Origin of the sequence: Luteimonas abyssi, assembly GCF_001482195.1 — a bacterium.
GTDB lineage: Bacteria > Pseudomonadota > Gammaproteobacteria > Xanthomonadales > Xanthomonadaceae > Luteimonas > Luteimonas abyssi.
The window spans coordinates 2,035,780-2,093,450 of sequence record NZ_KQ759763.1; the positions used below are offsets into that span (position 1 = coordinate 2,035,780).

The 57,671-nt window shown below is 67.4% G+C and carries 43 protein-coding genes and 1 tRNA gene (1 of these 44 running past the window's edge); 2 read left to right on the top strand and 42 right to left on the bottom strand.

What is annotated here, in order from left to right; genetic code table 11:
* Window positions 1–633 precede the first annotated feature (633 nt).
* From pnp to rimP, 7 genes are all read right to left on the bottom strand, one after another.
* Entirely contained in the window at window positions 634–2,742 is a 2,109-nt protein-coding gene (gene pnp, locus RG19_RS08515) for a polyribonucleotide nucleotidyltransferase (protein WP_058834901.1), read from the bottom strand.
* Between the two features lie 249 nt (window positions 2,743–2,991).
* A complete protein-coding gene (gene rpsO, locus RG19_RS08520; protein ID WP_058834902.1) occupies window positions 2,992–3,252 on the bottom strand; it encodes a 30S ribosomal protein S15 in 261 nt (86 codons plus the stop codon).
* Window positions 3,253–3,446: 194 nt separating this feature from the next.
* The gene (truB, locus tag RG19_RS08525; RefSeq protein ID WP_058834903.1) at window positions 3,447–4,421 is read right to left on the bottom strand and encodes a tRNA pseudouridine(55) synthase TruB; all 975 of its coding nucleotides are present in this window, start codon (window positions 4,419–4,421) and stop codon (window positions 3,447–3,449) included.
* Between the two features lie 46 nt (window positions 4,422–4,467).
* Window positions 4,468–4,848, bottom strand: a complete 381-nt coding sequence (rbfA, locus tag RG19_RS08530) for a 30S ribosome-binding factor RbfA (RefSeq protein WP_058834904.1) — start codon at window positions 4,846–4,848, stop codon at window positions 4,468–4,470.
* Window positions 4,849–4,925: 77 nt separating this feature from the next.
* Complete coding sequence (gene infB / locus RG19_RS08535; protein WP_058834905.1) at window positions 4,926–7,589, bottom strand: translation initiation factor IF-2; 2,664 nt, start codon at window positions 7,587–7,589, stop codon at window positions 4,926–4,928.
* A 118-nt stretch (window positions 7,590–7,707) separates the two neighbouring features.
* The gene (gene nusA / locus RG19_RS08540) at window positions 7,708–9,219 is read right to left on the bottom strand and encodes a transcription termination factor NusA (RefSeq protein WP_058834906.1); all 1,512 of its coding nucleotides are present in this window, start codon (window positions 9,217–9,219) and stop codon (window positions 7,708–7,710) included.
* Window positions 9,220–9,330: 111 nt separating this feature from the next.
* Window positions 9,331–9,918, bottom strand: a complete 588-nt coding sequence (gene rimP, locus RG19_RS08545; protein ID WP_058834907.1) for a ribosome maturation factor RimP — start codon at window positions 9,916–9,918, stop codon at window positions 9,331–9,333.
* Between the two features lie 844 nt (window positions 9,919–10,762).
* On the opposite strand from rimP, the gene RG19_RS08550 reads away from it, so the two are divergent.
* Both RG19_RS08550 and tssA read left to right on the top strand, forming a co-directional pair.
* A complete protein-coding gene (locus tag RG19_RS08550; RefSeq protein ID WP_058834908.1) occupies window positions 10,763–11,731 on the top strand; it encodes a LysR family transcriptional regulator in 969 nt (322 codons plus the stop codon).
* A 16-nt stretch (window positions 11,732–11,747) separates the two neighbouring features.
* Window positions 11,748–12,770 (top strand): type VI secretion system protein TssA, encoded by a 1,023-nt coding sequence (gene tssA, locus RG19_RS08555; protein WP_058834909.1) that lies wholly within the window; start codon window positions 11,748–11,750, stop codon window positions 12,768–12,770.
* A 16-nt stretch (window positions 12,771–12,786) separates the two neighbouring features.
* Here tssA and RG19_RS08560 read toward each other — a convergent pair whose 3' ends face one another.
* From RG19_RS08560 to nuoE, 35 genes are all read right to left on the bottom strand, one after another.
* Window positions 12,787–13,098 (bottom strand): hypothetical protein, encoded by a 312-nt coding sequence (locus RG19_RS08560; RefSeq protein ID WP_058834910.1) that lies wholly within the window; start codon window positions 13,096–13,098, stop codon window positions 12,787–12,789.
* Window positions 13,095–15,941: a bifunctional serine/threonine-protein kinase/formylglycine-generating enzyme family protein gene (locus RG19_RS08565; protein WP_058834911.1), complete on the bottom strand. Its 2,847-nt coding sequence runs from the start codon at window positions 15,939–15,941 to the stop codon at window positions 13,095–13,097. The genes RG19_RS08560 and RG19_RS08565 overlap by 4 nt, the downstream gene beginning before the upstream one ends.
* Window positions 15,942–15,944: 3 nt before the next feature.
* The gene (locus tag RG19_RS08570; RefSeq protein WP_058834912.1) at window positions 15,945–16,631 is read right to left on the bottom strand and encodes a PP2C family protein-serine/threonine phosphatase; all 687 of its coding nucleotides are present in this window, start codon (window positions 16,629–16,631) and stop codon (window positions 15,945–15,947) included.
* Window positions 16,628–17,293: a type VI secretion system-associated protein TagF gene (gene tagF / locus RG19_RS08575; RefSeq protein ID WP_058834913.1), complete on the bottom strand. Its 666-nt coding sequence runs from the start codon at window positions 17,291–17,293 to the stop codon at window positions 16,628–16,630. Before tagF ends, RG19_RS08570 begins: the two co-directional genes overlap by 4 nt.
* Window positions 17,290–20,754, bottom strand: a complete 3,465-nt coding sequence (tssM, locus tag RG19_RS08580; protein WP_058834914.1) for a type VI secretion system membrane subunit TssM — start codon at window positions 20,752–20,754, stop codon at window positions 17,290–17,292. Before tssM ends, tagF begins: the two co-directional genes overlap by 4 nt.
* Window positions 20,755–20,757: 3 nt before the next feature.
* Window positions 20,758–22,080 (bottom strand): type IVB secretion system protein IcmH/DotU, encoded by a 1,323-nt coding sequence (gene icmH, locus RG19_RS08585; RefSeq protein WP_058834915.1) that lies wholly within the window; start codon window positions 22,078–22,080, stop codon window positions 20,758–20,760.
* A 1-nt stretch (window position 22,081) separates the two neighbouring features.
* Window positions 22,082–23,419, bottom strand: coding sequence for a type VI secretion system baseplate subunit TssK (gene tssK / locus RG19_RS08590; RefSeq protein ID WP_058834916.1), 1,338 nt, complete (start codon window positions 23,417–23,419; stop codon window positions 22,082–22,084).
* A complete protein-coding gene (gene tagH, locus RG19_RS08595; RefSeq protein WP_058834917.1) occupies window positions 23,416–24,750 on the bottom strand; it encodes a type VI secretion system-associated FHA domain protein TagH in 1,335 nt (444 codons plus the stop codon). Before tagH ends, tssK begins: the two co-directional genes overlap by 4 nt.
* Before the next feature lie 22 nt (window positions 24,751–24,772).
* A complete protein-coding gene (locus tag RG19_RS08600) occupies window positions 24,773–25,315 on the bottom strand; it encodes a DUF6931 family protein (protein ID WP_058836508.1) in 543 nt (180 codons plus the stop codon).
* An 8-nt stretch (window positions 25,316–25,323) separates the two neighbouring features.
* Window positions 25,324–27,270, bottom strand: coding sequence for a type VI secretion system Vgr family protein (locus tag RG19_RS08605; RefSeq protein WP_058834918.1), 1,947 nt, complete (start codon window positions 27,268–27,270; stop codon window positions 25,324–25,326).
* A gap of 58 nt (window positions 27,271–27,328) precedes the next feature.
* Window positions 27,329–28,915 (bottom strand): hypothetical protein, encoded by a 1,587-nt coding sequence (locus tag RG19_RS08610; RefSeq protein ID WP_058834919.1) that lies wholly within the window; start codon window positions 28,913–28,915, stop codon window positions 27,329–27,331.
* A gap of 81 nt (window positions 28,916–28,996) precedes the next feature.
* Entirely contained in the window at window positions 28,997–31,804 is a 2,808-nt protein-coding gene (gene tssH, locus RG19_RS08615) for a type VI secretion system ATPase TssH (protein ID WP_082672568.1), read from the bottom strand.
* 31 nt (window positions 31,805–31,835) lie between these two features.
* Window positions 31,836–32,852 carry a type VI secretion system baseplate subunit TssG gene (tssG, locus tag RG19_RS08620; protein WP_058834920.1) on the bottom strand — a complete coding sequence of 339 codons (1,017 nt, stop codon included), beginning with the start codon at window positions 32,850–32,852 and terminating at the stop codon, window positions 31,836–31,838.
* A complete protein-coding gene (gene tssF / locus RG19_RS08625; protein WP_058834921.1) occupies window positions 32,816–34,696 on the bottom strand; it encodes a type VI secretion system baseplate subunit TssF in 1,881 nt (626 codons plus the stop codon). Before tssF ends, tssG begins: the two co-directional genes overlap by 37 nt.
* A 3-nt stretch (window positions 34,697–34,699) precedes the next feature.
* Window positions 34,700–35,206: a type VI secretion system baseplate subunit TssE gene (gene tssE, locus RG19_RS08630; RefSeq protein WP_058834922.1), complete on the bottom strand. Its 507-nt coding sequence runs from the start codon at window positions 35,204–35,206 to the stop codon at window positions 34,700–34,702.
* Window positions 35,194–36,039, bottom strand: coding sequence for a type VI secretion system accessory protein TagJ (locus tag RG19_RS08635; RefSeq protein WP_058834923.1), 846 nt, complete (start codon window positions 36,037–36,039; stop codon window positions 35,194–35,196). Before RG19_RS08635 ends, tssE begins: the two co-directional genes overlap by 13 nt.
* Before the next feature lie 42 nt (window positions 36,040–36,081).
* Window positions 36,082–36,585, bottom strand: a complete 504-nt coding sequence (locus RG19_RS08640) for an Hcp family type VI secretion system effector (protein ID WP_058834924.1) — start codon at window positions 36,583–36,585, stop codon at window positions 36,082–36,084.
* Between the two features lie 72 nt (window positions 36,586–36,657).
* Window positions 36,658–38,169 carry a type VI secretion system contractile sheath large subunit gene (gene tssC, locus RG19_RS08645; protein ID WP_058834925.1) on the bottom strand — a complete coding sequence of 504 codons (1,512 nt, stop codon included), beginning with the start codon at window positions 38,167–38,169 and terminating at the stop codon, window positions 36,658–36,660.
* A 13-nt stretch (window positions 38,170–38,182) separates the two neighbouring features.
* On the bottom strand, window positions 38,183–38,701 hold the full coding sequence (gene tssB, locus RG19_RS08650; protein ID WP_058834926.1) for a type VI secretion system contractile sheath small subunit: 519 nt from the start codon (window positions 38,699–38,701) through the stop codon (window positions 38,183–38,185).
* 805 nt (window positions 38,702–39,506) lie between these two features.
* A tRNA-Met gene (locus tag RG19_RS08655) sits at window positions 39,507–39,583 on the bottom strand.
* Between the two features lie 82 nt (window positions 39,584–39,665).
* Window positions 39,666–40,961 carry a JmjC domain-containing protein gene (locus RG19_RS08660; protein ID WP_058834927.1) on the bottom strand — a complete coding sequence of 432 codons (1,296 nt, stop codon included), beginning with the start codon at window positions 40,959–40,961 and terminating at the stop codon, window positions 39,666–39,668.
* Window positions 40,954–43,386, bottom strand: a complete 2,433-nt coding sequence (locus tag RG19_RS08665; protein WP_162267064.1) for a DUF4135 domain-containing protein — start codon at window positions 43,384–43,386, stop codon at window positions 40,954–40,956. Before RG19_RS08665 ends, RG19_RS08660 begins: the two co-directional genes overlap by 8 nt.
* A 25-nt stretch (window positions 43,387–43,411) precedes the next feature.
* Entirely contained in the window at window positions 43,412–44,668 is a 1,257-nt protein-coding gene (locus tag RG19_RS17885) for a hypothetical protein (RefSeq protein WP_058834929.1), read from the bottom strand.
* A 62-nt stretch (window positions 44,669–44,730) separates the two neighbouring features.
* A complete protein-coding gene (locus RG19_RS08675) occupies window positions 44,731–44,913 on the bottom strand; it encodes a hypothetical protein (protein ID WP_058834930.1) in 183 nt (60 codons plus the stop codon).
* Between the two features lie 68 nt (window positions 44,914–44,981).
* Complete coding sequence (locus RG19_RS08680; RefSeq protein WP_058834931.1) at window positions 44,982–45,161, bottom strand: hypothetical protein; 180 nt, start codon at window positions 45,159–45,161, stop codon at window positions 44,982–44,984.
* Between the two features lie 468 nt (window positions 45,162–45,629).
* Window positions 45,630–47,096 carry an NADH-quinone oxidoreductase subunit NuoN gene (nuoN, locus tag RG19_RS08685; RefSeq protein ID WP_058834932.1) on the bottom strand — a complete coding sequence of 489 codons (1,467 nt, stop codon included), beginning with the start codon at window positions 47,094–47,096 and terminating at the stop codon, window positions 45,630–45,632.
* A gap of 12 nt (window positions 47,097–47,108) precedes the next feature.
* Window positions 47,109–48,620, bottom strand: a complete 1,512-nt coding sequence (locus RG19_RS08690) for an NADH-quinone oxidoreductase subunit M (RefSeq protein ID WP_058834933.1) — start codon at window positions 48,618–48,620, stop codon at window positions 47,109–47,111.
* 25 nt (window positions 48,621–48,645) lie between these two features.
* A complete protein-coding gene (gene nuoL / locus RG19_RS08695; protein WP_058836509.1) occupies window positions 48,646–50,757 on the bottom strand; it encodes an NADH-quinone oxidoreductase subunit L in 2,112 nt (703 codons plus the stop codon).
* A gap of 422 nt (window positions 50,758–51,179) precedes the next feature.
* The gene (gene nuoK / locus RG19_RS08700; protein ID WP_058834934.1) at window positions 51,180–51,503 is read right to left on the bottom strand and encodes an NADH-quinone oxidoreductase subunit NuoK; all 324 of its coding nucleotides are present in this window, start codon (window positions 51,501–51,503) and stop codon (window positions 51,180–51,182) included.
* Window positions 51,500–52,144 carry an NADH-quinone oxidoreductase subunit J gene (locus tag RG19_RS08705; protein ID WP_058834935.1) on the bottom strand — a complete coding sequence of 215 codons (645 nt, stop codon included), beginning with the start codon at window positions 52,142–52,144 and terminating at the stop codon, window positions 51,500–51,502. The genes nuoK and RG19_RS08705 overlap by 4 nt, the downstream gene beginning before the upstream one ends.
* A gap of 3 nt (window positions 52,145–52,147) precedes the next feature.
* Entirely contained in the window at window positions 52,148–52,636 is a 489-nt protein-coding gene (gene nuoI / locus RG19_RS08710; RefSeq protein WP_058834936.1) for an NADH-quinone oxidoreductase subunit NuoI, read from the bottom strand.
* Entirely contained in the window at window positions 52,633–53,712 is a 1,080-nt protein-coding gene (gene nuoH, locus RG19_RS08715) for an NADH-quinone oxidoreductase subunit NuoH (RefSeq protein ID WP_058834937.1), read from the bottom strand. The genes nuoI and nuoH overlap by 4 nt, the downstream gene beginning before the upstream one ends.
* Window positions 53,709–55,949, bottom strand: coding sequence for an NADH-quinone oxidoreductase subunit NuoG (gene nuoG / locus RG19_RS08720; RefSeq protein WP_058834938.1), 2,241 nt, complete (start codon window positions 55,947–55,949; stop codon window positions 53,709–53,711). The genes nuoH and nuoG overlap by 4 nt, the downstream gene beginning before the upstream one ends.
* Entirely contained in the window at window positions 55,946–57,313 is a 1,368-nt protein-coding gene (nuoF, locus tag RG19_RS08725) for an NADH-quinone oxidoreductase subunit NuoF (RefSeq protein ID WP_058834939.1), read from the bottom strand. Before nuoF ends, nuoG begins: the two co-directional genes overlap by 4 nt.
* An 11-nt stretch (window positions 57,314–57,324) precedes the next feature.
* Window positions 57,325–57,671, bottom strand: the 3' portion of a protein-coding gene (nuoE, locus tag RG19_RS08730) for an NADH-quinone oxidoreductase subunit NuoE (RefSeq protein WP_058834940.1). It continues 181 nt past the right edge of the window; the window shows 347 of its 528 coding nt (coding positions 182–528); the start codon falls outside the window, past its right edge; the stop codon is at window positions 57,325–57,327.

A 57,671-nucleotide genomic window follows, 5' to 3' on the forward strand; every position in this document is an offset into this window, starting at 1 on the left:
CCCGCCGCAACCGGCAGCCTCCTCGCGCGAATGTCCCCCGGCCACCGCCATCCGGCGGCGGCCTCCTCCTTGATTTCGCCGAGAAGGCCACCGGTCCCGACGGGGCGTCGGCTTACGGAGCGTGTGGGGCACTGCCGTAGCCACAGCTCTGCGGCTCTCGTTTTCCGAGGTCCCTCACAGTTGGCAGACAAGGCCGGACGATGGCTCGAGCCATCGATGTTCGGGTGCGGCCTGGTGCCGAGGAATGTGCGCTGCCGATCGGGCGCGACCGCCGGGTGTGTCCGCCCTGATTCGGTGGGTTCATGGTCGCTCTAAGACGCCAGCGAAGCACGACCCGATGACGACGCTCCACCCGATCCGCAAGCCAATCCCCGTCGTGGCCGGTAGGCCGTTGCGCGAAATCAAGGAGGAGGCCGCCGCCGGATGGCGGTGGCCGGGGGACATTCGCGGCAAGGGCCTGCCGGCCACGGCGGGGGCCGTCAGGTCGCACCGAAAGAAAGCGAAGCCCCGCACCAATGCGCTTCGTCGTCGGATGCGAATCGCCGTCGCCGTCAGCACCCGCAGTCAGACGAAGACCCAAAGAAAAAGCGGGCCGAAGCCCGCTTTTTCCCGGATCGATGACCGCGACGGAGATCAGCCCTCCGACACGCCCTCGCCTTCTTCCACGGCCTTGATCGACAGGCGGATGCGGCCCTGCTTGTCGACTTCCAGCACCTTGACCTTGACCACGTCGCCTTCCTTCAGCTTGTCGCCGACCTTCTCCACGCGCTCGCTGGAGATCTGCGAGACGTGCACCAGGCCGTCCTTGCCCGGCAGAATGGTCACGAACGCGCCGAAGTCCATGATCTTGACGACCTTGCCCTCGTAGATCCGGCCCGGCTCGACGTCGGAGGTGATCTGCTCGATGCGCGCCTTGGCGGCCTGGGCAGCGGCGGCGTTGACCGACGCGATGACGATGGTGCCGTCGTCCTGGATGTCGATCTGGGTGCCGGTCTCCTTGGTGATCGCCTGGATGGTCGAGCCGCCCTTGCCGATGACCTCGCGGATCTTGTCCGGATGGATCTTCATCGTCAGCAGGCGCGGCGCGAACTCCGACAGCTCCTCGCGCGGGGTGGTCAGCGCATTGGCCATCTCGCCCAGGATGTGCAGACGACCCTGCTTGGCCTGGGCCAGCGCGACCTTCATGATCTCCTCGGTGATGCCCTGGATCTTGATGTCCATCTGCAGGGCGGAGATGCCCTTCTCGGTACCGGCGACCTTGAAGTCCATGTCGCCCAGGTGGTCTTCGTCACCCAGGATGTCCGACAGCACGACGTAGTTGTCGCCCTCCTTCACCAGGCCCATCGCGATGCCCGCGACCGGCGCCTTGATCGGCACGCCCGCATCCATCAGCGACAGCGAGCTGCCGCACACCGAGGCCATCGACGACGAGCCGTTCGACTCGGTGATCTCCGACACCACGCGGATCGTGTACGGGAACTCCTCCATCGTCGGCATGACGGCCAGCACGCCGCGCTTGGCGAGGCGGCCGTGGCCGATCTCGCGGCGCTTCGGACCCATCATGCGGCCGGCCTCGCCCACCGAGTAGGGGGGGAAGTTGTAGTGGAACAGGAAGTGTTCCTTGTACTCGCCGGAGACCGCGTCGATCACCTGGCCGTCGCGGGCGGTGCCCAGCGTGGTGACCACGATCGCCTGGGTCTCGCCACGGGTGAACAGCGCCGAGCCGTGCACGCGCGGCAGCACGCCGACCTTGCTGGAAATCGAGCGCACGGTGTCGAGCGCACGGCCGTCGATGCGGACCTTGGTGTCGAGCACCGAGCTACGCAGGGTCTGGTACTCCAGCTCGCCGAACTCCTTGCCGAGGTCGGCCGGGTTCCAGCCTTCGCTCTCGGCGCGCGGCATCAGCGCACCCAGCACGTCCTTCTTGATCGCGCCGATCGCGTCGCGGCGCTGCAGCTTGTCGCGCACCTGGTAGGCCTCGCCGAGCTGGCCGCCCACGGCTTCCTTCACCGCGGCGATCAACGACTCGCTCTTCGCCGGGGCCTGCCAGTCGAACGGCTTCTTGCCGGCCTCGGTGACCAGCTCGTTGATCGCGTTGATCGCGATCTGCATGTGCTTGTGGCCGAACACCACCGCACCGAGCATCACGTCTTCGGACAGCTCGTCGGCTTCCGACTCGACCATCAGCACCGCCTGGGCGGTACCGGCCACGACCAGCTCGAGCTCGGAATCGACCAGCTCGGAGGTGGTCGGGTTGAGCAGGTACTGGCCGTCCTTGTAGCCGACCTTGGCTGCGCCGATCGGGCCCTGGAACGGGGCACCGGTCAGGGCGACGGCGGCCGAAGCGCCGATCAGCGCCGGGATGTCGCCGTCGACCTCGGGGTTGAGCGACATCACCGTGGCGATGATCTGGACTTCGTTCTTGAACTCTTCGGGGAACAGCGGACGGATCGGGCGATCGATCAGGCGCGAGGTCAGCGTCTCCTTCTCGGTCGCGCGGCCTTCGCGCTTGAAGAAGCCGCCCGGAATGCGGCCGCCAGCGTAGAACTTTTCCTGGTAGTCGACGGTCAGCGGGAAGAAATCCTGCCCTTCGCGCTGGGTCTTCGCCGCCACGGCGGAGACCAGCACCACGGTGCCGTCGACCGACACGATGACCGCGCCGCCGGCCTGGCGGGCGACTTCGCCGGTTTCGAGGGTGAAGGTACGGTCGCCGTACTGGAAGCTCTTGGTAACTTTCGCCACGATTGGTGTCCTTGAAAACTCTCTTCGATGAACCGGTCGGAACCCTTGTCCCGTCCGGGCGGCCGTCATTGGAAACGGCCCTGGAGGATGACGCCGCGGACACCTGATGCGTCCACGGCGGTAAAGCGGATCTCGTCCTGCCTGATCGCCGACCGACATGGCCGTCGACCGCCGCCTCCGTGCAGCAGATACATCGTCCCGGGCAAAAACAAACCGCGGCGCATCGCTGCGCCGCGGTGGGGTTCGAGCTTAGCGACGCAGACCGAGCTTCTCGATCAGGGCCTTGTAACGGTCTGCGTCCTTGCGGTGCAGATAGTCCAGCAGGCTGCGGCGGCGGTTGACCATCTGCAGCAGGCCGCGCCGGCTGTGGTGGTCCTTCTTGTGGGTCTTGAAGTGCTCGGTCAGGTGCACGATGCGCGCGGTCAGCAGGGCGACCTGGACCTCGGGGGAGCCGGTATCGCCTTCGCCCCGCTTGTGTTCGTTGATGATGACGCTGGTATCGATGGACATGGTTGCCTCGTGTCGCGAAGCCCGCAGAAGACGCGCCGTTCGCTGGACGTTCCGGACCGCGGCAGCGCCGGATCTGGAACGGGAACGGTCGACGCACCGCCAGGGCCCGCCAGGATGGATGGAAATGGAACGATCGCGCTCGAAAAGCGCGCGAAATTCTACACCCGCGGCAGGACCGGCCACAACCCGGGAACTCAGGCCGGCGCCTGTCCCGGCTGGCTTACGGCCCAGCTGAACAGACGTTTGGGGCGCAGGCGCCCACCGTCGTCGATGTCGCCGAGCCCCAGGGCGCGACCACCGGCATCGAACACCCCTACCTCGCCCCGTGGCGAAAAACCGCCCTCCACCGTCCGCCCGAACGACAGCGCGAGCGCCTGCGGCGCGCTCAACCGCACTTCCGGCCAGGCCGTCATGCCGGTCTCGATCGGCAGCAGGCAGGCGTCCAATGCGCCCTGCCCCCGCTGCGCCAGCGCCTGCAGGGCGTCCAGGGTCCACATCCGGGGCTCCCTGAATGGATCCACCCAGAGCCGCCGCAGCTCGGCGACATGGGCGCCACACCCCAGCGCTTCACCGAGATCGCGCACCAGGCTGCGCACATAGGTACCGGAGCCGCATTCCACGTGAAGGCGCAACTGCGGCGGCGCCCCGTTGTCGAGCAGGCCGTCGAGTAGATCCGCCGCCGATTGCAGCTCGAAAGCATGCACATCGACCGGACGCGGTTCGATCTCGATCGACTCGCCGCGCCGGGCCTTGGCATACAGCGGCTCGCCGCCGCGCTTGAGCGCCGAGTAGATGGGCGGACGCTGCTGGATGCGGCCGGTCAGTGCGCCCAGCGCGCCATCCAGGCGGCCCACGTCGAGCGCAGGCACCGGGCGTTCCCGCAGGGGCTGACCGTCGGCGTCGTCGGTGTCGGTCACGATGCCCAGCCGGGCCACGGTGTCGTAGGCCTTGCGCGCACCGAGCAATCCACCGGCGATCTTGGTCGCTTCGCCGAAGCAGACCGGCAGCAGACCGGTGGCGAGCGGGTCGAGGCTGCCGGTATGGCCGGCCTTCTCCGCCTCGAACAGATGACGCACCCGCTGCAAGGCCTGGTTGGAACTCAGGCCACGTGGCTTGTCCAGCAGCAGGATGCCGTGGATCCGGCGAAAGCGTCGACGCGGTTTGGACATGCGGCCCCCGGTGGTCCGGGCACGCGCGGGCACCCGGAATGTCGCGTCAGTCGCGCGAAGGCTCGCCGTCCTCGTCCGGACTCGGCGGCAGGTCGCGCAGGATGTTGTCGATACGTTCGCCGCGATCGACCGAATCGTCGTAGTGGAAGTGCAGCTCCGGAACGTGCCGGAGCTTGACCGCCCGCGCGAGCCGGAAGCGGATCTCGCCAGCCGCGGCCTTGAGCCCGGTCATCGCCTCTTTGGCGCGCTCGGGCTGCAGCGCGGTGACGAAGACCTTGGCATGCGCCATGTCGCGGGTGACCTCCACGTCGGACACGCTGACCGAAGGCAACGCATGCTCGGCGACGGCCTCGCGGACCAGGGTGCCCAGCTCGCGCCGCAGCTGGGCGGCGACACGGTCGGTACGATGGAAGGACTTCTGCGGCACGGATTCTTCTGACTGCGGGAATGGGATGAAACAGCGCGAAGCGGCCGGCCCCACACTGGGAGCCGGCCGTCGATGCGTTACAGCGTGCGCTGGACCTCGATGCGCTCGAAGCACTCGATCTGGTCGCCGACCTTGACGTCGTTGTAGGCCTTCACGCCGATGCCGCACTCGGTGTTCACGCGGACTTCGTCCACGTTCTCCTTGAAGCGGCGCAGCGATTCCAGCTCACCTTCGAAGACCACGGTGTTGTCGCGCAGCACGCGGATCGGATTGCTGCGCTTGACCATGCCCTCGACGACCATACAGCCCGCGACCGCACCGAACTTGGAGCTGCGGAACACGTCGCGCACCTCGGCGGTACCGATGATTTCTTCGCGGATCTCGGTGCCCAGGATGCCCGATGCGACCTGCTTCACCTGGTCGATGACGTCGTAAATGATCGAGAAATAACGCAGGTCGAGCGCATTGCTCTCGATCACCTTGCGCGCCGAGGCATCGGCACGGACGTTGAAACCGATGATCGTCGCCTTCGCCGCCGCGGCGGAGTTGGCATCGGACTCGGTGATGCCGCCCACGCCCGACACGATGATGTTGATGCGGATCTGCTCGTTGGACAGTGCGACCAGCGCCTGACGCAGCGCCTCCACCGAACCCTGGACATCGGCCTTGATCACCAGGTTGAGCGACAGCTGCTGCTCGGCCTGGCCCATCTGCGCCATGATGTCTTCCATGCGGTTGCCCGCAGCCTGCACCAGGCGCGTCTCGCGGCGCTTGGACTCGCGCTGCTGTGCGACTTCCTTGGCCAGGCGCTCGTCGTCGACGACCACGAAGTCGTCGCCGGCATCCGGCACGCCCGACAGGCCCAGGACCTGGACAGGAATCGAAGGACCCGCCTTGTCGGCCGGCTTGCCGTTCTCGTCGAAGAGGGCGCGCACGCGGCCGTACTGCACGCCGCACACCAGATAGTCGCCCTTGTTGAGCTGGCCCTGCTGGACCAGCACGGTCGCCACTGGACCACGCCCCTTGTCGAGCGAAGACTCGATGACCGTACCGGTCGCACGGCCGCTCTCGACCGCCTTGAGTTCCAGCACTTCGGACTGCAGCGAGATCGCATCGAGCAGATCGTCGACACCGTCGCCGGTCTTGGCCGACAGCTCCACCATCTGCGTGTCGCCACCGAAATCCTCGGCCACGATTTCGTGCTCGAGCAGCTCGTTCTTGATCCGGCTGGGATCGGCGCCGGACTTGTCGATCTTGTTGATCGCCACGATCAGCGGCACCTTGGCCGCACGCGCGTGCTGGATCGCCTCGATCGTCTGCGGCATGACGCCGTCGTCGGCCGCCACCACCAGGATCACGATGTCGGTCAGCTTGGCGCCGCGGGCGCGCATCGACGTGAAGGCGGCATGGCCCGGGGTGTCGAGGAAACTGATGACGCCCTTCGGGGTTTCGACGTGGTACGCGCCGATGTGCTGGGTGATGCCGCCGGCTTCGCCGCCGGCCACCTTGGTGCGACGGATGTAATCGAGCAGCGAGGTCTTGCCGTGATCGACGTGACCCATGATCGTCACCACCGGCGGGCGGGCGACCAGGTCGCCCTGCGGCTCGGCGACGTGAGCGATCAGCTCGCTCTCGGCATCGTTGCTGTCGGCACGCACGGCCGTGTGGCCCAGTTCCTCGATCACCAGCACTGCGGTGTCGTGATCGATGCTCTGGGTGATGGTGGCCATGACGCCCATCTTGAACAGGGCCTTGACCACGTCGCCGCCCTTCATCGCCAGGCGCTGCGCCAGCTCGGCCACGGTGATGGCGTCGCCCACCGGCACCTCACGCACGACCGGAGCGGTCGGACGCGCGAAACCGTGCGGACCGCCGCCGCCACGCGACTGCTCCGGATTGCGGCGCTGCGGCTTCGGCCGCCCACGCGCAGTGCTGCGACGGGCGCGATCGGCCGCGGACAGATGCAACTGGCCGGCAAAGCGCGCGGTGCTGTCGTCATCTTCCACGCCCGCCACCATGGCGTGCGAGCCGCGCTGCGCCTTGCCCTTGTTGCCGGCGCTGCGGTCGTCGCGCGCCGGCGTCGCAGGCGGACGCGGCGGATGGCCGTGCCCATGGGCGCGCTTGGGCGCTTCGGTCTCGGTCGTCGCACTGGCATCGGCAGCCGCGGCCGCGGCTTCCTGACGCAGGCGCTCGGCCTCGGCTTCTTCCTGACGCTTGCGTTCGGCGGCCTCTTCGGCGCGGCGCTTGTCCTCGTCGGCCAGGCGCTGCTGCTCGGTCAGGTTGCGCTGACGCGACGCCTCGAGCTTGCGCAGGATCTCGGCGCGCTCGTTCTCCTCCGGCGTACCGGTGGGAACCGGCGCCGGGGCCACGGACGCGTCCGTGGACGTGGTGTCGGGCGCCGCCGGAGCGCTGGCCTGCTCGGCCGGCTTGACCAGGGTGACCTTCTTGCGCACGACCACGTCCACCGTCTGGCGGTTCTTGCCGCCTCCGACAGTGATCTCCTGCTTGCGGCTGCGGTTGAGGGTGATCTTCTTCGGGCTGTCCGCGTCCTCTTCGGCAGGCTTCTCGGCCTTGCCGTGGGTGCGGCGCAGGAAACCGAGAAGCTTCACCTTCTCGGTGCTGGTGACCACCTGGTCGGGACTGCTGAACGGCATGCCGGCCTCGGCCAGCTGTTCCAGCAGTTTCTCGACCGGCGTGTTCACCAGTGCGGCCAGCTTGCGGATGGTGGTTTGCTGCGACATTCGGTTTCCGTGTCCAGTGCGGCGGCCGGCGGCCGACGCGGATATGACAATTCTAACGGCTCTGGCTGGCGGGAGTCGGCGCGGCGGGCGAGGCGTTCACCCGGATCCGCGCGACCGGTCAGCCCTCGCGCTCCAGGCGCGCGATTTCCTCGGCACGGGCGGCCAGGATCAGCGCCGCGGCGCGGGCGTCGTCGAGGCCCTCGATGCCGAACTCGACCACCTCGTCGGCGGCCAGGTCGGAGAGGTCCTCGGCCGTGCGCACGCCATGCGAGGCCAGCGCGTACGCGGTGGTCTCGTCCATGCCGTCCAGGGCGAGCAGGTCGTCGGCCGGCGCGTTCTCGTCGATCTCCTCCTCGACCGCGAGCGCCTCGTTGAGCAGCGCGTCGCGGGCGCGGGCGCGCAGTTCCTCGACGATGTCCTCGTCGAAGCCTTCGACCGCGAGCAGCTCGCCGACCGGCACGTAGGCGATTTCCTCGACGGTGCTGAAGCCCTCGGACACCAGGATGCCGGCGATTTCCTCGTCGACCTCGAGCTTGTCCTGGAACAGCTGGCGCGCGGCGATCTGCTCGGCCTCGCTCTTGGCCTGGACCTGATCGGCGGTCATCACGTTGAGCTGCCAGCCGGTCAGGCGGCTGGCCAGGCGCACGTTCTGTCCGCCCTTGCCGATCGCCTTGGCCAGCAGTTCCTCGGCCACGGCGAGATCCATCGAATGCTTGTCCTCGTCGACCACGATCGACTGCACCTCGGCCGGCGCCATCGCGTTGATGACGAACTGGGCCGGGTTATCGCTCCACAGCACGATGTCCACGCGCTCGCCATTGAGTTCGTTGGAGACCGCCTGCACGCGCGAACCGCGCATGCCGATGCACGCGCCGATCGGATCCGTGCGGTTGTCGTAGGCGATGACCGCGATCTTGGCGCGATCGCCCGGATCGCGGGCGCAGGCCTTGATCTCGACCAGACCCTGGCCGACTTCCGGCACCTCGAGCTTGAACAGCTCCATCATGAATTCAGGCGCGGCGCGGCTGATGAACAACTGCGGGCCGCGCGGCTCGCTGCGCACGTCGAACAGGAAGCCGCGGATGCGGTCGCCGGCGCGCACGACATCGCGCGGGATCGCCTTGTCCTTCGGGATGAAGGCTTCGGCATTCCCGCCCAGGTCCACGTAGACGTTGCCGCGCTCCACGCGCTTGACCACGCCGGTGACCAGCTCGCCGATGCGGTCCTTCCAGGCATCCACGACCTGCTGGCGCTCGGCTTCGCGTACGCGCTGCACGATCACCTGCTTGGCAGCCTGCGCGGCGATGCGGCCGAATTCGGCGTTGTCGATCTGCTCTTCGATGTAATCACCGACCTCGACGCCGTCGGCCTCCTCGACCGCGTCCATCAGGCGGATCTGCCGGTCGGGCGACTCCATGACCACGTCGTCGGCCACGACCTCCCAGCGACGAAAGGTCTCGTAGTTCCCGTCCTTGGCGTCGATCTGCACGCGGGTGATCACGTCCTGCTCGTGGTAGCGCTTCTTGGCCGCCGTGGCCAGCGCCGCTTCGATCGCCTCGAGGATCACCGCTTCCGGGACGCCCTTCTCGCTGGCGACCGCGTCGACGACCATCAACAGTTCCTTGCTCATTCTGTTACGCCTCTGGATGTCTTGATTCGTCCACTTCGTCGGGCAGGAGGCGATGCCTCCACCTCCCCGCCAGCCCTTTCGGGTCCGGCTGGATATCCCTGTTCCGATGCCTCAGGTCGCGGACCCGCCGGCACCCTTGTCCTTTTTCCTGTCCGCCTTGCCCGGACGCGCATCGCGACCGGAGGCATCCCTCGCGGGCGCAAGCCCCAATGCCACCCAGTCGGGCACGATTCGCGCCTTGTCGATGTTGTCGAACGCCACTTCGAGGGGCTGTCCGTCCACGTCGAACACGATCCGCTCGCCTTCGACCGAGACGATGCGCCCGGTCAGACGCCGGCGCCCGTCTTGCGGCAGTTTCAAACCGACCTTCACCTTTTCGCCCTGGAAACGCGCGAATTGCTCCGGCGTGAACAACAGGCGGTCGATGCCGGGCGACGACACTTCCAGCGTGTACTGGCTGCTGATGGGATCTTCGACGTCGAGCTGCGCGGACACTTCGCGGCTGACCGCTTCGCAGTCCTCGATACCCACGCCCTGCCCATCCGCCTCGGCGGCCAGATCGGTACCGGGACGGTCGATGTAGAGGCGCAGCACCGCACTGCCCGGCGTCGGCAGATACTCCGCGCCAAGCAGCTCCAGGCCCAGCGCCTCGACGGTGGGCGCAAGCAATGCGGTGATGGTGGTCGCCTTGTCTGCCACGAACGCTCCGAATCTGAGAAAGTTGCCGCGACGATCCGTCGCGAGACCTTGAAAAACCGGATCCCGAAAAAGCCAAGGGGCCCGGCGGGCCCCTTGTCCGATCACGCTGGATGTCGGCATCGAGGCGACATGCACCCCGACCAAGCCCGGCTCTGCATCGGTAAGCAACCAGGGCAGCCGCCCGATTGACGCTGCCCGACCGATGCTGAGCTGCCGAACGGGGCGCCGTCGACAGCGCGACTCAAGGTCGCAGCCAGACGCGTGACGATCCAGATCAGCAGCGCGACATGGTAGGCGCTTCCGGCAGCCGGAGCAAGTCCGCCGGCCCATCGAAAGCAGCTCCCCGATGACAGCCCCGCACCGCTGGAGCCATTGGATCCACCGGGGCCAGGCCGCGATGCCCTCAAGCGGAGCCGGTGCGTTGCGGCCCGCAGGCTGGGCAGATAGACACAGCCACAGCGCAGCGCGCGCAACCCACAACCCATCGCGCGGACCAAACCAGACGCATCGATTGCCGGCGCGGCGATGTCGGCGCACTCGAGGCCTTTCCGGCTTGCCCGAACAGCCCGCCGCCACGCGGTCTATGGCAGCGGCCCGACCGCCAGCTGATTAACGCGCCGGTAATGGCCGACCGGAACCGCGGCGTGAGTAACCGCAATGTAATCGAGCGGATAACAAAAAGAAGCGCTGCGATTCGACTCCGTGACATCGATAGCAAATCGGAACGTCCGCATACGCCGCCACGCTGGAGCCCGATTACCATCCCGACCGAGCAACGGCTCACCTCTTGAGGAATTGTTCAACCCCTCGCCGCCGTCACGGGTCTGAATGAACACGTGTCCGAATGAACATACGACCCACCGACCTGCCGCTTCTCGTGTCGCTGCACACCTTGCTCGAGGTGAGAAATGTCACGCGGGCGGCGAAGTTGCTGCACATCAGCCAGCCGGCCCTGTCGGCACAGTTGGCGCGGTTACGGGTCATATTCAAGGATCAACTGCTGACGCCGTCAGGCACGGGGCGCGGCATGGTGGCGACGCCCAAGGGGCTGAAACTGGCCGAGCCGTTGCGGGATGCCATCGACAAACTGAGCCAGATACGTTCCGAAGAAACCGATGACATCGTTGTCAGCGATGCCAGGGTCGTACGGATCACCGGTCGCGCGGAGGCGATCGATGTCCTTGGACCGCATCTCATCCGGCGCGCCCAGCGACGAACGTCCGAACATCCGCCCATAAGACTGCATTTCGTGGAAATGACCGACGATAATCTTGACGCGCAGTTCGAGAGCGGCGACATCGACCTGTTGCTCGGAATTTCGTTGCGGCCGCCGCCCAGGCTGCGTACCCGTCTGCTCGGCGAGGATCGCCACGTCCTCATGCAGCGCCGCCGCCATCCGCGCGGAAACAGACCATTGGCGGCAGCTGACTATTTCTCGCTTCAGCACGTCCAGGTCGTCGACGCCACCCAGGAGCAGAGGCTGGTGGACGACTATCTCCGCCGCAACGGGCAGCATCGGCAGATCTCGGTGTCGGTGCCGCTGTGGAGCATGGTCCGGGATATTCTGCTCAACACCGATATGGTCGCCACCGTTCCCGTCAGCCTGGCCGCCACCAGTGTCGCCGACAAGGATCTGGACTGGTTCGAGCTCCCGTTCCAGTTGCCGGGTGCGTCGCTGGCGATGGCATGGCATCGTCGCAGCGACGACGATCCGACCCACCGCTGGTTGCGCGAAAGCGATCTCGATTTCAACCTCACCCCACTGGGACCACCGGGGCTGCACACCGTGCTCCGAACCGGCCTGAGCCCTTGACGCATCGGAGAGCCACATGATCGACGACCTGCTCCGCCCCGTCGCGGAAGACGACGAGGCCGGCGCCAATCTCGAGTACGAACCGGATTTCCAGGCATTGGAAGAGCTCGCGCGACCGAGGCCGGAACGCTCTCTCGGTGCGGGTGTCATCGCATCGGAGCCGATGGAGTGGCAGCGCATCGCCGTACAGGCGGAGATCCTGTTGCGAAGCTCCAAGGATCTTCGGCTGGCGGTCCATCTCTGCGTCGCCCGCCTGCACCTCGATGGGCTGACCGGATTCGCCGAGGGTCTTGCGCTGGTCCGAGGGCTTCTGGAGCGGTACTGGGTCCAGGTCCACCCACGCCTGGATACAGACGAGGACGACGACCCCACCGAGCGAGTCAACGCGCTGGCGCCGCTTGGCGAGCACGAACGCGTCCTCAACGCGATCCGCAAGGTCCAGCTGTTCAAGGATGTGCATCCCGAACACTTTTCGCTGCGCGACCTGCGTATCGCGCAGGGCGTGCTGAAGGTCGACGCCAAGGAATCCGAAGGCGCTCCGGGCCTCGCGGCGATCGAAGCCTGCCTGCGCGAGTCGCCACTCGACGAACTGGTCCGGATCGATCGCGCCCTGACCGCCGCATCCGAAGACGCGACCGCGATCGTGGCCATCATCTTCGAACGCACCTCGTCCGCGGGCCCGAATCTCGGCCCGCTTCTGACCGAATTGCGCGAACTGCAGGCATTCCTGCAACCGGCGATCGCCGAGCGCTCGCAGCCGTTGGACGCAGGCGTCGACGCGCCGCCCGCACTGCAGACGACAGCCAGCGCCGGCAACGCATCCGCGTCGCTCACGATCGAACGGGCCGAAGATGTCCGTCGTGTGCTGGATCTCGTGTGCGCCTACTACGCGCGCGCGGAGCCTTCCAGCCCGGTCCCGTTGCTGCTGCGCCGTGCCCAGCGGCTGGTGGGGAAGGATTTCGCCGAGGTCCTGCGCGATCTCGCGCCGTCGGGCCTCTCCGAATTGGAGGTCGTCGCGGGGCGCGAGGACGAGGCATAGGACCGCGGCGGGCGGCTCAGTCCCTGATCACCCAGTACCAGTACAGCGCCGCGGCGCCCAGCATCATGCAGCCGACCCACAGGCCGAGCGCCCAGGAACGAAACGCAGACTGTACCCGTCCACGCCGGCCTGCCGGCCGAGGACGGGCGGGCTGACGGAGACCTGCCCGGCGGCGCTGGGTATCCGAACGATCGCTCATGTGCATCGCCGCTTTCGCCAGCAACTGCCGCCGGCTACGACGATACTCGTCGGGCGCGATCCGGCCGCTGGCATGGGCCTGGTTGAGTTCATCCAGGGCGAGGTTGACCCAGGCTTCCCACCCGCTCATCCGATCTCCCTCACCAGTCTCGCCCCGACCGCCGGATCCGCTTCGCCACTGCTGTCCTGCTTGCCGCGTGCACCGCAAGGGTTCTGCCGCCGTCCGCCCCGCTCGGCCAGCCGGTCGCCGTCGCGCACCCATTCCGCGAAACCATCGCGCATGCCGACCAGCCCCCAACGGTTGGTCTCCGAGAATGCGCATCGACCGCCGCCGGCGTGGGCCGCCGTCAACCACTCCGCATCGCTCGGCAGGCGATAGGCGTATCCGCTGGCGCGCCCCAGCCACGCCGCGTACTGCATGAGCAGATCGTGCGGAATGTCGCTGGCGCTCGCTTCGCTCTGCCACTGGGCGTCCGGACACGCGCCGGTATCCACGCAGAACCGCGCGAGATCGCCGAACTTCACCTTGCTCCGCATCACCGCCAAGGGTGCGCTGCCTTCCCGGGGAATCACCACCAGCGCAGGCCCGGCACCGAGCCTGCCCAGCGAATCGACGCACATCGCGGCGCTTCCAGGCGTCAACGCCGCGCACGCATCGCGCGTCCGCTCGCGCGCAGCCGGCGCGTCCGCTTCGGCCGCCCGCTCATCCAGCGCACCCGCCAGCGCATCCAGCCGCGCGATCACACCGGCGCCACGCCGGCCCACGGCGGACAGATCGGACCGCATCTGCAGAAAGCCGCGTCGATCCTGGGTCATCGCCTGCTGCAGCTCCGATCGCAGCCGGCGGGTCCGTGCAGCGCCGGCCTCCTCGGCACCGAGCCCGGCCAGTTCCTGTACCAGCGCGTACCGCGCAGCCGCCCGATGCAGCCGTGCATCGTCGGGCACGCCGCTCCCGGCCGACAACACCGCCGTCGCATCGTCCCACCGTCCCTGCTGGAACAGTGCCCTGGCATGCCCGAGCATCGCCGCCGCGAGCAGTTGCCTGCCCTCCGTTTCCGGGAACGGATGATCTGCCTGCAACTCGGTGATGCGGACCAGCAGATCCCGCACCTTTCCGACATCGTGGGCGGCCGCCGCCCCCTGCACCGATTCGATGTGCGATGCGATCTCGGCGTCCGTCATCGCGGCGTCGCCGACCGCTCGGGTCGGCATCGGCGCCCGCGACATCGTGGCCAGGTCCAATTCGTGGTCGCGGACATTCCAGCTCGCCTCGTCCGGAAACCACTGCCGCGCCGTCGACAGCCAGCGCCGTGCCGCCTGCACGTTTCCTTCCTCGATCGCGCGCCCGACTTCGGCGTCGTAGCGCAACGCCAGCTTCGCGTTGCGCAGCAGCCCGCTCTGCGGGTCGAGACGCCGGATCCGTTCGAGAATCGCGACGGCCTCCCGGTGCAGGCGCTCGAACGGAACGTCCTGCGCGATCGTCCGGTCGAGTTGCGTGTCGAGATCGTTGAGCAGGCGGTCGCGCTCCTGTCCGAGGTTGCGCCCTCTCGCCTCCAGCTGCGGGGAGAACAATTTCAGCTGCTCGCGCAACGCCATCACCCGCTGCGCGCCTGCGTAATCGTCGCGTCCGGACGCGGGCGACCAGTAACCGTCGAGCAGCGACAGCAGGAACGACTCGATGACGCCGCTGTGATCGATGATGAGACGATGCCGGTCGTCGTCGTTCAACGCCTGCAGCGCGATGTTCGCCTGCACCTCGTCGGCGAAACGTCGGTCCGACTGCGTCGAAAACCCCGCCAGCACACGCTGGTTCTCGGCCTGCTGCCGATGCGACTGGAGCCATGTCGCACCGGCCATGCCCACCACTGCCGCCAGCAGGGCCGCCGCCAGCCATGCACCGACCCGCTCGCGCCGACTGCGCGGACGCAACCGCTCCAGCAGCGTCGCCATGTCCGGCCGTTGCCGCCCGTCGAACGCCAGGCTGGAGCGCAGCGCGCGATTCTGGCGACGGCCCAACCCCGGCACCGGTGCTGGCGTACGTCCCGCCGCGCTGGCCTGCTCCGCGGTCTGCTTGTCGAACGGATGACGGCCCGCCAGGAGTTCGTAGACCACGCATCCGAAGGCGTATACATCGTCGGCGAACGCGGGCTCCTCGCCGCGCAGCATTTCCAGGCTCGCGTAGGCCGGCGTCATCGCACCCAGCGACGTCGCATCGAACACGGTGTGGTCGTCCGTCCCCTGGCCGCCGCGGGTCGCGCGCGCGATTCCGAAGTCGAACACCTTCGCGACCCGGTCGTCCTCCACCATCACGTTGCCGGGCTTGAAGTCCGAGTGGACCAGGCCGGCCTCGTGGGCGCGACGCAGGGCGTGGCCCATGCCCTCGATCAGGCCGTAAGCCTGGGCCATCGGCATGCCCTCGCCCATCCGCGCACGGATCAGGCTGCGCAGGTCGCGCCCGGCGACGAACTCCATGGTCATGAAGACGATGGCGCCGTCCTTGTCGAAGTCGTAGACCCTGACGATGTTGTCGTGGGCCAGACGCTGCGCCTTGCGCGCTTCGCGCTGGAGCGCGACCAGGGCATCGGGATGATGGCGGAACCCGTCGTTGAGGACCTTGACCGCGACGTGCGGATCACGGTCGTGGGCTTCGACCTTGCGCTCGTCCCGCGCCAGGTACACCACGCCCATGCCGCCGCGGCCGATTTCCTTTTCCAGCAGGAAACGCCCCTTGAGCAAGGTGCCCACACCGACGTCTACGGGAGACGGCTGATCCCCCAGCGCACCCCAGTCGCTGGTGCTCGTACCGCCGGAGTGGGAGCTGTCCGCCGCGCGTGGGGCATGTCGCGCCGGCCGCTTGACCACGGTCGCGTCGTCCTCGGGCGGCGCCCGCTTGCCGCGCGGAGCCAGCGGGGCGACGCGCGTCCTGTCGTCCTCGCCCGGCGGCGTGTCGGAGGGCGGATCGGGCAGGTGCATGCGTCAGGCCTCCAGCCGCACGGCGATCGCAGATGCGTTGTCGCGGCCGGCGCGACCGAGGGCGGTCTCCAGCACGCGGTCGACCAGCACTCGCGGTTCGCGATGCCGCTGGCAGTGTTCGGCCAGCTCGTCGTCGCTCATTTCCTTATTGATCCCGTCCGAACACAGCAGGAATCCCGAACCGGGGCGCCGGCCCACGACGGCCCAGTCGATGAACAGGTCGTCATCGGCACCGATCGCCCGCGTCAGTGCTCCACCGGGCGCCCCTGCCGCCGTCGCGCCGACGACGTGATCCCGGGTCAGGCAGGTCAACCGTCCGTCTCCGAACCCGTAGACGCGGCTGTCGCCCACCCAGCCGCACATCACCAGGTCCCGGTCGCAGACCAGCAGGGCGACCGTCGAGCCGACGATGTCCAGATCCTGCTCGCGCGCGAGCGTGCGCAATTCCAGGTTGACCTCGCACAACGCCGTCTCGATCGCATCGATGAAATCGGACAGGTCCGCGGCGCGACGCAGCGCATCCAGTCGGTCGACCACCCGCCGACTCGCGAAGTCGCCGGCGCTGTGGCCGCCCAGTCCGTCGGCGACCGCCCACAGCCCGAGGTCGTCGCGCATCAGGATCGCGTCCTCGTTGTGATCGCGTACGTTGCCGCGATCGGTGCGTCCGGCAGACACGTAACCCGTGCTCATCCGCCACGCCCCTCGTCGGTCCCGCGCCGACTGCCGGGGGCATGCTCTTCGGAGGCGGGCCGCCCGGGGGCCTGCAACTCGGGGGTGTACCCGATCCGCAGCAACGGCGCATGTCCAGCATCCGGCAGGCCCGGCATCGGCAGCCAGACACCCGGACGATGCGCGGCCGGTGGTTTCCACCACAGGCCGCGGCTCTGCGCAGGCCAGCGCGAACTCCAGGCCTCCAGCAGCGCATCGGTCCGCGCATCCGGCGCGAGGGCCATGCACGCGCGGTCGAACGTCGACACGTCGCCGATCCCGCCGGACAGCACGTTGACATGCAGCGCCTCCGCCGCATCGAACCAGGTGTGCGCAGGCGTCTCGAACGCGGCCGCCAGCACCAGGGGGAAGGCACGACCGACCCGGTCGCGCCCTGGCGCCACGCTGCCCATCCAGGCCTGGCGACCGCAGACGCCCGGCGCCAGCGCGAACCGCCAGACCGCTTCGAGCGGCGTATGGCCCGGTCCGCCGCCGTCGGCCGCGCTCCGTGCGGCCAGCACTCCGCGCATCGCCATGTCCCAGGCATCGATGAAGACGGCCGGCAGGCGTCGCTCGACGAAATCGCCGACCCCGGGCAACTTGCCGTAGAAGCCGACCGGCCCACGCGCATCGTCAGTGCTCAAGGACAACGGAACCCCCGCACCAGCTCGGAGGCGAACGGATGACGCAGGCTGGCCGGCACCACGTCGATGCGCGCGCGGGTGCCGCCCACCGCGAGCTCGGCGGTGTAGTCCAGGTCCCCCCGGCGGCGCAGGCCCGCATCGTGGAGCGCCCGGAACAGTCCCCACTCGCCCCGATACTCCCGGACCGGCAACGGCTGATCGAAGGCATCCCACACGGCGATCCGCACCAGGCCCGGCTGCGGTCCCGGCCATGTCATCGACTGCCGGACCGGCACGCCCCCCTGGTAGTAGATCACCTGCCCGTCCACCTCGACCTGCAGGCGACCGACGCCGGGCTGCTCGGGAATCGACAGGACGAACGCCGCCTGCGGCAGCGCGCCGCCGCTGCCGAAGTAGGCCTGGCGGATGCGATCGGCCCGCTGCGCGCGCTGCAGCACGTCATCGGCATCCAGCGCCCGCATCCCGTCGTTCCACGTCCACGTGGGGCCGCCGGTGTCGACCTTGCCGGCCAGGGTGCTCTGGAAGAACCTGTCGAAGCGCCCGCCGTTGCCGAACAGTTCCGCGAAATCACGCAGGGGGATCTCGGCGCTGCCTGCGGGGTCGAACGGGAACCGGCCCGACACGAACAGGGCGCATTCCGGACCCGCGGCCTGGCGCATGCCGGCACGCAGCGAGTCGCCCGCGTTCTCGGCCACCAGGCTCCGGCTGGTCGCGGCCAGGGAGGTCATCCAGGACGACATCGGCTCCGGCAACTGGCCTGCCTGCTGGTTCGCGACGAGCAGCGCCGTGTCGTTCTGGTCCACCCCGGCGACGCCGGCGCTGATGTTCAACAGCGAGCGGCTCATCTGCATCGACGTCGACAGGATGTGGTCCAGCGACGACTCGCCGCCCTCGCCCAGCAGCAGGCGGTGATACGGCTCGAAGCGGCGTTCGATCACGTCGCCGGCCGGATCCGCATCGACGCGATCCCGGGCGCCCGACGGCGGTGAGGGCGCTTCGGCATCGTCGCCGTCCGGCGCTGCCGCCTGCGGCGCCGACGTCAGGGCCTGCGTGTGTTCCCGCAGCAGCTCCAGGAAGGCCTTGAGCGGCGAGCCCGGTCCGCCGAGCTTGGCCGCGACCGCACTCGCCTCCGCCACTCCGGACACCGGGCGGAGTTCGAGATCGCCGAGCAACCGCTCCCAGGTCTCGATGTAGTCGCGCTGGTACAGCGTCAGCACCTGGCGGGTGAGCTGCGAGCGCCCGAGCGTATCGAGCTTCGCGGCCCCCAGCACCCAGTCCTCGGCGAGGAACCGGTCGACCGCCCGGTCGATGCCGCCTCCCACCACACGCTGGAACCCCTGGCGCGTGTACAACGCGGGCAGCGGCTCCGACAGCGCGACGCCGCTGCGGCGTCGGAAGACTTCACCCTGCAGCCCGAGATGCCGCTCCAGGGCCAGCGCGGCGCCGGTGTCCGCGGCCGACTCCGACAGGACCAGGTTGCCGTAGACCAGCGCCTGCAGTTCCGCGGTACGCAGGCTCGCGCGCGCGCGCTCGACGACGTCCTTGTCCAGCGACAGCGCGCGCCCACCCTCCGACAGCGCCACCCGCAGATGGCCGTCGAGCGCGGACCGGACCTGTGGATCTTCCGGGAACACCTCGCCCCAATGGGTCGCCGCCAGCGACGACAACGCTTCCACGTCGCGGCGCTCCGGATCGCCCAGCATCAGGTATCCCTTCAGCAGCTGGTACAACCACTGCGGATCGTCGCTGGCACGCTCGAGCGCCACGCGCAGCGACTGGCCCAGTGCCGGCAGCAACGTGCCGCTGAGATCGCGCAGCTGCGCCGCCTGCACGTCCCGGGTCAGCGCGCGTCCACGATACAGGCCGAAACGATGCGACCACGGCACCGATCCGTCCGCCGGTTCCGCGAGGCTGCGCGCATGCGCGAGCGTCTCGAATCGCCGGAGCGCACCTGCATAGAACGCCTGCGGCGTATCGGCCTGCTGCAACTCCCCGAACGGATACTCGGCGACGGCCGTCCCGACCTCGGCGATGCGCTGCCGATTGTGCGCGTAGCTGCCGATCATCCCCGACAGCAGCAACAGCGTCGAAAGCGTCAGCGCGACCCACGCCGCCAGTTGCAGGATCTGGCGGCGCCTGCCCGCATCGGCCGGGCCGCCGGCCAGGCCGGCCTCGGCGAACATCACGTCGTCGAGCAACCGCCCGACGAAGTAGGTTCTCGGCTTCTCGATATGCGCGGGCAGACGCTCCCCGGCGACGCCGAAGTGCCGCCCCACCGCCGCCAGCACACGGTCGACCGGATGACCGTGCTGGGTCCCCGAGGTCATGTAGGTACCGCGCAGCCAGGGCGGATCGGCGTAACCGTGCGAGCCGAAGGCGGCACGGACGAACTCCATCAGCGCCGGGCGGAGCAGACGCAACTGGTGCGGGAACGACAGCGCCGCCGCGCGTCGTTGCGGATCCCGAAAGGCCGGCAGGCGGTCCAGGACGCGCTCGTCGATGCGCTGCAGCAGCAGGTCGAATTCCTCGGCCAGCAGCGTCATCGACACGTCCCGCGCATCGGTGTCGTGCGGGAACGTGAACCCCCACACCTGCTCGCGTGCGGCCGCGTCGAGGTCGGCGAAGAAGTCGGTGAACCCTGAAATCAGGTCGCACTTGGTCAGCACCAGGTAGACCGGTACCGTGCCGCGCAGACGCTCGCCGAGTTCGTCCAGGCGTTTGCGTACCGCATGGGCATGTGCGCGACGCACGTGATCGTCCGGATCCAGCAGGTCGGTCGCGCTGACCGCCACCACCACGCCGTTGAGCGGGCGCCGGCGATGACGGCGCAGCAGTCCCAGGAACGACTGCCATGCGGCGGCATCGGCCGCTGCGTCGGAGTCCTGGGTGGTGTAGCGCCCGGCGCTGTCGAGAAAGACCGCCTGATCGGCGAACCACCAGTCGCACTGGCGCGTGCCGCCCACGCCGGCCAGCGCCTGAGCGCCGAAGTGATCGCCCAGCGGAAAATCGAGGCCGGAGTTGAGCAGCAGCGTGCTCTTGCCCGCCCCCGGCGCGCCGATCAACAGATACCAGGGCAAGGTATCCAGACCGCGCCCGTCGCGGCGCTGGCGCTTGCGCAGCAGCGTCGTGGCTTCCTGGAAACGCTCGCGCAGGCGCTGCTGCTCCAGGTCGGCGCGTCGCGCAGCGTCGTCGCCGTCGCCGTCGCCGGCGAGCGCGTCGGTCATGCGCTTTTCCTTGCCGCGCCTGCGCAGCCAGGACACCAGCCGCCAGAGTCCCCATCCGACCACCAGGACCGCGATCGCGATCAGGCGTGCCCTGATGCTGCTCAACGGATACCAGGTACCGGCACCGAGGTAAGGACCACTGGCCCAGATGAAGAACGCCGCCAGCAGCAGGGCCGCGAGGTCCATCAACCCCTTTCGGCGGACGAAGCTGACGAATCGGTAGATATAGCTCGTCATCGATCAGGCCTCCGGAATCAGCACGATTTCGACCCGGCGATTGAGCGCCCGGTTCTCCGGCAGGTCCGGCGGCACCGCGACCGGCTGCGAATCGCCCGCACCGCTGATCTCCACCCGCCGGGAATCACGCATACCGGCGCGCAACACCGTTCCGACGCTCTCGGCGCGTACGGTCGAGAGCTCGAAGTTGTCCTTGAAACGCAGTCCGCGGACCGGCTGGTTGTCGGTATGGCCGACCACGACCACGCGCCCGTCCACTCGATCCAATGCCGTGCCCACGCGTTGCAGCAGGCTGCGCTGCGCGGGATCCACCTCGCTGCCGCCGGAGCCGAACATCACGGCACCGGCGATGCGGATCGTCGTTCGCCCGTCGTCGCCGACCTCGAGCGTCAACAGCCCCGCATCGCGCTCCGCCTGCAGCAAGGTCGCCAGCGAAACATCCGGCACGGGCACCGGCGCGTCGGGCAGCCTGACCCGGTCCAGGCCGATCTGCGCGAGCTGTGCGCTGACCGGCGCCGACACGCCGTTGAGCTGGCTGTGCAGAAAGATGAACGCGGCCAGCAGGATGCACAGCGAGGCCAGAGCAGCGATCAGGAACGGCATCGAGCCGCTTTCGGTACCCAGGCGCCGGTCCGCACCCTTCCAGTGCGGCGACAGATCCGCTGCCGGTGCGCCGCGCTGGCGGCGGATCAACGCGTGCAGCGTCGTCATCCGGTCGGCGAGCCGGGCCTGCCCGCCCGGCTCGATCAGATAGCGCCCGCCGAAGCCCAGCGCCATCGCCAGGTAGATCATTTCCAGCAGATCGAGATAGCGCGCCGGATCGCGACTGAGCCGGTCGAGCAGATCGAAGACCTTGGCACCACCGTAGGTTTCGCCGTGGAACGTCACCAGCAGCGTGCGCTGCGACCATCCGCTGCCGTCGCCCCACGGGGCGGCCAGGACGGCTTCGTCGAGCAGTGTGCACAACACGTAACGCGCCATCATCGCCTGCTTGGCATCCACCCCGTCGCGGTGCACATCGCTCTCGAACCGCTCCAGCTTCGCGGCACAGCTCGTGCGCAGCCGGCCCAGATCGGGAGGGCGTGTGGAATGCCGCAGCTGCACCGCCAGCAACAGCAGTGGCGTGGCCGCACGCACGATGCCGTTGTGTGCGCCCGCATTGGACAAGGCCTCATAGGCCGCGTCCAGATCGCTCCCCGCGCTCGATGCAACCTGCCGATCGCCCTCCACGGGCGGCGCCGGCTGCGGCGCCGACACCGATGTCGCCGCTGCCCTCGGGCGCACCACGGTTGCGTCGTCGTCGATGTCGCGGCCACGTTCGCCCATGTCAGCTCCTCACCGCCCACAGCTCCAGCTCGAGGCCCGGAAACCCGCTTCCGAAATGCATCGCCATGCCGCCGGAGGTCCGCAAGGCCTTCCACAACGGCGAATGCCGATCCAGCTCGAAGTACTGGCATCCCGAGTGGTAAGGCACCTGTCGGGGCGCCACCGCCATCGACGTCAGACCAATACCGGGCAGCTGCAGGTTGACCAGGTCGCGGATCTTCTCGACCGGGCCGATCTTGGATTCGGACGGCAGCCGCTTGCGCAGATCGTCGCCGCGCACATCCGCCTTGACCGCGAGCACGAATACCGCCGAGGTCAGCAGCGAGGCGTCCGGCGCGACGCCGACCCAGACCCCGTACTTGCGCTGCTGCAGCGGGATCGCGATCGCCGACTGCTCCAGCACCGCGCTCAGGCTTTCCCGCAATACCGCCACCACCGGTTCGAAACTCTCGCGCAGGGCTTCGTGCCGGTACGGCGGGAACGATGGCCCGCGCTTGGCCGCGCTCGTGAACGTGCACAACTCGCCCGCCATGCCCAGCAGGAGGCGATACAGGGCTTCCGGGTGTTCGCGCGGCGATTGCGCCCAGTGCGCGATCACGGGCTGATAGCGGTTCACCACCTGCAACATCAGGACGTCGGAGATTTCCGCGACGCCGGCCCGGTCGCTGCCCATGACGCGCTCGGCCAGGGCCTGACCGCGCTGGTGCAGCAGGCCGAGCAGTTCCGACAGCAATGTCACCAGCCACGCGGCGCCCTCGATCCGGCTGGCCGTGGGGATGAACGCGTCGTCGAGGATCACCCGACGGTCCGGACGCACTTCGACGATGCGCGCCACCGGGATCTCGACGAGCCCCTCACGGGGCGCCGATGCCAACGCAAGCCGGGTCGCCATCGCACCCACTTCAAGGCGCACCGAGCCTCCGACGCTTCCCGATGCATCGGACACCTCCAGTTCGTCGACCGCATAACGCGAGATGCGCTGCGGGTCCTGGTCGAGCCAGACGCTCTCGGGCCGCGACCCGCTGCGCAAGGGCAACGTCAGGCTGACGACCTGGGCGCGGCAATCGATACCGGTGTCGAGCGGCGGCGGCGGGGGATCGCGATCGGGGATCGAGAACGGCGTGCCGTCGGGAAAGCAACCCACCGCACGACGGATGCCGATCTTGCCGATCGAAAGCAGCTCGGTTTCCAGTTCGAGCTCGTCGAACCCCCACGCATGCGGCCGCAGGGAACTCGCGCGCAACTCGATGAAACGTTCGAAATAACGCTCCTGCTGCTGCATGTGTTGGGGGCGCAGGAAAAGCCCCTCGCTCCAGATGACCTTGGTGCTTTCTTTCATATCGTTCCGGTCCGGTCCACGTGTGTCCCACCCTGCTTCATCAGCGAAAGCTGCTCTTCATAGACACGTGCGAACTCGTCGCCGAACAGCCGCCGGAAACGCTCGTCAGGGTCTTTCCTCAATGTGTCGTAATGCGCCGCGTAGCGATTCCACGGACGCGACGCGCGGCCGAACATGCCGACGGCCCCGGTGGATTCGCCTTCGAAACGGCCCGGATCGAAGTGCGCAAAGGCGGCCTCCGACGCGGCGCGCATGCCGGCGAGCATCGCGACCTGGTGTTGACGCAGATCGCGCACCGCGTCCTCGATCGCATCGGCACCGGACAGATAGGCCGCGTCGGGCGGCGACAGCAGCCTGGCCAGGGCTTCCTCGGCGGTGGGCGCGAACTTCAAGGGATTGTTCTCCCTGCGCTGCACCAGCGTCAGGGGCAGGCGCAGGCCGTTCTTGAATTCCGCGCGCGCGCGCAACAGTTCCATCACGCCGCCGAGCATCTCCAGCAACAGGGCTTCGACATCGGCGGCGGCCCCCTGCCGTTCGGATGGCGCCGGCGTCGTCGCAGCAGGCCCGACCGGCCGCCTGGCCTCGGGAGACGGTGGAGGTACCGGCTCGGGCGGCTCGGGCACGCGGTCTTCCTGCCGGAGCGAGGCACTCGTCTCCTCCGGCGATGTGGCGGTGGGCGCAGGCGGGGGCGCCGCTCGAGCCGTCACCTCCGGCGACGAAAACTGGGTCCGGGTGAGATCCCAGTTCTCCGGCAACACCTGCGCCGTGGTGCCGGCCGAGACGACCGGGGCACGGTAAGCCTCGGCGGCCTCCGGCACATGACTCCAGGCGCTCGCAGCGTCCTGGTCCCTACCCGCATGCGTGGTCGTCATGTCGAACAATGCCATGGGATCGACCGGCGACAGCGCATCTCCGTATGCAGAGGACGGGGCCTCGAAGGCCTCGTCGCGCACCGGCAGGTCGCGACGACCGGTCGTGGCATCGTCGCGGCCGCCGACCGTAGGATCGCGCTGGGTGTCGTCCCGCCCGCCCGCCGCCGACGCGATCGCGATGTCGATCTCGAACACGTCGATCTGCACGGTATCGCCGTGCTTCAAGGCCGCCGGCGTGCCTTTTCTCAGCGGCGCACCGTTGTGCAGGACGCCATTGGTGCTGTGATCCTCGATGAAATAGATGCCGTCGAGGCATCGCACGCTGGCATGCAGTCGCGACACGCCATCGGCATCCAGCACCCAGTCGCAGGCTTCGCCGCGCCCGATGCTGCCGCCGGTCTCGAACGACACCTGGGACCGGCCCGGTACCGGCAACGCATCGTGATTCCGCAACGTCATTCTCATTGGACATCCGCTCCACTCATGCGCGCTCCACGCTCGACGGGCCGAGGCCGCCCAGCAGCACCGCAGCGTCGCGCGCCCACTGCGCGATGCGCGCGTCGAAGGTGGCAGGCTCACGACCTGCGATATGCAACAGCGCCGCCACGCCCGCCGTCGCGGTCAACTGTTCCGCCGGGGGTGCGCCGTTCTCCACCACCGGCTCGGGATGGGCCCATGCGGCCGACGCCGCCAGCCACGCGCCGGCGGTCAGATAATCGTTGGCCTCTGCGAACGCAGCGGCCGCACGCCCGCTGGCGTCGTCGGCCTGCTGAACCCATTGCTGTGCGAGCCGCAAGCCCGCCTCGTCCCGCGGATCCAGTGCAGACGCACGTGCGCACTGGCACAACCATGCGACCGCATAGGGCCGAGGCAGCAAGCGCAGTGCGAGTGCCAGCGCATCCCGATGCAGGTCGGCTTCGAGCAGGTCGACGACCGCCTCGCGCGGCACGGTCTGCGACTGCAGCAATTGTCCGGCGCGATCCGACACCTGCATCTGCGCGGCCAGCCGTGGAATATCGGACATCATCGACCTCACAGGAGAAGGGGCGGCGAGCCCTTGAGAATGGCCGGCCCAGACGCCTGCAGCAGCAGCATGGCGTTCGCACGCACGGTCGCGACCGCGTTCGACTGCACCGACACCGCACCGCCGGCCATCATCGACAGCGCGGCGCCGCTCTTCACGTCGACGGCAACGCCCGCCGCGAGAGACACGTTGACCTTGCCGTCGAGCTTGATCATCGTGCCGCTGATCGAAATCTCGCCGGTACTCTTCATCACCAGCCGCGCGGCGCCCGTCACCAGCTCGATTTCGGAGCCGGCCCTGACCCGGACCTTTCTGCCCACATCCGACGTGTCGTCGCGACCGACGTTCCACGTCCGGTCCCGATCGATCCTGCCGTCCTCATCGCGCTCGATCTCGACGAAATGGTCGTTCTCGGCCTCGTGGCGCATGTCGCGCTGCGCGTGCAGCAGCAGCTCCTCCCTGCCCTTGAGGTCCTCGAAACGGATCTCGTTGTAATCTTCGCGACCGCCGTTCGGATGGCTGCGGCTGCGGACCCCGCTCTGGGTCTTGTGCTCGGGAAGCGCGTACGGCGGCATGTGGTCGGCGTTGTAGACGCTGCCGATGATCAGCGGACGATCGGGATTGCCCTCCAGGAAGCTGATCACGACTTCCTGACCGACTCGCGGAATCTGGATCGCGCCCCATTGCCGTCCCGCCCAGGACGTGGCGAGTCGGGCCGGGCATGAGCAATCGCTGTTCTTGCGTCCTGGCGGACTCCAGAAGAAATCGACCTGCACGCGGCCATACTGATCGACGACGATGTCCTCGGGCGTGTCGCCGTGGACCACAGCGGTCTGCAATCCGGAGATCAGCGGTCTTCGCGTCGTCTGTGCGGTACGGAACGGCTGCTCGCTGCGCAACGCTTCGAATCGGCACGAAAACGGCTCGTGCTCCTCGTCGTCGTAGACGGAGACGTAGTTGACCTCGACGAGCAGAGTGTCCGCCTTGGTGACCAGGTACTCCTGGTTATGCGCGGCCAGCGGAAAATCCTTCAGCTTGAACAACGCGCCCACCATGAGACCGCAGGCGTCCGTCGTTCCGCGATACGTGGCCTGGGGGACGTTCGCCGCCTCCACCATCACCTGGGCGTGCAGGCGCCCCTGCGCCACGTCCTCGTGCTCGCCCGGGTAGTCGAACACCTCCAGCTCGCCCAGCGCACCGCCGCCCGATGGCTCTGCGGCATCTTCCGGGGCCAGCAGCGACGCTTTCGGCTTGAGATAGTCGTAATCGTCCAGTTTGACCCGCTTGCTCTGCGCGGTGCGCGCGAGTGCCCAGTCGCTGATCGAATCCTTCATCCGGCTTCCGCGCTGCCCGGGCGGGCAGTAGGGAATCTTCGAGAACGGCGAAACCGCCGAGTGGGCCCCGAGAGAATCGCAGAGGACCATCGTGTGGGTGGATTGGGTGTGGGTGAAGTAGTAGTAGATGCCCTCCTGCTCCATCAGTCGGCTGATGAAGTCGAACGCGGTCTCCCGGTACTGGACGCAGTACTCCCTCGCTTTGTAGCTGGCACTCAGGCTGACATCGATGTCGGTATAGCCCGCCTCCGCGAGCACCTTGCGCACGATGTCCGGAACCGTGAGGTTCTTGAAGATCCGGCAGTCGCTCTGCTTCTTGAGCAGCCACAGCTTCGGCACCAGAACGAACGCATAGACGGCGTAGCGGACGTCGTCGATCACTTCGAACCCGGTCTGCTCGGCCTCGGAGACGATCCCGTGATAACGCCGGACGAAGCCCTGCGGTGAGGTGACGCTCACCGACATCGGCATCGCAAGCGTGTCCTTCAGATCGATGTCCACGGAACGGCTGATCGTTTCCAGTTCGAACCTGTAGGGCCGCCCCAGGGCCTCGTAGGCACGCATGCGCACGAAGCGCAGGTCGTCCCCCAGCGGCGAGTGCAGCTTGATTGCATGAGACATGATTCAGTGCCCTCCATGGGCTGCGCGTGCGCCCGGGCGCAGGACCCGGCCGGCCACGTCAACCACCCAGGAATTCCATCGCCGGACCGAGAGCGTGCTTGCGGAATCCACTGTCCCCCTGGCGCACGCCGGGCTTGGTCCACGCTTCCACGAGACCGTCGGCGCTACTGAGCTGATACCCGCTTTCCTCGATGTAACGCGAGCACCACGCCTTCAACATGCCCATCTTGGTCATGCCCAGGTCGTACTGGCTCTGGTTCACCTTGCCGTTCTTGTCCGGGAACAGTTGCAGAAAGCTCATGTTGTGCACGATGTTGCTGTTCAACGCGAGCGCGGGAATGATCGGCACCTTCATCGCGTGCGGCCGGAACCAAGCGTTGAATGCCATCGGATTGAGATAGAGCTTCTCGTTGTCGCGACGCCTCCACTTGTCCTTCGCATCGGCGAGGAACGTCTGCAGCATCTTCGTCTCGTAGAGGCGGTAGGCGGTCTTGATGAGAATCTCGACGATGGCCGTCACGAAGTTGACGATCGTGGAGGCGCCGACCGATCCGATCTGCATGCCCAACTGGGCGCCGCTCTTGAGCGTCTGGTACAGATCGTTGCCGAGCGTGAGGTCCATCGATCGCTTGATACCGTCGACGATGCTGGTCGGCACACCGTTCCAGACCTTCACCGACCGGTTCAACGCCCAGGCCTGGTACCTGTGGAACGACGACTCGATCAGATTGATCAGATTGCTCGTGATGCTGAACGCCCCCCCGAGCGCGCCGGTCACGGCATCGGACAGAAAGGATTTCGTCAGATAGTCGCAGAGGATCCTCAGATGTCCGCCCGCGCCGTCGTCCCAGTAGTCGACGACGACCTTCCAGGTCTTTTCCAGCCTGTCGTAAAGCGCGTTGCTGACTTCCTTCTCTTTCGGACTGAGGCGCGACGGCTGGGCCTTGAGCAGAAGCTCCGAACTGACGGTTCGCCTCTTTTCCATGTCGACCGAGGGCAGGTAATCGATGCTGCCGGTCTTGGGGCCCTGGGCATGGAGCTCGCCGCCGCTCAGGTTCATGCGGCCCGCATTCCTGGAATGCCTCCTGTCCAGCGCGTCCGCGGCCTTTCCGGCCAGCGGCTGGCCGGCGACCCCGATACCGGTGCCGACGTATCCCGTCACCTCATCCGCCGTTCCACCCACCTGGCCGCCGGCAAACCCCATCGCGGTGTTGCCCAGATCGATGACACCGTTCGTGACGATGTTGAACTTGTTTCCCTCGCACTCGAGATAGCCGAACAGATACAGCAACCCCTTTCTGGAACTGATCAGATCCTCGGTCATGAACGACGGCACGCCGAGCGCCGCATCGCTGTCGCCCTTGCCGTTCAATGCCGCTTCGAGCGCGATGAACGGAAGCGACGCCTTGTCGTTCCTCCGCTTGCTCTTCCAGGCGTCGCCCGGCCCTTGCGCCTGGCACCAGTTGTTGAACCCCCGCTGCAACAGCAACAGGTTGCTCCGGCTCGGATGCTTGCTGTAGGCGTCGATCAGGATATCGAGCGCCTCGAGCGTGCCTCCCCTCGGCGCCAACGCACGGCTCGTCTTCTTCCGCCACTCGTCCTTGGTGAAAGGAAGTTTCGGCAAACCACTGCTCGAACTCAGCATGTCCCTGTCTCCAGATTGAAGGTTTGATACTCGAAAGCAGCCACTCGCCGGACGGCGGCGCGAGCAACCGCGTCGCCGTCCCTATCCGTTGGTTCCGTCGGCGAGCACGAGGGCCGGCGACGGGGCGTCGCGCTTCGTCGTCTCCGGGACGAATGCGTAAGAGAAATCCCCGCTCTGCGTGTCGACCCGGATGCCGCTGATCGGGCTGCCCTCGATGGTCCGCATCAGAAGCTCCCTCGACACCGCGGGCAGCATCGTGTTGGTCAGGATCGCGTCGATCATGCGTCCGCCGGATTCGCTCTCGGTGCAGCGGCCGACGACCAGTTCCACCACCGACGGCGTGTAATCGAACGCGATCCGATGCTGTTCCTGCACGCGGCGGCGGATGCGCTCGATCTGCAATCTGGTGATCTCGCCCAGCAATGCGGGTGTCAGCGGGTAGTACGGAATCGAGACCAGGCGCCCGAGCAGTGCCGGCGGAAACGATTCGAGCAGCACCGGCCTGACCGCATCGGCGAGGCTTTCGGGATCAGGGAGCAGGTCCTCGTCCTTGCAGAGAGTGGAGATGAGGTCGGTGCCGACATTCGTCGTCAGCAGGATGAGCGTATTGCGGAAGTCGATCCGCCGTCCCTCGCCGTCCTCCATCCAGCCCTTGTCGAAGACCTGGAAGAAGATCTCGTGGACATCGGGGTGCGCCTTCTCGACTTCGTCCATGAGCACCACCGAGTACGGCCTGCGCCGCACCGCCTCGGTGAGCACGCCGCCCTCGCCGTAGCCGACATATCCGGGCGGCGCCCCCTTGAGCGTGGAGACGGTATGCGCCTCCTGGAACTCGCTCATGTTGATGGTGATCAGGTTGTGCTCGCCGCCGTACAGCACCTCGGCCAGCGCCAACGCGGTCTCCGTCTTGCCGACGCCGGACGTGCCTGCGAGCAGGAACACGCCGATGGGTTTGTCGGGATTGTCCAGTCCCGCCCGGGAGGTCTGCACGCGGCTGGCGATCGCCGCCATGGCGTGATCCTGGCCGATCACCCGGCGCGCCATCAGCTCGGCCAGATTCATGACCGTCTCCAGCTCGCTGCGCACCATCCGCCCCACGGGGATTCCCGTCCAGTCGGCCACCACCGCTGCCACCGCCTGATAGTCGACACCGGGCAGGATCAACGGCGACTCGCCCTGCAGCAGGCTCAACGCCGTCTGGAGTCGCTTCAGCTCGGCCCGGGTGGCATCGTGATCCGGTGCCGCTGTCGCTGCCGCCGTCGCCTGCGCCTCGATGGCCTCGCCGTCGCCATTCGCGGCCTCCGGCGCCTCTGGAGCATCACCCTGGTCGGCCGGCCTCCCGGCGTCACGCAGCACCCCGCGCAACTCGAGGATCCGCTCGACCAGACTCTTCTCCTCGGCCCAGGTCGTCTCCAGTGTCGCGAGCCGCTCCTGTTGATCGGCCAGGGCCTTGTCGGCGACCTGCTCGCGCTCCGCCACCTCGATGCCCAGCGATTTTTCGCGGCCGATGATCGCGAGCTCGGTCTCCAGCGCCTGGATCCGCTTGCGCGTGTCGTCCACCTCGGCCGGAACTGCATGCTGGCCGATCGCGACGCGCGCGCAGGCGGTGTCGAGCAGGCTGATCGCCTTGTCCGGAAGCTGCCGCGCCGGAATGTAGCGATGGGACAGCCTGACCGCAGCGTCGAGCGCTTCATCCAGGATCTGCACTTGGTGATGACGCTCCAGCATGCCGGCGATACCGCGCAGCATCAGAAGACCCTTCTGCTCGGAGGGCTCTTCCACCTGGACCGTCTGGAAGCGCCGTGTGAGCGCTGGATCCTTCTCGATGTGCTTCTTGTATTCGGCCCAGGTCGTCGCGCCGATCGTCCGCAGGTCGCCCCGCGCCAGGGCCGGCTTCAGCAGGTTGGCCGCATCGCCTGTACCCGCCGCACCACCGGCACCGACCAGCGTATGCGCTTCGTCGATGAACAGGATGATCGGCCTGGGCGACGCTTGGACCTCCTCGATCACCTGTTTGAGCCGGTTCTCGAACTCGCCCTTCATGCTGGCCCCGGCCTGCAGCAACCCGACATCGAGCGTGCGCAGTTCGACATCCTTCAGCGGGGGTGGAACGTCGCCGTCGGCGATGCGCAGTGCGAAGCCTTCCACCACCGCGGTCTTGCCGACACCGGCCTCGCCGACCAGCATGGGATTGTTCTGACGTCGACGCATCAGGATGTCCACGACCTGCCTGGTCTCGCTGTCGCGGCCCACGATCGGGTCGATGCGGCCACGTCGCGCGCGCGCGGTGAGGTCGATGGTGAACTGCGCCAAGGCCTGCTGCTGACCCATCTGCGCCGGTGCGATCGCCCCACTCGCTTCGCCGGGATCCACGGCCCCGCTCCGCCCTCCCTGCACTGCGGACTGGTCCCGCTCGGGCGACCCCTCGACGATCGTGCCGAAATCCCGCGCCAGCGCGTCCACACCGATATCGGCGAACGCAGCCGACAGTCCGCACAGCGCCCGCCGGAGGTGACGCAGGCGAAGCGCCGCGAGGACGAGATGGCCGGTCCTGACCTGCGTTTCGCCGAACATCAGCGTCGCCAGCACCCAGCCCCGCTCGACGGCCTCTTCCACATCCGCCGATATGTCGGAAATGGTCGTGGCGCCCCGCGGCAACCGGTCCAACGAGTCGGTGAGGTCGCCCGCCACCTTGGAGGCGTCGATGCCGAAGTGCGCGATGATCCGATGCAGGTCGGAATCCATCAACTGCAGCAGCTGATGGATCCAGTGCGCGAGTTCCACCTCCGGGTTGCCGCGCAGCTTGCAGAACACGGTCGCCGATTCGATCGCCCGATAACCCGTCTTGTTGAGCTTTCCGAACAGCGAAGCACGACTGATCTCTACCATCTCGACTCCAGGAATACGGTTGGCTTCTGTTTCATAGCGATGGGGTCAACACCAGGTCGTCGGCATCTTCTTGCCTGGCATATCGACCCATCCAGATCGACTGTCCCATCCGTTGCGACACACCCAGGCGGGGCGCCGGTACGTCCTCGCGCTTCAGGATCAGTTGGACATCCCACGCGAACTCGTCGCCGAGGAACTGACGTACCGCGGCGACGAGCTCCTTCAGGGCCGCCCCGCCGGGCAGGAAGTGCCGGTAATCGGCCGCGCCCATCGGCCCGATCTGCAGACGGAAGCGGTGCTGCGCATTGCGCACGCATTCGCCCAGCGTGGTCTCGCTCCCGAGCCGGGCCGCCGCCCGTCCCATGCGCAGGCAGCCATCCGAGGGCATGCGCAACCATCCGGCGAAGAACGTCATGACCTGGATCGGCACGTCGAACAGCGCGCCCAACACCGCGCGAAGTCCCTCGGCGCTTCGCGCCTGGGCGACGAATCGGCCTGCGTAGTGTCTGCGCGCATAGGCCGGCAACGCGCCGCGATCACGCAGTGCCGGCTGTCCGACGCCCGTGAGCGCATCCAGGTGCTGACCGAAACGATCCTCGTCCGGCCGATCCATGTGGATCGCCGGCCGGGAATCCGCCCAGGCGCGGTACCACAGCGCGATCATCCGATGGTGAAACATGTCCACGAAGGCGGCGAACGTCGGATCGGACTCCAGCTCCTCGCGCTGGATCGCGTATTCGGTCAGATGCAGAGGCAACGCACCCTGGGGCCCGAACAACCCCAACGGGAACGTCTTCAGCTGCGGTAGGCCGCCCGCCGGCGCAGGGACGAGGCCGTCGACGCTGCGCGGCGGAGACGTCAAGGTCGCCCGCTGCGCGAGTCGCATCGCCTCGTCCTGCGGCCTGGGCGCGCGCCCGAGCCTGGGCTTGTCCGGGTACGCGCAGTCGATCAGGCGCAATGCCTGGAACATCTCGAACGCGTGCGGATGCGCCTGCAGCGCCTGCAGCAGTGCTACAGGATCGGTCGATTGCCGAGCCTTGCGGGCCATCGGGCGACCTCGTTTCTTTCGAGCGTGCACAGCACGGTTTCGGTAAAGGAGTTCAACGACGCATAGCGCGCGAAGAAGTGGCGCAGCACCGAGGCCATCAGATACACGCCCTGGCCCTCGAATGCGGCGTCGTCGCAGGTCAGGCGAATCTCGAGCCCGCGCCCGTACGTCGCAGGTCCCGGCAGCGGGAGCCGACGGACGACGGCACCGGACGATATCCGCCTGATTCCCTCGATCTGTCGCCGCGCCGCGCTGTCGTAGGGCTCGTGATACAGCGTGAGCATCTCGCGGATCGCCGCGGCGCCTTCTTCTGCATCGTCGAGAAGCGAGAGATAGTTCATTTGCAGGTGGCTGATCAGGCGCCAACGCGCCTCGCCGGGGGCCAACGCCGGTCGGGGCCGGGTTGGCCCCGCCACGCAGCGGACCGCCGCAATGGGGGCATCGCTGTCCGCGTGAAAATCGGTCCGCCCCTTGCCGATCGGCATGTGCAGAGGCAGATCCCGGTTGGTGCACTGCATCTGCATGCCGAGCTGGCGCAGATCGCTCGAATACGGCGCCTGACTGCCGTCGACCAGCGACAGGAACAACTCACTGCCGACGTAGCTCGACCGGGCACCGTGCTTGCGCTGCCTGGTGGAGAGTTTTCGTTGTTGCCGCCGCAGCGTGTAGAAGGCCGAGCGCCGCTCGTGCCAGCTGCGGCCCTGTACGCCGTAGAACGGCTGGAAATTCTGCTTGGGCTCCTGCGCATCGCCGAAGCCGGTCACGTCGCCGACGTCGTACACCTCGAAGTCCATCGGCCGTGTTCGATCGGCGAGCAGATGGTGCTCCGCGACGCCGCGGTTCAGATGGATCCTGTCGCCCCGTCTCGGAAACAGGTTGATCGCCGGCGTGCAGTGCATGCGCACGTTGCTCGCATCCAGTGCGCCGTCCAGGCGCTCCGTCGCGCGATCGAGCCAGACGAAGATCTCGAACTCGCCGCCTTCGGCGCGCCGCAGTGCCTGGCCCAGTCCGGAGAAGACGACGAACATGTAGCGCTCGGGACAGGCGAAGTACTCCTGCAGCAGGCGATAGCCGCTGAAGGATCGCTCGCTGGCGGGCAGCAGGGATTGGTGGTCATCGAAGCCCATTTCGCCGATTCGGTCGGCGGGATAGGACTGCGTGATCGTCCGGCCATCGCCCTCCCCGGCCGCCCGCACGAGGAAGCCGAGCGCGTTCGCCTGCAGCTGTTCGTAAAGACAACCGGAGATGCCGTCGGCGCCGGTGATGAACAACGGCAGCGCGTCCAGCGACAGCATGCTCAGGCTGATGCCGGGCGTGGCCGCGAACTTCAGGCGCAGGCCGGCCTTGGCGCGCGGGTCGACCGGTACGCCCGTCGCGGCCAACGCGGCCGGCGATGCCAGGTAGCCGACATCGGTCAATGCGAGCGGCCACAGCGTTGTCTCGTGCGCGGTCCTGTACTCGCACGCGGTGCTCTCGCCGTGACCGATCAGGGAGTGAAGCGCCACCCCACGCGGCACCTTGTGCCCCGCCGGCCCGATGCCGTCTCCGGCATCGGGCTCGAACTGCACCACCGCCATCGAAGGCGTCGGCGCCAGGAAATGCGGATACAGCATCTCCAGAAGATGCTGGGCGAAGACCGGTTGCTGCTGCTCGAGCTCCAGTTGCACGCGGCCTGCCATGAAGGCGAACCCCTCCAGCAGGCGCTCCACGTAAGGGTCGGCGCAATCGATTCCGCTCATGCCGAGACGGCCGGCGATCTTGGGGTAATCGCGTGCGAACTCGCCGCCCATCTCGCGGATGTGCTGGAGCTCGCGGTTGTAGTGATGGAGGAAACGCGGGTCCATGGGTCAGCGTGCTCCCTCGAGCAGACTGAAACGCCCGTTCTCCAGGTCGACCTCGGTCCGCAGGTAGAGCTCCACCGGCATGGGCTGCGCCCACATGTCCGATTCGATCGTGAACGACAATGCCCGACGATCCATTCGCGAATCGTCGACCCGCGCGACCACCTGCAGGTTGGCGGCCGACAGCCTGGGCTCGAACGCGACGATCGCCGCCCGGATTCGGTTCTCGATCAGCTTCACGTCCAACCCGCTGAGCAGTGCGCCGGCCAGATCGGGAATGCCGTAATTCAGTACGGAATCAAAAGCGTGTGGCGCGTCCGCGATGTCCTGCTCGTCGGGCCAGTGGCGCACGCAATTCAGCAGCCATGAGATGTCGCGGATAACGTACTCGCGCAGCTTGGCCGCGTTGATCACGCGGGCGTCGCGGCTTTCGACGGCCTCATGCCGATCGTCGTCGGTGAGCCTGTCCAACAGCGAGGGCTGCAGGCGCTCCTGCTGGGTCAGTTCGGCCATGCAGAGGCCTCGTCGCGACCCTGGGCGTCCATCACGATGCCGACGACCTCCAGCAACGGATGCTCCCCTTCGCTGCTGGCCAGCATCCGCTGCCCCGCACCGCGCGAATGCATGCCCTCGCCGCGCCATTCGGTGCGCCGGCCCAGGCGCACCGCATTGCGCTCGTCGCGCTCGCTACCCGGATACCGCGATGGGACCAGCGCGGCGTCGACCTTGCCGTCGCGCCAGGTCAGGCTCACCGGGCGCCACAGCAGATCGCTCAGGGTGGCAGGCGGATCGAACGACAGCGCATCCAATTGCGAGAACGCCACCAAGGCGTAACCGCTTTCGAGCATCACTTCCAGGCAGGGCCCGAACCGCGGGTCGGCGTCGCCGAGCCAGGCGAAGGTCGCTCCATCGATGCGGCCCGCAGCCGCATCCGCGGCTTCGAATGCGCGATCCCGACATGCCGCCGCCAACCCGGCTGCGCCCTCGCACTCATGGCGCAGCGCCGCCAGCAACTCGCGCTGCCATTCCGACGCACCGCCCGGCAGGGCCGGCTCGCGTTCGCCCGCCATCACCTGCTCCCGTTCGACCTCGGCGCGAAGCGCCCGCACATAGGCCGATGCCAGCGCGTCGCAGCCGGGATCCAGTTCGGCGGCCAGGCGGAGTTGCTCTTCCGCCCTGCTCCACTGCCCCGACACGGCGAACAGCTGGAAAAGACCGATGCGGAGGTCCGCATCGGCCGGTTGCCGGCGCACCCGCTCTTTCGCGCATTGCAACGCCGAGTCGAAGTCCCCCCGCCTGAGCAGATGTGCACATTCGTCCTGCGTTGGCATGGGGGAGAGTTTCATCACGACGCGCCGTGCTCCGATTCGAGAGAGGTGGCCGACCGGTCAGGCCTTGGCGACTTCCTGCATGTTGAAGCTGAAGTCCTTCGGGCCGCCCAGCTTCTTGCCCTTCTCGTCCTGCGGCTGGAACTCGTACTTGAACTTGCCGAAGTGCAGGGTGATGTTCTCGGTCAGACGCTCCTCGCCGCCGTTTCCGCCGGTGGAGACCGACGTGATCATCACGCCTTCGGACAGGGTGATCGTCACGTAGTCGGTCTGCTCGCCGGTGGCGTTGGTCACGTACAACGTGCACGTCTCGATACGCGCGCCCGTGCAGCATGCGTTGAGCAACGCATTGGAGACGCCGTCGATGTACTTGGTGATCGAGATGTCGTGGACGTTGGCCTTGCCACCCGCCGCGTAGCCTGCACCGGTGTGCAGATTGCCGGCGTTGGTCACGCCCCACGACCACGCGATGATCGGCACTTCATCCTTGTGCTGCTTGTGGTTGGATGCGCCGATGATCTCGACGTCGCCGCCCTCAAACTTCAAATGCATGTCGTATGCCACTGCGCAATCTCCGATTGTTGTTGATCAAAGGACGACCCGCACCTCATGCACGGGCCCGTTGGTACCTGGGTGTTACTTGCCCTGCGCGGACGGCAGGCGCGAAACGAGGCGCAGCGAGACCGTCAGACCCTCGAGCTGGTAGTGCGGCCGCAGATAGAACTGGGAGGTGTAGTAACCGGGATTGCCCTCGACTTCCTCGACCACGACCTCGGCGGCGGCCAGCGGCCTGCGCGCCTTGCTTTCCTCGCTGGAGTTCGCCGGATCGCCATCGACGTAGGTCATGACCCAGTTGCTCAGCCAGCTCTGCATCTGCTCGCGGGTGCTGAACGAACCGATCTTGTCGCGCACGATGCACTTGAGGTAATGCGCGAATCGCGAGCACGCGAACATGTAGGGCAGACGCGCGCTCAGGGCGGCGTTCGCGGTCGCATCCGGGTCGTCGTATTCTTCCGGCTTGCTCAGCGACTGCGCGCCGATGAACGACGCCATGTCGCTGTTCTTGCGATGGACCAAGGGCATCAGCCCCGCCTTGTCCAGTTCGGCCGAACGGCGATCGGTGATCGCGATCTCCGTCGGGCACTTCATGTCCACGCCGCCGTCGTCGGTCGGGAACGTATGCGTCGGAAGTTCTTCCACCGCACCGCCGGATTCGACGCCCCGGATGCGTGTGCACCAGCCGTAGAGCTTGAACGAGCGATTGACGTTCACACCCATCGCGTAGGCGGCGTTCTGCCAGGTGTACTTCGAGGAATCCGCGCCTTCGGTGTCCTCTTCGAAGTCGAACTCCTCCACCGGCTCGGTCTTGGCGCCGTAAGGCAGCCGCGACAACGTGCGCGGCATCGCCAGCGCGACGTACTTGGCGTCCTCGCTTTCGCGCAGGGAGCGCCAGCCCGCGTAGTCGGGCGTGGTGAAGATCTTCGAGAGGTCGCGCGGATTCGCGAGCTCCGACCAGCTCTCCATGCCCATCAGCGCCGGGTCCGCCGCGGCGATGAAGGGGGCGTGCGCGGCAGCGGCGATCTGGCTGATACCGCGCAGGGTTTCGACGTCCTTCGGACTGTGGTCGAAGTAGTAATCGCCGATCAGGCAACCGTAGGGCTCCCCACCGAGCTGGCCGTATTCCTCTTCGTAGATCTTCTTGAACACCGGGCTCTGGTCCCAGGCCACGCCCTTGAAGCGCTTCAGCGACTTGGACAGATCGCTCTTGGAGACGTTGAGCACACGGATCTTCAACAGATTGTCCGTTTCGGTGTTCGACACGAGGTAGTGCAGGCCGCGCCAGGCGCCCTCCAGCTTCTGGAAGGCCGGCGCATGCATGATCTTGTTCAACTGCTCGCTGATCTTGCGATCGATCTCGGCCATGTAGGCCTGGATCGTCTGGGCGACATCGGCACTGACGATGTCGCTCCGATCGAGCACCTGCTCGGCGAGCGTGCGCACTGCAAGCCGGACCTCCTCCGCGGCGCGTTCGTTCCGTGGCCGGAACTCGCGGTTCAACAGGGCCGCGAACTCGTCGGCCGTCGTCGACTGCGGGGCGGACTGGTCCAGGGCGGACGCTTCGAGCACTGCTGCTTTATTACTGGCCATTGCTGTCAACTCCTCACTCTTCGTCCGCGGGCTTCGCGGCGCTCGTCAACGCTTGCAACAACGCCGGGTCGCGGATCGCCTCGGCGATGACCCGCTCGGCGCCGAGCTTGCCGTCGAGATAGGTGTTGAGATTCGCGAGCTGGGTCCGCGCCTTCAGCAGCTGCGCCAGCGGTTCGACCCGCTTGACCACTTCCGCGGGAGAGAAGTCATCCAGCCGCTCGAAGGTCAGGTCGACACCGAGTTCGCCTTCGCCCGTCAGGGTGTTCGGGACGCTCACCTCGACCCGCGGCGCCATCGCGCGCATGCGGCTGTCGAAGTTGTCGATGTCGATTTCCAGCGCCTTGCGTTCTTCCAGCGGCGGCAGATCGATCGTGTTGGAACCCGACAGATCGGACAGCACGCCCATGACGAACGGCACCTGGACCTTCTTCTGCGCACCATAGATCTCCACGTCGTACTCGATCTGCACGCGTGGTGCGCGATTCCGCGCGATGAATTTCTGACCGCTCTTGTAGTTGGGACGGGCTGCCATGCGACCTCCGGGATATGACGCGTTCGGTATCTGGAGGGAGGCCTTGTGACGCCGCCTCCCCGCCATGCAGAGGGCGCTGAGCACGCCCCTTGTGAACGTTATGTACCGCCCGTTTCGGGCAGGAAGGAAATCGACTGTCGATATATGTCCCATACGGGAGATCGATGTGATCCCGTCGCCACTCCAGGAAGAACCACGTCACGATTCGGGACAAACGGACGCAACACGTCACCTTTCCGAGCCACACATGCAGACGAGATGCGGTAGAAGCACGCACCGGCCCGATTCGACGGAATATTGACGCAGGCCATACTCGCAGTGGGCGTTGCGCGCGTTCCGAAGCCACCCGCCGGAGAACGTCATCGGCTCGTCCTGGACGCTCACTGACACAGCGGCATTCCGGACATCCGGACGATCGGGCAGGCGCCGCATCCATCCGGAGCGATCACCTTCCCGCGGCCCGCTTCGCTAGCGTCGCCTCGCGAAGTCCGGCAGGGATCCCTCGCGCATCGAAGGCCGTCCGACGGACCCGAGCGAGCGAACGCATCGAGGAGGTTCGGAAGCGCAAGCAGACGCATGTGGCGCCTGACGCGCCTGCGCGAACTGAGCTGCCTAGCGGGCCGGCCAACACTGCCGGTGGAGATGCCGGCCACGCAACGCGAACCACACGCCCACGACACGCCGCGAGCCGTCGCGAGCCGTCGCAAAGCCGTCCGAACAACGAACGCCACAAACGAAAAAAGCGCCGCACGTGAGCGCGACGCTTTTCCGTTCCTGATGCCGACTCTAGAGTTGCCTCTAGGAGTGGTAGCGGGGGTAGGATTTGAACCTACGACCTTCGGGTTATGAGCCCGACGAGCTGCCAGACTGCTCCACCCCGCATCAGGAGCGCAATTATGACCGGACCCTCATCGTGATGCAAGTCCTGTGTCGCCGGACGCGCTGCATGTCCGCGATCTGCCCGTCATGCGACTCGCCTGACGATCCGCGTCGCCAGCAACCAGTCGCGTAGATCCGGCAGATCCTCCACGGCCACACGACCACCGGCATTGAGGCGATCCACCAGCCTCCCGATCTCCGTGCCGTCTTCGAACCGACGAACATGCCCACCGGCGGCGCACAGTCCGCCTGGCCCTGCTTCGTCGCGATCCCAGACGAGCGGTGTCGCGTCGTCGCGTAACCGCAGGTGTCTACACTCGCCATCGCGATCCGGGCCACCGCCGACAGAACTCTCTCCGATCGCGCTCCGCCCCGTTCTGTCTCCCGCGCATCGGTGCGCGTTGCCGGTCGCTGCCGCGGGAGCGGCCGTCACCAGCGGCGGGGGCGGCACGAAACCGCCCGCGGTGGCCAACTGCAGACGCCATCTGCGCGCACCGGCCGCCAGCCGCTGTATCTCGAACTCCGCCCGCGTCGCCTGCAGCGCCTGTCGCATCGCCTCGGGCAGCATGGTGCGCTCGCTGGCGAACATCGATGCCGGTTCGGGGCGGAAGGCGTCCTTGCATGCCTCGGGCGCGAGCGGCAACACCGCATCCAGGTCGTACGCGAGTCGATGCTCGTGCCTGGGCACACCGACATTGACGCTGGTGGCCTGTCCGACTCCGGCGGTTTCGCCGACGTGGTAGTAGTCGGCCGGCCAGTACAGTACGTCGCCCGGTTCGACGTCGATCGCGAACGAGCTCCCCACGTACTCCGCATAGTCGACGCAGGTGGCCACCGGCGCGCTCCACGGTCGTTGCGGCCAGAACCGCATCCGCTTGCGACCCTCGAGTACGAACAGGAAGGTGGCGAAACGATCCTTGTGCACGCCGACCGGCGTACGTTCGTAATTGCCGTGGAACAGGGTGGTGATCGCGCTGCTGCCGGGAATCCCGACCCGTTGCCAGAGTCCCTGGAAAAAACGCTGCCCCGCCGCCCACACGCCATAGCCGTGACGATGCAGCGTGTTGACGATCAACGCGTACTCGCACGCATCCCCGGCCCGTTCGCGTACCCGGCGTGCATAGGCGTCGAAATCGATGTCGTGGGGGTCGGGCAGCCAGGGCCCCGGCGCGGCCAACTGCCGTCCATCGAGCACGAAGCGAAGCGTCGGCACGTCGTCGTCGTCGCGCGGACGCGCGCGGGCGACCGCCCGGAGCACGGCATCCGCCGGATAGACCGGCGGGCCGATGTCACGAAACACCACCGGGTGGCGATCCCAGTGCAGGCGCACGAAGCGGTCCCAGTCCAGGCGGGTCTCGGTGCGATGGGGGCCGTCACGCATCTTCGTCTCCGATCCGGTAACGGCGCTCGAGCACGCGCCGATAGTCCGACAGCGGCGCGAGCCCCATCCTTCGACGGCGCACGTCCACCGTCGCCGGCGCTTCCAAGGGGCACGGCCGCAGACCACCCCGATCCTTGCGGAACTTGGTGCCGTAGCGTTGGCGCCGCCCTTCGTTGAGCCGTACCGCGTCGCTCAGGTAGGCGACCTCCCGCAGCGGAACCTCGCCCAGCGCCGCGGCTGCGCGCATCGCCTGCAGACACTGCCGCTGCAGTTCCAGCGCATCTCGACCGGCATGCTGTGCCAGCTGCGACGCGATGCGGCTGGCACCACGCCCCACTCTTGCCTCGGTGGGCCACCCCTCGCGCTCGACCACCTGCACGAGCCATGCGAGCCCGGCCGCGGTCAATGCCGCGAGCTGTCGCTCCATGTCCCGATCACGGAAGCCATCGGTTGCCCAGGCCGCCCGCAGAGGCGCGTCCAACCGACCGATCCGCATCAGCCGCGCGGCCACTGCCCGGGAGCGCGCCGGCGGTGGCGGCAGCGGCGCCGCATCGACCCGGATCCGGTCGGCGGTCCAGGCGAACGTCACCCGACGGCCGATCGCTGGCCAATCGAAGCTTGCGGTCCCCGTCGTCTCGTCCCGGAGCCGCACATCCACGCCCAACGCAGGATCGCGCAGGCGCAACCCGCCGTCGTCGCGCAACAGGTCCGGACCCTCCAGCAACTGCGGATACACATACGCGATGGCGTCCTGGATCGGCACGGCAAGCCGCACGAATTCCAACGTATGCCCATCCAGCATGGCCGGATCGGGTCGCAGCGATGCCTCCTCCATCACCTGCGGCCCCGCATCGCAGACACGGGAGGCATCGATTCCACCCATCCATTGCAGCCCCCCGCCGCTCGCCGCGGCGAAGAAATACGGCACATCGCCACGTCCCAGTTGCACGCGCTCCTCGACGCTGAAGGGCCTGCCTGCGGGCGCATGTGTCGGCACGGCGTCGCCCGGCGAGAGCATTCGCTCCAGTTCCCGCGCATAGGTTGCGGTATACGCCACCAGGACCCGGCTGCGTCCGGTCCGTGCGCGTGTCTGCAGACGCGCGATCAGGCCTTCGCGATCGAGGCCCATGCGGGTCCACGTGTCGAACATCCCGCGCAGCATCGGCAGCAGATACGCCGCGTAGCCGACGTTGCCCAGCGTGTCGGCGATCACCGTGCGACTCTGGCGCCGCGCCCGGGCCGCGGTGACGCTGCGCAGACTCAGACCGCCGCCCCGCTCCTCGAAAAACCCCACCGCCGGCGCTTCCGCCTCGTCCACGCGCAAGCGGTCCGGGAAACCGGGATGGGCATGCCCCCGATGCGCAACCGGCTCGACCAGGCCGGTGCCGCTCAACCGTTGCAGCGGACACGCGAAGATCTCCAGATCGACGATGTACGGCAGCACCCCCCGCACGCCACGCCGCCGTCCGGCCATGAGGTTGCCGTCGCCCAGGTCGGTCACACCGAACGCATGGCACACCACCGCAAGCGCACCGCCGGACCGCCAATAGGCCGATGCCGCACGCGGCGTCAGCACCGGCACCTCGACCTCGCGGCGTCCCGCGCGGAGCGCACCACGCCGCACGGGCGGCTCGATCCACTCCTGCCAGCTGTACGCGCGCCGGTCCCGACCGACGCCGCGCCAGACCCGCAGCGTGGGCAAGCGCACCGGCCCCGAGCCGTCACCCAACCGGTTGATCGCGTCAAAGACGGATGGATCGCCCGCGCCGGCACGGCCCGCCGCGAGAAAGATCTCCTCGCCATCGACCGGACGCGGCTTGTAGGCCATGCGAAAACCGCCACGCATGCGCACGCACAACACCCGCTGACGCCCGTTGTGGGTTTCGGACGCGGCGGTCCGGATCGCGACCACCGGCCCGTCGACTTCGCCGCCGAACGCCCCACGCCGCAGGTCCCGTTCGAGACGACGCGCGAAACGCTCGAAGAACGCGCGGAAATCCCGGAATCCGCGCTCGACATCCTCCGCGCACCCAGCCCCACCGATGGCGCAGCGAACGAACGCGCCGCCGACCAGCGGCGCGAACAGGTCCGCATTGCCGGGCCGCAGCAGTCCCGCGCGCAGCAACCCGGCATGCTCCGCCTGTTGGGTACGGCACCATGCGCCGAGGCGCTCGATCATGGCGACCCAAGGCGCGAACGCGGGCTGGACAAAGGCGTCGGCCAGCACCTGGGCATCGCGCGCATCGAGTGGACGGATGTCGTCGACCAGACCGTCGGGCGCCGGCCGGACCACCGACGGAAACAGGTCACCGCCGCGTCCGCGGCGCAATTCGCGCACCAGCGCCGCGGTCTCCGGCGGCAGCGACAGGCGTGATATGCCCTGCGGCACCCGTCGTGCCGGCAAGCGCAGCAGCACCGGGCGCATGCCGCCCCGCGCGAGCGGACGTCCGTCAGCCGGCGGCATCGACCGGGGCCGGGGCGCGCGCATCCGCACGTATATCCGGCGACATTCTGACGAGGCCGTGTGCGGCGTGCACGCGATCCAGGAGCTCGACCAGGCCGGTGTCGGATGCGCCATCCGCGCTGCGGCAGACATCGCCGACCCGCACCGGTTCATTCGTGTCGTTCAGACGTCGCCGCAGCGATTCGCCTGCGGCGCCCTCCCGCATGGCGAAGACATGGCCATTGACCGCCCACACCGCCACGCCGCCCGTCATGGGCAGCGACACGATCCGCGTTCCGAGCGCCAGATGGATACGATCGTCCGCCTGCAGCGGCGCATGCACGGCACGCGACGGAACCGGCTCCAGCGCACAGGCGCTGCGGCGGGCGGCCCAGGTGACCTGCAGGGCTGTTTCGAAATCGCGCCCGCGCACGCATTCCGGCAGCGCCCGCACGAGCGCATCGAGTGGATCCTGAGGACCCACGGTGCCGTCGACCGGCACCATGGGCGTCGCGCCGTCCGGATGCAGCACCGGCTGCATCATCGCGATCGCGAGTTCGCGTACTTCGCGCACGAGCGCTTCCTCGGCCTGCGGCAGGGTCAGCCGAAGTACGAGCGCCCCGGACGCGCAGCATTCGCGCAGCCGCCAGCCGCCCGGCACGTACACGAGATCGCCCGCCGATGCCGTCCACGCACACGGTGCAGCCGGCTTGCCCACTTCCTCGATGGCGACATCGACGTCGCCATACAGCGGCAGCAGAAAGACCGCGGCGCTGCAGTCCGCCTCATGCTGGTAGCGGCCGAGGGCGAGTTGGGCGAGGATCGACTGAACGGGAACTCCGGTATGTCGCCAGAGATCCTGGAGAAAGTCGCGCACTGCCGACCAGGCGGCGACATCGGCCATCAACGGCTGATCGATCTCCAGCCAGGCGGGATCATCGCCCCCACGGGCGCCGAGACGTTGCAGATAGCCTGCGATCGTGGCATCGACGCGATCGGGCGCCTCGCGATCCGGCAGCAGGTCGCCCGGCGCCCGGATCTCGGTGTCGCCGACCCGGAACTTCAATGCGGGCAACGCGAAGAAACGCAGGCCGGTGCGAAAGGGACGCACGATGGCGTCGATCAGCGCGAACGCTTCGTCGGCCGACAACGGCGCCGCCGACAGAGGCAGCAGCGCCGGCGAGCGCTGCCAGTGTTCGGCCGCGAACCGGCCCCATTCGATCGTCGCGGGCACGCCACGTCCCGAGTCGTTGATCGCCGCCATCGCTGCTGGCGTCGTGCCGTCCGCGGATGCCCGCCCCGCATGCAACGGGGCGGGCGGATCGATCACACGCAATACTGGAAGCGCGAACAGGTCGCCTGCGGTGCATGTCCCCGGGTATCGAGGGCGGTGCCCGTCGGCGTCGCGCGCTGCTCCAGCTGACCGATGAGCTGATCGAGACGCTGTCCCGCATCGCGGTTACGGCGATCGGTGTGGTGTTGTTCCCTGCTGGTCCGGACCTTCTCCATTTCGTTCTCCTCGCGGTTGCATGGGATGCCCGGCCGTCGCAGCCACGCTGGATGCCGGGCAGGAAATATCAGAAACAGTAGATGCGGCCGGCGCAGGTGCTCTGCGGCGCCACGCCTTGCCGGTCCAGCCCACTGCCTTGCGGCGCCCGCTGCTCCATCTTGTCGATCAACTGTTCGAGCGCATCGCGGCCATCGGCGCCGCGGGACTGCTGGGGACCGGCTTCACGGGTCGTCTTGATCTTCTGCATGAACCACCTCTTCGTTTGGCATCGGTGATATGCGGAGCGCATCCGGCCAGTCGCGACGGGTCGGACGGTCGCCCCACCCCGCCGTCGATTCGGCGGGCACATCCGGATTAACAGGTCCATTTCGCAGGCGCAAATGAACGCGCGACGCAATGTGGCGAGTCTTGATCGGCATCACAGGCGGGCTGCGACACAGCGCCGGATCGGGTGCCGCGTTGCATCGAACGCAGACACGCACGCGCGAGGGCGCAACGTCGCGCTGCTGCGACGCGACATCGGCGCAGTGACCGGAACGGACCACGCGTGCGAGAGCCGGCCCGGCGCCGACCTCGGCGCCGGCCGGACGTCGACGTCCGGGGGGAGCCTCGACATCCGCGACAACGGGCCGAACGGCGGCGGGACGCGCGAGGCGGGCCGCAATCCCGGCCGGTTCGTTTCAGGAGCCGGCCGGCAGAGCGGAGCGAGGGTCGCCTAGACGGCGAACGCCTGCAGGCACCAGGTCATGACCGGGCTCCAGAACAGGCCGAGCGCGAGCAGGGCCAGTGCGTTGAACGAGAACATCGTGCGCAGCATGACGCCCTCGCGCGGCTGCACGACGGCGCCTTCCGGCTCGTCGAAGTACATCACCTTGATCACGCGCAGATAGTAGTAGGCACCGATCACGGCACAGACGATCGCCACGATCGCCAGCCACAGCATGTCCGCACCCACGGCCGCACGCAGCACCGCGAGCTTGGCCCAGAAGCCGAGGAACGGCGGTACGCCGGCCAACGAGGCCATGGTGATCATGACCAGCAGCGCCATCCACGGACTGCGGCTGTTGAGGCCCCTGAAGTCCTCGATCCGGTCGGCCTCGAACCCCTTGCGCGACAGCATGACGATCGCGCCGAATGCGGCCGCCGACATGATCGCGTAGCTGATCGTGTAGAACATCGCCGCCGCGAAACCGTCCTGCCCGCCCGCGGCGACGCCCAGGAACAGGAAGCCGACGTGCGAAATGGTCGAGTACGCGAGCATGCGCTTCAGATTGGTCTGCGCCAGCGCGACCACGTTGCCGATCACAAGCGACAGCGCGGCCAGCGCACCGAGCAGCGGCTGCCAGTACTCCTGCAGCGGACCCAACCCGCCCTCGAACAGGCGGAACGCCATGCCGAACGCGGCCAGCTTGGGCGCGGCGCCGATGAAGATCGTCACCGGGGTGGGTGCGCCGTGATAGGTGTCGGGCAGCCACATGTGGAACGGTGCGGCACCGAACTTGAAGGCCACGCCGACCACCACGAACACCAGGCCGGTCAGCAACAGCACGCGGTCCTCGCCGGCGATGGTGGCCGCGGCTTCGCGGATGCCCTCGAGATACAGGGTGCCGGTGGCGCCGTAGACGAGCGACATGCCGTACAACAGCAGACCCGAGGCCAGCGAACCGAGCACGAAGTACTTCATGCCGGCCTCGGAGGCCAGCGGACTATCGCGGTCGATCGCCACCAGCGCATACGAACACAGCGCCAGCAGCTCGAGCCCCAGGTAGACCATGGTCAGGTTGCCGGCCGAGACCAGCAGCATCATGCCGACCACGGCGAACAGCATCAGCACGACGATCTCGCCGCGGTAGAGGTTGCGTTCGCGCAGGTACGACCAGCTGTAGGCGACCGCCATGGCGGATACGACGAGGATGGTGAACTTCAGCACGTCCGAGACCGTGTCGCGCTCGAACAGGCCTTCCATCACCGTGCCCTGGCCACCCACGCCGAATGCGATCAACGCGGCGGCGGCGAGCAACGTCACGATGGCCAGCGCGTGGGTGACGATGCGGCGGCGCTCGGGCAGGAACAGGTCCAGCATCAGCAGGCCGAACGCGCCGAACACCACCGCGAGTTCGGGGATCAGCGGCGCGAACTCGACCAGGGTGCGGACGGGGGGCGTCATGGTGGCGACGGTCATCGCGGGTGTTCCTCAGAGCTTGGTGGCGGTCAGCAGATCCGCCAGTTGCGCGATGGACGGCTCCATCAGGTCGGTCAGCGGCTTCGGGTACACGCCGATGGCCAGCACGCCGAGTGCGAATGCGGCCAGGACGAAGGCCTCGCGCCTGTTGATATCGGTCAGCGCGGCGACGTGGGCGTTCGCCACCTCGCCGTACAGGGTGCGCTTGACCAGCCACAGGCTGTAGGCGGCGCCGATGATGAGCGTCAGCGCGGCGGTGAACGCGATCAGCGGATGCGCCTGGAACGCGGCCAGGATCACCATGAACTCGCCCACGAAGCCCGAGGTGCCCGGCAAGCCGGCGTTGGCCATCGCGAAGAACACCATGAACGCCGCGAACCAGGGCATCACGTTCGCGACGCCGCCGTAATCGCGGATCATGCGCGTGTGCATGCGGTCGTAGACCACGCCGACGCAGGAGAACATCGCGCCGGAGATGAAGCCGTGCGAGATCATCTGCACCATCGCGCCCTGCAGGCCCAGCCGCGCCGCGTCCGGGTTGCCTGTGTCGCGCATCAGGGTGAACGCGATGAAGGTGCCCAGGGTCACGAAGCCCATGTGCGAGATCGACGAATAGGCGATCAGCTTCTTCATGTCCGCCTGCACCAGCGCGACCAGGCCGACGTAGACGATCGCGATCAGGCTCGCGGCGATCACCAGCCAGGCGTATTCGTGGCCGGCGTCCGGGGTGATCGGCAGGCTGAAGCGCAGGAATCCGTAGCCGCCGATCTTGAGCATGATCGCCGCCAGCACCACCGAGCCGGCGGTGGGCGCCTCGACGTGCGCGTCCGGCAGCCAGGTGTGCACCGGGAACATCGGCACCTTGACCGCGAAGGCGATCAGGAAGGCGAAGAACAGCCACATCTGCTCGGTGGCGGTGAGCGGCAGCGCGTACAGGTCGGGCAGCTGCCAGCTGCCGCCCTTCATGTACAGGTACACCAGGCCGACCAGCATGAACACCGAGCCGAGGAAGGTGTAGAGGAAGAACTTCATCGCCGCGTACACGCGACGCGGGCCGCCCCAGACGCCGATGATGATGAACATCGGGATCAGCATGCCCTCGAAGAACACGTAGAACAGCACCGCATCCACGGCGGCGAACACGCCGATCATCATCCCTTCCAGGATCATGAACGCGGCGTAGTAGTGCGCGACCCGCTTGTCGATCGAGCCCCACGCGCCGATCAGCACCAGCACCGAGGTGATCGTGGTCAGCACGATCAGCGCGACCGAGATGCCGTCCGCACCCAGGTGGTAGCGGATGTCGTAGGCCGGGATCCACTCCCGGTGCTCGATGAACTGCAACCCGCCGTTGGCGAAGTCGAAGCCGGTCAGCAACGGCAGGCTGACCACCAGCGCCAGCAGGGCGAAGCCGAGCGCCACCCAGCGGGCGGTGTTCGGCCGCGCGTTGCCGCACAACAGGGTCAGCACGCCGCCGAGGATCGGCAGCCAGATCAGGAGGCTGAGAAGAGGCCAGTTCGCCACAGGTCGTATTCCGTATCGTGTTGCGTCAGCGCCACTGGAAGATCAGCACGGCCAGCAGAGCAATCAGGCCGAGGATCATCGCGAAGGCGTAGTGGTAGAGGAAGCCGGACTGCACGCGGCGCGAGACGCTCGCCACCAGGTCGACCACGCGGGCGGCGCCATTGACGAACAGCCCGTCGATGAGCGTTTCGTCGTTCTTGCGCGACACCTGGCCGAGCAGCAGACCGCCGCCGGCGAAACCGTCGATCCACAGGTCGTCGGCCCAGTACTTCTTCTCCAGCACCCGGATCGGCAGCGCGAAGATGCGCGCGGCCTTGGCCGGCAGGTCGGTGCGCCAGAGATACATCAGCGTGGCCAGCGCGAAGCCCGCGAACGTCAGCCAGAACGCCGGCACCATGAAGCCGTGCAGGCCCAGGCCCACCGGACCGTGCCAGAGCTCGTCCTTCAACGCGAGCACGGTGTCGCGCGCCGGGGCCAGGTCGATCGCGCCCAGGAAGAACGGCAGTTGCTCGTGGTGGCCGCTCCAGTCGGTGCCGAACAGCATCGGACCGGCGGTGAAGAAGCCGATCGCGATCGACGGGATCGCCAGCAGGATCAGCGGCAGGGTCACCACCCACGGCGATTCGTGCGGTTCGTGCGCGTGATGGCCGTGGCCGTGGTCGTCGTGGTGGGCATCGCCGTCCAGCGGCTCGGCGTGGGTCTCCTGGCCGTGCGCGTCGTGGGCGGCATGTTCGTGAGACGCATGCGCGTGGCGGAAGCGTTCCTCACCGAAGAAGGTCAGGTACAGCAGGCGGAAGCTGTAGAAGCTGGTGACGAACGCGCCCAGCAACACCGCCCAGTAGCCGTACTGCCCCACCCAACCCATGCGCTCGGCGGCGTGGCCGGCGGCCTCGATGATGGTGTCCTTCGAGTAGAACCCGGACAGGAACGGCGTGCCGACCAGGGCCAGGGTGCCGATCACGCTGGTCCAGAAGGTGATCGGCATGTACTTGCGCAGGCCGCCCATCTTGCGCATGTCCTGCTCGTGATGCATGCCGATGATCACCGAGCCGGCGGCCAGGAACAGCAGCGCCTTGAAGAACGCGTGGGTCATCAGGTGGAACACGGCCGCCGAGTACGCCGACACGCCCAGGGCGACGGTCATGTAGCCCAGCTGCGACAGCGTGGAATACGCCACGACGCGCTTGATGTCGTTCTGCACGATACCGATCAGGCCGGTGAAGAAGGCCGTGGTCGCACCGATGAACAGGATGAAGGCCAGTGCGGTGTCGCTGAGCTCGAACAACGGCGACATGCGCGCGACCATGAAGATGCCGGCGGTCACCATCGTCGCGGCATGGATCAGCGCCGAGATCGGGGTCGGGCCCTCCATCGAGTCGGGCAACCAGACGTGCAGCGGCACCTGGGCCGACTTGCCCATCGCGCCGATGAACAGGCAGATGCAGATCAAGGTGGCGACCGACCACTCGTAGCCGGCGATGATCTGCACGGTCTGGCCGCCGCCGATGCGGTCGGTGGCGTTGGCGAAGACGGTGGCGTAGTCGAGGCTGCCGAACCAGTACAGCACGCCGGCGATGCCGAGCAGGAAGCCGAAGTCGCCGACACGGTTGACCAGGAAGGCCTTCATGTTGGCGAACACCGCGGTGGGCTTCTTGAACCAGAAACCGATCAGCAGGTACGACACCAGGCCCACCGCCTCCCAACCGAAGAACAGTTGCAGGAAGTTGTTGCCCATCACCAGCATGAGCATCGAGAAGGTGAACAGCGAGATGTAGCTGAAGAAGCGCTGGTAGCCAGGATCCTCGGCCATGTAGCCGATGGTGTAGATGTGCACCAGCAGCGCGACGAAGGTGACCACCACCATCATCATCGCGGTCAGCTTGTCGATCATGAAGCCGACGTGGGCGCTGTAGTTGCCCACCTCGAAGAAGGTGTAGACGTTCTCGTTGTACGGCGCGGCCCCCTGCAGCAGCTGCCACATCACGTACATGGACAGCACGCAGCTGATCGCCACGCCGAGGATGGTCGCGGTGTGCGCGCCGGCCCGACCGACCTGGCGGCCGAACAGGCCGGCAATGATCGAGCCCAGCAGCGGCGCCAGCACGATGATCAGCAAGTGGGTTGTCGAAATCGCCATCAGGTTGTCCATTGACCGGGTCGCACAGGGCGGACCGTTACAGCCGGTTCGGCGGTGCCTGCAAGCAGGCGCTGCCGCGTCGTTGCGTGAGGCCCTCCCGGACGCTGCGAACCGGGTTGGTCCGCATCGCGACTGCGACGGCCTCGTTGTCGGGGCACCGCTGCCCAGTGGGCGCTGGCGATGCCTGCGTTGTCACGTCCGCCGTTGCCGACGGTGTCGCATCGGGCCCTCGAGCCCTCCCCGGCCGTTCTCGGCAGGAGTTCGCGGCGGTGCGGGCTTTCCGGGCCTGCGGCCGTTGTTGTGTTCGAGTTGTCGTGCGTGCCATCCATGGCGGTGTTGCGTGGGCTCCGGAGAGTCCGGCCCGGCCATCCATGACCGGGCGTTCGGGAAGCCGCGAGCCAGTGGCTCGCAAACGGCTTCCCTCACCCCTTCAACGTGTCGATGTCGGCGACGTTGATGGTGCGTCTGTTGCGGAACAGCGTGACCAGGATCGCCAGGCCGATCGCGGCTTCCGCCGCGGCCACGGTCAGGATGAAGAACACGAAGACCTGGCCCGTCGCATCGGCGAAATGGCGGGAGAACGCGATGAAGTTGATGTTGACCGCGAGCAGCATCAGCTCGATCGACATCAACAGCACGATCACGTTCTTCCGGTTGAGGAAGATGCCGGCCACGCTGATGCAGAACAGTACCGCGCCCAACGCCAGGTAATGGCCCAGCGCGAGACCTTCGCCGAACAGGCTCATGCCTTGCCCTCCCCGTCGGTGGCGGGCGGCGGCGACAACGGCGCCGGACGCTCGGCGTCCATCTTCACCAGGCGGAAGCGGTCGGCAGCACGCACGGCCGCCTGCTTGCCCGGATTCTGGGTCTTGTTGCCAGTCCGCACGCGCAGGGTCAGCATCACCGCGGCCACGACCGCCACGGTCAGGATCAGCGCGGCGATCTCGAACGGCAGCAGATAGTCGCGGAACAGCGTGTGCGCGACCCATTCGGTATTGCTGAGCCCAGCCACCTCGGCCGGATCCGCACCGAACGGCGTGCCGCGCGAGCCGACGCCGATCAGGGTCAGCATCTGCGCCAGCATCACCACCGCGACCAGCAGACCGACCGGCAGGTAACGCACGTAACCCTCGCGCATCGAGCTCACGTCGATGTCGAGCATCATCACCACGAACAGGAACAGCACCATCACCGCACCGACATAGACCAGGATCAGCGCGACACCGAGGAACTCGGCGCCGGCGAGAATCCAGGTGCAGGCGGTGCTGAAGAACGTCAGCACCAGGAACAGGGCTGCGTGCACCGGGTTGCGCACACTGATCACGGCCACCGCGGACATCACGGTGATCGCGGCGAAGGCCAGGAAGGCGGGAAGAATGAAATCCATGACTTACCTGTAGGCGGCGTCGGCGGCGCGACGTTCGGCGATCTCCGCCTCGAGGCGGTCGCCGAGCGCGAGCAGCTGCGGCTTGGTGACGATGTTCTCGCCGCGGTTCTCGAAGTGATACTCGTGGACGTGGGTCTCGACGATCGAGTCCACCGGGCACGATTCCTCGCAGAAGCCGCAGTAGATGCACTTGAACAGATCGATGTCGTAACGCGTGGTGCGGCGGGTGCCGTCCTCGCGCTGGGTCGAGTCGATGGTGATCGCAAGCGCGGGACACACCGCTTCGCACAGCTTGCAGGCGATGCAGCGCTCTTCGCCGTTGGGATAGCGGCGCAACGCATGAAGGCCGCGGAAGCGCACCGACTGCGGCTGCTTCTCCATCGGATACATCATCGTGTACTTGTCGCGCCACAGGTACTTGAAGGTGAGCTTCAGCCCACCCAGCAGCTCCAGCAGCAACAGGCTGCGGAAGAAATTACCGACACCGCTCATCGCTGTACCCCCTCGAGCACGCCGAAGTACGCCAACAGCGCGGTCACCACGATCCAGAAAATGCTGATCGGGATGAACACCTTCCAGCCCAGCCGCATGATCTGGTCGTAGCGGTAGCGCGGGAACGAGGCACGGAACCAGATGAAGCAGCTGGCGAAGAAGAAGACCTTGGCGAACAGCCACCACCAGCCGTCCACCGACAGGAACGGGATGCCCCAGCCGTGGAACGGCGACAGCCACCCGCCGAGGAAGAACAGCGCGGTGAGGAAGCTGATCAGGATCATGTTCGCGTATTCGGCGAGGAAGAACAGCGCGAACGCCGACCCCGAATACTCGACCATGTGGCCGGCCACGATTTCCGACTCGCCCTCGACCACGTCGAACGGCGCACGGTTGGTCTCGGCCACGCCGGACACGAAGTAGATGACGAACAGCGGCAGCAACGGCAGCCAGAACCAGCTCAGGAAACCGCCCGAACCCGATTGCGCCATCACGATGTCGGTCAGGTTCAGGCTGCCGGCGGCGATCAGCACGCCGACCAGCGAGAAGCCCATCGCGATTTCGTAGCTGACCACCTGCGCGGCCGAGCGCATCGCGCCGAGGAACGCGTACTTCGAGTTGGACGCCCAGCCGGCGAGAATGACGCCGTAGACGCCCAAGGAGGTCATCGCCAGCAAATACAGCAGACCGGCATTGGCATTCGACAGCACCAGCTGCGCATCGAACGGCACCACCGCCCACGCCGCGAACGCCGGCGCGAGGGTGATCAACGGCGCCAGCAGGAACAGCGAGCGGTGCGCGTTGGCCGGCTGCAGCACTTCCTTGAACAACAGCTTGAACACGTCCGCGAAGGCCTGCAGCACGCCGAAGCCGACGTACTGCGGCCCGTGACGGACATGCATCCAGCCGATCAGCTTGCGTTCCCAGACCACGTAGAACGCCACGGTGATGATCACAGGCATGGCGATCGCCAGGACCTTGAGCACGATCCACAGCACCGTGCCGACCGCGCCGAGCGAGAACAAGGCATCGCGCAGCGGTCCGACCACCTGTTGGAGCAATTCGGCCGTCGTCATGCCGGCACCACCTGTACGTTGCCGGCCATCAGCGCCGCCGTGGCGCCGTAACCGCTTTCCACGAAGACCGCGCCGCGCGCGACCTGATCACTGACGGTCACCTGCAGCGTCGCGGTCCCGGCATGGTTGGACACCTTGGCCATCCCGTCGTGCGCCGCGCCGATCGCCTGCGCATCTTCCGGATGCAACACGATGCGCGGACCGAGATTGAGCGGATGCGACTGCAGCGCCGCGGCGCGGCGCACCACGGCATCGCTGCGGTAGATCGCCGGCGCGGTCGCCAGTTCGAGGCCGTCGCTCCCCTGCGGTGCCTGCCCGGCACGCACCTGCACATCGCGCTGGGCCAGGCCGGCGCGCAGCTGGGGCAGATCGACGAAATCGAAGCCGCCCAGCTCGAGCTGGGCGCCGAGCGCACGCAGCACGCGCCAGCCCGGTCGCGCATCGCCCGCCAGGCGACCGCCGGCGACGGCACGCTGCTCGCGTCCTTCCAGATTGGTCAGGGTCGCGTCGATCTCGGGCAGCGCGCCGATCGGCAGGATCACGTCCGCCACCGCTCGCGTCGAAGCGCAGGCGAACTGGCTGAAGGCCACGACCTGGGCGCCGCTGAGCGCCTTGAGCGCGAGCGCCTGGTCGGCGAAATCGAGACCGGGCTCGACCCCGTACAGCACGTAGGCCGAACGGCTGTCGGCCAGCATCGACTGCGCGTCGCGCGAGGTCGGCAGCACGCCGTGACGACTCAGGCCGATCGCGTTGGCGCCCTGCGGGATCCGGCACAGCGCACCGCCGTGCGCGGCGGCGAACGCAGCCGCCGCGTCGCGGATCGCCGCGGCATGCACGCCCGACTCGGCCAGCGCACCGACGATCACCACGAGGCGGTCGCCCTCGCCCGCCGCAGCGCCGAACGCGTCGTTGCCGAGCACGCCGGCGATCGCCGACGGCGGCACGATGGTCTTCGAGGCCACATCGAAGGTGAAGTCGAAATCGACGGGGTTGATCACATGGACCTTCGCCCCATGCGTCCACGCCTGGCGCACGCGATGGTGCAGCAGCGGCAGCTCGTGGCGCAGGTTCGACCCCACGATGACCACGGTCCCGGCCTTGGCGATGTCGGCGACCGGCATCGCGAACGGCGCCGCGACGGCATCGCCGGACAGGTCGCGCTGGGCGATGCGGTGGTCGAGATTGCCGGTCCCCAGGCCCTCGGCGAGGCGGGCCAGCAACGCACCCTCCTCGTTCGAGGTCGCCGGATGGACCAGCACACCCAGATCGTCGGCGGCGTTGTCGCGCAGGATCTGCGCGGCACGCGCCAGCGCCTCGTCCCAGCTCGCCTCACGCCAGGTGTCGCCGTCCTTCAACAGCGGCTTCGTAGCGCGGTCCTCGGCGGCCAGGCCCTGGTGCGAGTAACGGTCGCGATCGGACAACCAGCACTCGTTGACCGCCTCGTTGTCGCGCGGCACGGTGCGCAGCACCTCGCCACGGCGCACGTGCAGGAACAGGTTGCTGCCCAGCGCGTCGTGGTAGCCCAGCGATTCCTTGGCGATCAACTCCCAGGGACGTGCGCGGAAACGGAACACCTTGTTGGTCAGCGCGCCCACCGGGCACACGTCGATGACGTTGCCGGACAGTTCGGTGGTCAGCGGCTTGCCGTCGTAGGTGCCGATCTGCAGGTTCTCGCCGCGCTGCATGCCGCCGAGTTCGTAGGTGCCGGCGACTTCCGCGGTGAAGCGGACGCAGCGCGTGCACTGGATGCAGCGGGTCATCTCGGTGGCGACCAGCGAGCCGAGATCCTCGTCGGGCACCACGCGTTTGCGCTCGGCGAAGCGGCTGACCGAACGGCCGTAGCCCAGCGACAGGTCCTGCAGCTCGCACTCACCGCCCTGATCGCAGATCGGGCAATCGAGCGGATGGTTGATCAGCAGGAACTCCATCACGTTGCGCTGCGCCTTGAGCGCCTTGTCGTTACGCGTGAAGACTTTCAGGCCGTCCATCACCGGCGTCGCACACGCCGGCGACGGCTTCGGCGCCGAACGTCCGCCGACCTCGGTATCGACCAGGCACATGCGGCAGTTGGCCGCGATGCTCAGCTTGTCGTGGTAGCAGAACCGCGGGATCGGGATCCCGGCCTTGTCCGCGGCCTGGATGATCATCGAGCCCTTGGGCGCGGCCATCTCGACGCCGTCGATGAAGACGGTGACGTGATCCGGCGGCAGGTCGGGATTCACGGGTTGCGCGCTCATGCGGCCACCGCCTTCTGCACCACGGTGCCGTTGCGCTGGTCGTCGACGAGGAAACGGCGGTTCACGATGGCGTACTCGAACTCGTCCCAGTAATGGCGCAGGAACCCCTGCACCGGCCACGCGGCGGCCTCACCGAACGCGCAGATGGTGTGCCCCTCGATCTGCCCGGCCGCCGCGCGCAGCATCTCCAGGTCCTGGACCGTGGCGGTGTGCTCGGCGATGCGGGTCAGCATGCGGTACATCCAGCCGGTGCCCTCGCGACACGGCGTGCACTGGCCGCAGGATTCCTTGTAGTAGAAGCGCGCGATGCGCTGACAGGCGCGCACCATGCACGTGGTGTCGTCCATGACGATGACCGCGCCGGACCCGAGGCCGGAGCCGGCCTTCTGGATCGCGTCGTAGTCCATCGTCAGGCCCATCATCACCTCGCCGGGCAGCACCGGCATCGACGAGCCGCCGGGAATCACGCCCTTGATCGTGCGCCCCTCACGCATGCCGCCGCACAGCTCGAGCAACTCGGAGAACGGCGTGCCCAGGCGGATCTCGTGATTGCCCGGCTTCGCGACGTGACCGGACACCGAGAAAATCTTGCAACCGCCGTTGTTCGGCTTGCCGAGACCCATGAACCACTCGGCGCCGTTGCGCACGATCGCCGGCACCGACGCATAGGTCTCGGTGTTGTTGATCGTGGTCGGCTTGCCGTACAGGCCGAAATTGGCGGGGAACGGCGGCTTGTAGCGCGGCTGGCCCTTCTTGCCTTCCAGCGACTCCATCAGCGCGGTCTCTTCGCCACAGATGTAGGCACCCGCGCCGAGCGCGTTGTACAGATCGATGTCGATGCCCGAGCCGAGGATGTCCTTGCCCAGCCAACCGTTGGCATAGGCCTCGGCGGTGGCTTCTTCCAGGTGCTCGAAGGGCTCGTGATGGAACTCGCCGCGCAGGTAGTTGTAACCCACGCTCGAACCCGTCGCGTAGCAGGCGATCGCCATGCCTTCGATCACGGCATGCGGGTTGTAGCGCAGGATGTCGCGGTCCTTGGCCGTGCCCGGTTCGGATTCGTCCGAGTTGCAGAGGATGTACTTCTGCATGTCGCCCTTCGGCATGAAGCTCCACTTCAGGCCGGTCGGGAAGCCTGCGCCGCCACGGCCGCGCAGGCCGGACTGCTTGACCATCTCGATGACGTCGGCGGGCGGAATCTTCTCGCTCAGGATCTTGCGCAGCGCCTGGTAGCCGCCGGTCTTGAGGTAGTTCTCGTACGACCACGGCTTGTCGAAATGCAACGTTGTGTAGACCGCCTGATGCTCCTGCGGCGCGGGGCCGACGGGGCCGTAGCCTTCGGAAATCTTGGGGTGGTGATGCGCCATCTCGCGTCGCCTCACTTCAGTCCGTCGATCAGCTCGTCCACCTTCTCGGCGGTGAGCTTCTCGTGGTAATGGCCATTGATCACGACCACAGGCGCACCGCAGCACGCGGCGACGCACTCTTCTTCGCGCTTGAGGAAGACGCGCCCGTCGGCGGTGGATTCGCCCAGGCGGCACCCGAGCTTCTTCTCGGCATGCGCGACCAGATCCTCGGCGCCGTTGAGCCAGCAGCTGATGTTGGTGCAGAAGGCGACGTTGTTGCGGCCGACCGGCTGGGTCTCGAACATCGAGTAGAACGTCGCGACCTCGTAGGCCCACACCGGCGGCAGGTCGAGGTACTTCGCCACGCCGGCGATCAGCT

Coding starts and splice junctions, on each gene's coding strand:
- rpsO (WP_058834902.1), bottom strand. CDS start 3,252: ATGTCCATCGATACCAGCGTCATCATCAACGAACACAAGCGGGGCGAA.
- truB (WP_058834903.1), bottom strand. CDS start 4,421: ATGTCCAAACCGCGTCGACGCTTTCGCCGGATCCACGGCATCCTGCTG.
- infB (WP_058834905.1), bottom strand. CDS start 7,589: ATGTCGCAGCAAACCACCATCCGCAAGCTGGCCGCACTGGTGAACACG.
- nusA (WP_058834906.1), bottom strand. CDS start 9,219: ATGAGCAAGGAACTGTTGATGGTCGTCGACGCGGTCGCCAGCGAGAAG.
- RG19_RS08550 (WP_058834908.1), top strand. CDS start 10,763: ATGAACATACGACCCACCGACCTGCCGCTTCTCGTGTCGCTGCACACC.
- tssA (WP_058834909.1), top strand. CDS start 11,748: ATGATCGACGACCTGCTCCGCCCCGTCGCGGAAGACGACGAGGCCGGC.
- RG19_RS08560 (WP_058834910.1), bottom strand. CDS start 13,098: ATGAGCGGGTGGGAAGCCTGGGTCAACCTCGCCCTGGATGAACTCAAC.
- RG19_RS08565 (WP_058834911.1), bottom strand. CDS start 15,941: ATGCACCTGCCCGATCCGCCCTCCGACACGCCGCCGGGCGAGGACGAC.
- RG19_RS08570 (WP_058834912.1), bottom strand. CDS start 16,631: ATGAGCACGGGTTACGTGTCTGCCGGACGCACCGATCGCGGCAACGTA.
- tssM (WP_058834914.1), bottom strand. CDS start 20,754: ATGACGAGCTATATCTACCGATTCGTCAGCTTCGTCCGCCGAAAGGGG.
- icmH (WP_058834915.1), bottom strand. CDS start 22,080: ATGGGCGAACGTGGCCGCGACATCGACGACGACGCAACCGTGGTGCGC.
- tssK (WP_058834916.1), bottom strand. CDS start 23,419: ATGAAAGAAAGCACCAAGGTCATCTGGAGCGAGGGGCTTTTCCTGCGC.
- tagH (WP_058834917.1), bottom strand. CDS start 24,750: ATGACGTTGCGGAATCACGATGCGTTGCCGGTACCGGGCCGGTCCCAG.
- RG19_RS08600 (WP_058836508.1), bottom strand. CDS start 25,315: ATGTCCGATATTCCACGGCTGGCCGCGCAGATGCAGGTGTCGGATCGC.
- RG19_RS08605 (WP_058834918.1), bottom strand. CDS start 27,270: ATGTCTCATGCAATCAAGCTGCACTCGCCGCTGGGGGACGACCTGCGC.
- RG19_RS08610 (WP_058834919.1), bottom strand. CDS start 28,915: ATGCTGAGTTCGAGCAGTGGTTTGCCGAAACTTCCTTTCACCAAGGAC.
- tssH (WP_082672568.1), bottom strand. CDS start 31,804: ATGGTAGAGATCAGTCGTGCTTCGCTGTTCGGAAAGCTCAACAAGACG.
- tssG (WP_058834920.1), bottom strand. CDS start 32,852: ATGGCCCGCAAGGCTCGGCAATCGACCGATCCTGTAGCACTGCTGCAG.
- tssF (WP_058834921.1), bottom strand. CDS start 34,696: ATGGACCCGCGTTTCCTCCATCACTACAACCGCGAGCTCCAGCACATC.
- tssE (WP_058834922.1), bottom strand. CDS start 35,206: ATGGCCGAACTGACCCAGCAGGAGCGCCTGCAGCCCTCGCTGTTGGAC.
- RG19_RS08635 (WP_058834923.1), bottom strand. CDS start 36,039: ATGAAACTCTCCCCCATGCCAACGCAGGACGAATGTGCACATCTGCTC.
- tssC (WP_058834925.1), bottom strand. CDS start 38,169: ATGGCCAGTAATAAAGCAGCAGTGCTCGAAGCGTCCGCCCTGGACCAG.
- tssB (WP_058834926.1), bottom strand. CDS start 38,701: ATGGCAGCCCGTCCCAACTACAAGAGCGGTCAGAAATTCATCGCGCGG.
- RG19_RS08660 (WP_058834927.1), bottom strand. CDS start 40,961: ATGCGTGACGGCCCCCATCGCACCGAGACCCGCCTGGACTGGGACCGC.
- RG19_RS08665 (WP_162267064.1), bottom strand. CDS start 43,386: ATGCGCCCGGTGCTGCTGCGCTTGCCGGCACGACGGGTGCCGCAGGGC.
- RG19_RS17885 (WP_058834929.1), bottom strand. CDS start 44,668: ATGGCGGCGATCAACGACTCGGGACGTGGCGTGCCCGCGACGATCGAA.
- RG19_RS08675 (WP_058834930.1), bottom strand. CDS start 44,913: ATGGAGAAGGTCCGGACCAGCAGGGAACAACACCACACCGATCGCCGT.
- RG19_RS08680 (WP_058834931.1), bottom strand. CDS start 45,161: ATGCAGAAGATCAAGACGACCCGTGAAGCCGGTCCCCAGCAGTCCCGC.
- nuoN (WP_058834932.1), bottom strand. CDS start 47,096: ATGACCGTCGCCACCATGACGCCCCCCGTCCGCACCCTGGTCGAGTTC.
- nuoL (WP_058836509.1), bottom strand. CDS start 50,757: ATGGCGATTTCGACAACCCACTTGCTGATCATCGTGCTGGCGCCGCTG.
- nuoK (WP_058834934.1), bottom strand. CDS start 51,503: ATGAGCCTGTTCGGCGAAGGTCTCGCGCTGGGCCATTACCTGGCGTTG.
- RG19_RS08705 (WP_058834935.1), bottom strand. CDS start 52,144: ATGGATTTCATTCTTCCCGCCTTCCTGGCCTTCGCCGCGATCACCGTG.
- nuoI (WP_058834936.1), bottom strand. CDS start 52,636: ATGAGCGGTGTCGGTAATTTCTTCCGCAGCCTGTTGCTGCTGGAGCTG.
- nuoH (WP_058834937.1), bottom strand. CDS start 53,712: ATGACGACGGCCGAATTGCTCCAACAGGTGGTCGGACCGCTGCGCGAT.
- nuoG (WP_058834938.1), bottom strand. CDS start 55,949: ATGAGCGCGCAACCCGTGAATCCCGACCTGCCGCCGGATCACGTCACC.
- nuoF (WP_058834939.1), bottom strand. CDS start 57,313: ATGGCGCATCACCACCCCAAGATTTCCGAAGGCTACGGCCCCGTCGGC.